Origin of the sequence: Clostridium sp. AF32-12BH, assembly GCF_003477935.1 — a bacterium.
GTDB lineage: Bacteria > Bacillota > Clostridia > Lachnospirales > Lachnospiraceae > Brotaphodocola.
This window is the reverse complement of record NZ_QUEH01000013.1, coordinates 57,672-115,342: the sequence shown is the minus strand read 5'-3', so window position 1 is coordinate 115,342 and position 57,671 is coordinate 57,672. Positions and strand designations below refer to the sequence as shown.

Genomic DNA, 57,671 nt, shown 5'->3' with positions numbered 1-57,671 from the left:
GCTGGTGAAGCTGCCATACAGAATCCGCCAATTCCGGTTGTTTCTGTAATACAGCTATCTCCGATATCCGGATTTGCGTCCGCTTCGGAATATCCCGGGAAATAAAGACCGCGGATATATTCGGACGGTGCCGTAAACCACTGGTCTGCGCCAAGTCCGGAAATCCGGATGCCAAATTCCACACCATTTCTGCACATGGTAGAAACAATGGTGCTGTACGGAATTCCCAGAGTCGGATCCATCGTAGCTTTACAGGACGGCATAGACAGATTCAGAAATGCATGGTCATTTCCATTGATAAATGCAATTGCCTCCTGCTGCTGCTCCAGCGGAAAATGGGTCTTGTAAACATCCGAAAGGATCTCACGGATAAACAAGGACGTGCCAGCCTTATTTCTGTTGTGCCCCTCGTCTCCCATCTGCAGAGCCTGCGCAATCATAACTTTCATATCGATCTCGCCATGGATTTCCAGTGCTTCTTTCAGTACCGGATAATAAACCTTTTCCATCTTTCTCAGGCGGTCAAATACCTCTTCATCACAAGCTCCAAACCGCAGTACCTTTCCAAGTCCTTCGTTCATAGTGCAGTACGCATCATTTCCGAAAGTTTTGTTTACCACATGCCATACCGGCATAGAATAAGTAACAATACCAGCCATCGGACCTACTGCATTGTGATGATGGCAGGAATCAAAGGTAATCTTTCCGCTTCCGGCCAGCTCTTCCGCTTCCTTCATATCCTTTGCCAGTCCCTCATAGATCAGGCCGCCCATAACAGCGCCTTTCATAGGACCGCACATGTCCTCCCACTTCACTGGCGGGCCAGCATGAAGGATCGTCGTTTTGGTCATGCCAGGAATTGCTTCTCCGGCAGTTGACATTCCTACCAGCGCCGGCTGAGCCGCAAGGATTCTGCGAAGTGCCTCCTTGTTTGCGGCTGCGATCTTCTCTGCCAGATTCGGATCCTTTAACTGTTTTAAATAACCGGCAATCTTTTTATCTCCGCCAGCCACCGGTTTCCACGCAACATGGACCGATTTGACATTCTGCTTTTTCAGGTCCTGATAAAAAGACTCAATACCGAAATTGACTACGCATAATTCTTTCTCAAATAACTCATTTACCTTGCTCATGTTCTTCCTCCTCCCCTACAGATTTTTCGTGATCAGTTCTACAAATCTCGCTGCCTGTGCATTGGACGGAAGTACAATTGCCCCTGCTCCTGCCAGTTGGAGAGATGTTGCTGTACGGTTTTGCGGATCACCCTCTGTGCCGCATACAGTAGCTACCACAGACAGGTAACGGCCTTCTTTTGCTGCCAGTTCCTTTGCCTTCCGAATCGCATCGGATAAATCCTTTGCCGGATCCTCGTGGGAACCATAGCCAATCACACAGTCTACCAGGATCACAGCGGTTTCCGGATCCTTTGCCTCCTCGACCACACGCTCTGCTCTAAGGGATGGATCAATCATCGGATGCGGACGGCCAACAGTAAACTCATCATCTCCGAAATCCAGGAAAGTATTTTCCCGTGACTTTCCATTTCTTGCGTTTTCCAGTTTATCTTCCGCTTTCAGCGGGATATTGGAATAAATATGTCCCATACTTCCGATCAGAAGTTTCATTGCCTCATCGCAAATGGTTCCGCCGGTATAAAGGCCTCTCACATATTTCTGCCCCTGGATCATGCCGGCTCTTTCCTCTGCGGCCAGCGCTTCCGCTTTCTCAAGGCCCATGGTGAAATCTTCAAAATCCGATACGGCCTCTCCTTTTGCCAGTGCCACTGCCTTATGCGCTGCATCTTCCAGGGATACTGCTGCATATAATCCGGTTTTTTTAATTTTCTCTGCGTCACCACCAATGAAGCAGACTACAACCGGCTTGCCAGCATTAGCAGCAATCTTTAAAATCTGATCCTCCACATCCTTTGCCGGCGGTTTAGACACCAGCACAATAATCTCTGTCTTCGGATCTTCAATCAGTGCGTTCAGGCACTGCTTCATCATGATTCCGCCAATCTCACTCTTTAAATCTCTTCCACCAGTTCCGAGGAGCTGGGAAACACCTTCACCAAGCTGGTCGATAATAGTGGAAACTTCCTGCGCACCGGTTCCGGATGCACACACAAGACCGATTTTTCCAGGCTTAATCACATTTGCAAATGCAAGCGGTACATGATTGATAACTGCGGTTCCGCAATCTGGACCCATCATCAGGAGTTCTTTGGATACTGCGTACTCTTTCAGTGCTTTTTCTTCCTCGATGGTGACATTATCACTGAACAGCATAACGTTGATGTCACGATCCAGGCAGTCTTTTGCAACATCTGCCGCAAAACGTCCCGGAACTGAAATCACTGCCATGTTCAGATTTTTTTCCACTTTTATGGCTCCATCCAGAGTCGGCGGGAAATACTCTGCCTTGCTTTTTTCTGCTTTCTTGTTCAGCAGTTCATCTACCTTTTCCACTACTTTTTTGAAGCAGTTCTCGTCATCACAATCTGCTGCCACAAAAAAGTCATTTGCGGTTACATCCTCAAAGCCGTCTGCATCTAAGCCAAGATTTCCCGCAATCTCACGGTTCAGATCCGTTCCCATGCCTACCAGTGCTTCGGAAACACCTGACAGATTTTTTACATCTTTCGAGATGATCATCAGGGTTACTGAATCGTAATAGGTGTTTTTTCTGATTTCAAGCTTTACCACATCTGTTTCCTCCCATCTTATTGCTATCGATAACTCCATAATACATGCCGGTCAGGAAATCACATCCCGAGCTGCTTCCGAAACAGGCAACACGTTTCAGAGCTGTGCGAATCTGTTCTGTGTCGCAGTTTGCAAATCCTTCCAGAAGACCAAGAACATCCTCTGAAAACATTCCTTCGCCCGCATGTTTCAACAAAGATCCACTGACATCGTTTGTTCTGGATGCCGCTGCACCGGTGACTGTTTCCGCAAACCCTTCCCAGGGATAATTCTCTGGCCACGATACTATATAGCCACAGAGAAAATCATCGGAAGAAGGTGTCAGGCCCGGCCCTCCTCCAGCCAGCTGCCCTGCCGCATACACCGCTGTTTCCCGTTCTCCATTCTGCACTGCTTCTCGAAAGGCTTCGATCCTCGATGCAAGAAAAGCGGAAAACACATCCTCTGTTCTTCCTTCAATTAACCCATGAATTCCTTTTTCCTCCTGATGTGAAAGAAAACTTCGGATGAAATTGGCTGCCGCCGGATTCAGGATCTCACTCTGCCTTTTCTTCAGATTCAGAATCTCAAACGTTTCAAACTCAAACACCTGATAAGTTCCAATCCAGAGCCCCTGCAGATTTAACCGCATTTCTGTTCCCCTGGAACGTACCAGTTCTTTCACAAACATGAAATCACCGCTCCAGTCGAGATTTAGGGAAAAAGGCTGAAGGCTCTTTTCTTTTGCAAGAAAGGTAACCAGGCCGTTTTCATATGCCATATTCATGGCTCTGTGAAAACAGGAATGTAAAGTTCCTTCCAATGTCTGTTCCGACAGCGCTTCGTATAAGCGGCTGCAGATCCGAACCCGCACCTTCATTTTCCACTCCTCCCTTCTCCGTCTTGTGAACTCTTCACAATATTTTTTGTTTGCTTTGTTTTTTATCTTTGTTATGTTTCATATTATAATCACTAATTTTGTCATTTTCTATGTTGACTGTTCACAATAAACTTCTTATACTTTTGGTAAGCGTTTCAATTTTGAATGGAGGAAGCCCAGATGAACTACTATATTGAAGAAGCCTATTACCCAACCGTAAAGGAGCTTTTAAAACTCCCTATTTTTTCGACCAGCTATCTTGCTGCCGGTGAAAGTGGGTTAAACCGCACTGTTTCCGGCATTAACTTAAGCGACAACCCTGATTACGGACAGTGGATTTCCCCGGGTGAACTGATGATATCCACCTGTTTTTCTGTCTATCAGGACCCTGATGCCATGAATGCCTATATTCCTACTTTAGTGCAAAACCAGATGGCCGCATTCTGCATCAAACCTTCACAATACCTCGACAACGTTGTTCCCCCCATTATGATCCAACAAGCCAATGAAGCTGGCTTTCCGCTCATTGTACTTCCGCCCGACATGCAGTTTTCCCGTATTACCCAGGTACTTTCCGACGAACTGACCCGTCGCCGGACTGCGCTTTTGCGAAATACCCTTTCTGTAAACCAGATGCTGACCCAGACCATCACCGAGGGAGCCAATCTAGATGAGATTGCTTTCATGATTTCCCAGCTTACCGGCGGCAGTATCCTCATTGTAGACAGCGTCAACAACCGCCACAGTATCTTTCTTAAGGAAGAAGACCGCAGCGATTTTAAGGCAGACTCCGAATCTCAGATGATCAATACACTTATCCAGCGCTCCCAGGCGCACGATCTGACATTAGGGGACCACTCCTACGGCTGCCTTTATATCTGCAACCCGACCCAGTCTCCGGCGCTTCCCCCGGAGCTTTTATCGCAGGTTCTCACCGCCATTCCACTGGAAATCACGCGGGAACAAAGTGTCCGGGAACAGGGAGATTCTCTTTTCACCAGTTTTCTACTCCATCTTCTATCAGACCCTATCGTAGACCATCAGCTTGAACAAACCCGCGCCGATGAATTTAAGCTCACACTCGCTGACAACCACCTAATTCTGCGTTTAAAAACACAGATTCAGGATGAAAAAAATCAATATAAAAAAAATTTTCAGCACACACTCCTTATGGGCAATATCCGTTCTGTTTTTTCAAGGTTGGGACTGGACGTACGGATTGTCCCTACTTCCGATGATTACCTGATCCTGCTGAACGCCCCTGCATCCAGTTCTGATCTGGAACATTTATCACACCATATTCCAAAGCTGATCACATCACTTGCCCAGGAATATCCGGATCTTCATATTTCTGCCGGCTGTGGCCGCCCTCACCCGGGTATCCGCGGAATCGTCCAGAGCGATACTGAAGCCCGCACCGCACTGCGCACTGCGCTGCTGAACCAACAGACTGTTCTTGATTTTGAAAATCTCGGTCTGTTACGTCTTTTGTACGCTGCGGACCCAGAAAAAGAAACCAGCCTATTCGTCCAGGAACTGCTTGGTCCGCTGATTGAAACCGATTACCAGAAACACACAGATCTCTTAAAGACTCTGGATTATTATTTTGAATATGCCGGAAATGTAAAAAGAATCTCAGAAGAAATGTTTACGCATTACAATACCATTGCGTACCGCATCAAGAGTATCCAGGAAATTACAAAAAAAGACCTCCATAACAGGAATGATCATTTCCTGCTGGAGGCCGCTGTCTATCTTTATAAATTTAAGGTCCGGTTTTAACGTACTTCTACGATATAACCTTCTTTGCGGGGAGCTGCTTTCGGCTCCTCGCCTTCCAGGTATCCAAGTGCCACTGCACCGACACCTCTTAAGTTTTCCGGAAGATTCCACTGTTTCAGAAGCTTCTTTCCTTCTTCACTGTCAAAAATTTCTTTTTCCCTGTGTACCCATACACTGGAAACATCACATGCTTTTGCTGCCAGCATCAGATAGCAAAGTACGTTTGTACCATCTTCCACCCAAGTGCTCTTGCTGCCATCTGCCAGAACCAACGCAATAGCCGGTGCTCCATAGAACGGATCTGCATTCTCATCTCCCATGATCTTCGCGTTCAGATGCGCAATGTGATCTCGCATGGTTTTATCTGTAACTGCAATGATGACCGGTGACTGTCTCCCACCGCCTGTCGGTGCATAAGTTGCAGTCTCCAGAATCTCCTGCAATACATCTTCCGGGATCATAAGATCCTTTTTATAACTGCGCACAGAGCGTCTTTCCTTCATGATTTTCAACAGTTCCTGTTTCATGATCCTCATCCTCTCTTTGGGTTTTCTTTTAAGTTCATTGTAACAAATAAACTTTACAAATGTTCCCAAAAGAAAGGCTTTGAAATTGTGAAGTTTTATTTTCCGGTCCCAATCCACTTTCCCATTCATCCAGCGCGGCTTTCTCGTACTCGTCCAGTTCCTGTTTCCGCTCCGTCTGCCATGTCATCTCCTTCACCACCAGGCGGGCATCTGCTGCCATGTAAGGACAGTGCAGCACCTGTCCGGAACCGACACTGTTGTTTTCCGGCCAGTATGCCTTGATGTGTTCCATGCGGCAGGGCTCATAGCCTCAGGCAACCGCAAAGAATTCCAATTTGCTTTTTCTGCTAACTTCCAGCCCTGCTTCCGTTCATTTTCTCACTACTGATCCGCTTCGCTTCCCTTGTCCACCGCCCCGATCGGACAGATCTCATAACAGATTCCGCAGCCATCACAAAAACGCAGATCGATCCGGTAATGCCCCTGGCGCGGAACCAGCGCGTGAAGCGGACACTTCTGGGCGCAGCGTCCACAGCGGGTACAGTTATCTAAAATATAGTATACCGGTTTATCAGCCGGAACATTCCCTTCGTTTGTCATGATTTCCTCCAAATATCTATTCTCTCTGATTATCAGTTTTTCTTGTATCAGTTCTTTTCCATTTTTATCATACCACAAAAAAAGCTTTTTACCAATTTTCATCAGTAAAAAGCCTTTTTTCTTAGAACATTTTCCTACAACAATGCTTTATCTTTCTTTACTTCTTTTTATAATCCGCATAGTATGTATTGATCACATCCAGAATTGCTTTTTTCGCATCTTCTCCCACCATGCCAAACGGCTTTCTGCACGGTCCCACCGGATGCCCCATCAGGTTGGTGGCACATTTTACGATTGAATTCGGATTGCCATACTTGAAGCAGTCACGGATCGGTGCAATAGATGCCTGTGCTGCTTTCGCCCCTTCAATGTCACCTGCCAGGTATTTCTGATAAATACTTACCATGATCTCCGGAAGGATATTTGCAATTGCAGTGATTCCGCCTTTCCCTCCCGCCATCAGGGTATACAGAATCAGCGCATCGTTGCCGGAAAGCACTGCAAAATCCTTGTCTTTTGTTGCCGCAATATACTGCAGGATGTTATTGAAGTTTCCGCTGGAATCCTTAACACCGGCAATGTTTTTGATATCTGCCAGCTTTCCTACGGTTGCAGGAGCCAGTGCAGCACCAGTACGCGCTGGAATGTTATACATAACGATCGGGAGATCTACTGCCTCAGCAACTGCTTTGTAGTGTGCGTACAGCTCGTCCTGGCTGATTGCTGCGAAATATGGAGTGATCACCGACAAAACATCTACGCCAATCTCCTGTGCCTTTTTCGACAGGGCAATGGTCTCTGCCGTGCTGATACAGCCAGTACCTGCATATACCGGAACACGTCCCTTTGCTTCCTCTACAAAAATTTCCATCACGCGGACTTTTTCCTCAAAACTTAAAATATAAAATTCACCATTGGTACCAAGACAGAAAATGCCATCACAGCCATCCTCAATCTCACGATTGATCTGATTTCTCATTTCTGCTTCGTTCAAACTTCCATCTTCAAACATTGGGGTCTGCATCGCAGCAATAATCCCTTTGATCTCTGTCATTTTCTTTTCCTCCAATCTTATACTCTCTGTATCGTCTTTATTTCTGCTTCGGAATACGCAGTTTCATCACTGCTTTTACATAATGATGCTGCTCCACAGTATGAGAAACCGCTTTGTGACCATCCTGAGGAAAGGCCGCAAAAAACATTCCCTCAGAAATCAGGACGACATGCTTTTTTTCTCCATCCAGACGTTCCTGGTCTTTTTCTTCGTTATAAGGAATCACGGAATTTAATTTATGATATTCCTCCCAGGCAAGTTCCTCGCATCCACGCAGCATAATCTGAACATCCACATAACTGCGATGTGCCTCGAAAGTTCCTTCCTCCATCGGTTTGGTATCCCCTTCCTGAATCATAAGAAAGCCACCTTCAAATTCGTGTCTTCCAGACTCCAGAGACGCGAGTTGTTTCAGGGTCTTTAACCCATTGCTCAGTCCGGGAAGAACGGATTCATAATATCCGATATTCTCAATACGATCTATGATCATAACCTGCTCCTATCTGCTCTGTGCCGCAGTCGGATTGTACAATCCAACCTTTTCACGCTTGCAGCCCATAACATCTTCTTCCCAAAAGCTTACATATTTAATTCCGATCCTGTTTTTATAAGCATAGGCAAGATGCATTCTCCCATCTTTTCCCTGCATCAGATACGGATACTCATACTGCTTATTGTTTGTAGTGTTTTCTTCCCCGGAAAATCCCTCACCGCGTTCCATCAGACGCACCAGCGGAAAGGTCTTGCCACCGTCTTCTGATAGAGCAACGGCTACCGGACAGCGAAGTCCCGGCCATGCAACCTTTCCATATTCCGGATTTGGTACATGGGTTGGATTGTACGCAATCGCCAGTCTTCCACTCTGAAGTTTCAGCGCACTGATACTGGAGTTATTATTCGGAAGAACCGTCGGCTCCGGTCTGGTCCAGGTATCCCCATAATCATCAGAATGACTGATGTATACAAAATCTGCGAAACGGCTTCTCATCAGGGCAATCAGCTTTCCCGGTTCCAGTTCCACTACATTAGCATGCACTGCACCGTTGCTTTCTGGCATTTCGACCTGCTTCCAGCTTCTTCCCTGATCATCGGAAATACGGAATACAGTTGGATCGCCTTCCAGTCCATTGGCAGAATCTGTGCAGATCCAGTTTCCAAAAATCCACCTTCCGTTGGAAAGAACCTGGATTGGCTGTCTGCAAAAGCTTCCTTCCTGTGGGAAGATCACCTCTGCCTTTCCCCAGGTTTTTCCACCATCAAATGACTTCTGGCAGCGGATAATCGAAGTAAACTGCATATTATCCTTACCTTCTACCCGGTCCAACTGAGCCGTATACATGCACCATACTGCTCCATCCGGTCCCAGGAATAAAGACGGATTCTGCTCACTTCTCTCGGAATCATAGGAAACTGCCACCGGTTCCTCCCAGTGATCGGATCCATGTTCTTTTCTCGCACATACGATGCTGATATCCTTGCTTCCCTCAAAAGAACCTGCAAACCAGGCACAAAGTATATCTCCATTCTCCAGCTCTAACAGCGCCGGTGCATGAGCTGTTGCATATTTTCCCGGAGGCAGCATCGCTTCCAGGATTCCCATATCATCATTTACATAAATGGTTCCGTCCGGAGTTAATCCTCCCATATGTTTATACTCCATTTTTCTATCCTTCTTCATTTTTTGATTCTATGATGTTAGGGTCAAAAGGTCTTTTGACCCCTATGATATCATAACGACAGCCAAAATCCTGATCACGATCCGGTTCTTTCAACCTTTTTTGCATGTTTCTTTCGACAAAAGTTTCTGAAAAATTCCCAGATCAGCTGCGTTTCTTCGTTGATTGCACCATGAGGCATATTCTTCATAAGGGTCACCAGTACACGCACATCGTTTTCATCATTGCTGTATGCCACAGTAGAAAAACGATTTCCTTCCTGATAACCATTTTCACTCGTAAAATAATTACTCTCATTACAGGTTAATCCATGATCCGCATCGCAATGATTTACATTGAGAAAGAATGGAACAGACAAATCTTTTTCTTTCTGAACCGTTGGATCATTATCTCCATAAAAGAATGCAATCGGCATCTCCCATCCATCTGCGGCAAAAATATCCATTCTGGTCTGAATTTCCGGTGCAAAAGAATCCGGCAGCTTTGATTCATCAATCTGATGCATGCTATAGGTATCGCCCGCCGGACCATTGCTGGACGCAACAGCTGCATAAAGCTCCGGATGCTGGTACGCCAGTTCCCGAACCATGACCGCACCATTTGAAAAACCAGCGAGGTAAATCCGCGTTTGATCCACCTGATACCGTTTCACCAGTTCTTCGATCATAAGAGGGAACAATATTCCATCCCGCAAAGAAAACCATCCGTTTCCCGGAGAATCCGGTGTCACTACGATAAACTCACCCGTACGGTCGCCTAACTCATTCCAGCCATTTTTATCCGCATACATCCAGGCAGGTTCTCCTCTTCCGTGAATGTTAAATACAACCGGTAAATTTTTTTCCGTTTCTTTTCCTTTTGGAAGATGTACAAAATAATCGTATGATACGCCTGCGATAGAAATGCTATGGCGCAGAAAGCGGGTACTGCTGTAAAAATCCTGTTTGCTGTCCACCCAGGCAAGTGTTCCATCCGGACCGTTTTTCCAGCGGATCACATGCGCAAACTGCTGCGTATAGATAAATCTGCTGCGCTCTGCTTCATCCCGGAAATCTGCCCGGATGATGCGTACTTGGTTTGCCTGATTTTTTGAATCTTTGTATACCTGTGTGCAGATATTACCGACAACTTCTTCCGCAAAGCAGTCATACATAGAAGCATAATGTGCTGTTATTTTATCCGTATTTTCTGAGGAAAAAGCCCAGAGGCAAACAGGGATATCCCTGTTTCTGACAAAATAATCTTTTGGATTTTTTACCATCCAATGGTTGGATTCCTCTTCTCCCGCCTCAAAATGTTCCGGCAGACCATCTATCAGTGAAACAGCCGCTGCAAAATTCGGGTGTGACGTCAAAAAATTTCCTGCATACACAGCACCCTCTTTGTAGCCAACTATGTAGAGAATCGTTTCCCAACACCAGAGAGAACCACCTCGCCCCCAGATTGCACTGCCGCTGCGGCTTTTAAAGCTGTTTCGTGTTTCATTATAAAGTTTCAACAGGAAATCGGGCGCTTCAGCCTCCCACCCTTCAGGAGCCACAGGAACCACCAGAACTGCCCCGGCACGCTCTGCAATTTCTTTCCACCCCGTTCTTTTTGCAAAATGTTCTGCACCTTCCAAAGAAGCAGCATCTTGCTGTGGACAGCAGAGATAGATTGTTTTTACAGGATCACAGCCAGCAGCAGATGAAATATAAAAATAGAAAGGGTGCGCAAATACCAATTTTTTCATAAACTTTGCCTTTCTTACAGAGCCCAGGTTGCAAGCCCCGGGAAGAGCATAATGATAGAAATAATGATCGTCATGCCAAGCCAGAGCGGAATGACCTTACGGCAGATTTCCATCGGATCTTTGTTTGCGATCGGTGCAATAACATACAGGCTCATTCCAAAAGGAGGAGTCAGGGAACCGATTGCGCCCAGACCAGACACACCTGCTGCATATACATTCAGTTCAATACCAAAAGCCTTCGCTACCGGATATACAATCGGAATAACGATCGCAGTCGGGTTCATAATTAACATTGCAACGCTCATTAAAAGCACACTCATCAGAATGAATGAGGTCTTTGTGGCAAATACTGCAGATGCAGCATTGGAAATCACGACATCTAATCCGTATGCCGCCAAAAGTTTTGAGAAAGAAACTGCAAACGCAAGCAGCATAGCAAGCTTTGCCACCGCCTTAACAGAACCAAGGATCGTATTCCATAATTCTTTCGGATTTACCGTTTTGTAAATAAACAGAGAAACAATAACCGCATAGACTACAGATACAGCCGCTGCCTCAGCAGTAGTAAAAATATTGGTAAAAATACCGCCAAGGATGATTGCCGGGCAAAGCAGTGCCCAGATGCTGTCAGCAAATACCCTTCCAAAACCTTTTGCTCTCAGTTCTTTTACTTTCTCTTCAATCTTTGCACGGTCACCGCCATCCTTACGGCAATGAAGAATGGTCATAACAAGCAGGAACAGACCGCACACCAGACCCATGACCATCGCTACTTTAAAGCACTCTGTAGCATTTACATCCTCCATCATGGCAACCGTCTGTAAGATTGCACCGCTTGGCGGAATCAGCTGTCCCAGAGAACCGGCACAGGCCAGCATCGCTGCAAAAAAGACCACGTCGTAACCCAGTTCGACCAGATACGGAAGAACCATGCATCCTACCGCTGCAACCACTGCAATTCCAGATCCAGAGATCATTCCGTAAAACAGGGAAGTCATGACAGCTACCAATGGGAAACAACTGCGAAAATTTCCAAACAAATAAGCAAAAATATCAAAAATACGTTCCGTCAGACGTCCTTTGCTCATCAGCTCACCGGAAATTACAAACAATGCAATTGCAACATAGGTATCTTTTCCTGCTCCGGCTGCCAGCCAGCCTACCAGATCAGAAAGGCGAAACACCTCCTGACCAGATAAAAGACACGGTACAAGAAAAGCCATGGCATAGCTGCCAACCATAGGCAAACCCATAACCAGCATGGGAACTAACATAGAAATAAAGATGATTGCTAACATTTTTGCTCCTCCTTATGCTTTCGTACTTTTCACAATGCGATTCAATGCCTGTATGTTACGCACTACACAAAGACCAAATCCCACTACTGCTGCTGCATTGACATAGATCATCGGAATCTGCGCAAGCTTCGATAACGTTCCTTCTGCTGCAGTGTTTGCCAGAAAACCAACTGCACCAACCAAAAGACAGACACTTACCGCAATATTGATCAGATTGCAGACCATCTTCAGGATATTTTGCACAGACTTGCTGTAATGGTCTGAAATCATGGTTACTGCAATATCGCATCCTTTTTTTGCACAAAAAGACATAGACAGAAATGCAATCCATACATAAAAATAAACTGCAAATTCCTGTGGCAGACCAACCGCTTTCGATCCGGTCACATGAAGTACTGCATTTGCAGTTTCAAATAAAACCATTGCGCAGATGAACACTGCAATGACATATTCTTCAAAACAATCCATCCATTTTTTCATTTCTGATGTTCCCCCTATTCATAATTGTTTCTTTATTCCTCATAAATGTATGTTTGAGATAAATACTGTCCTGATCAGAAACCATATCATACATCTTCTCAAATATATCCTCTTCTCCAAAACCGCCAGACTTGGAAATTACCTGAATTCTCTGGTTATGCCACCACATGGCAGATAAGACAGCGCCTTTTCCAATCTCACAGACCGGAACCAGTTCTGTCACCCCGGTCAGGCGCATAAAGCCCATCAGGGTATCTCCACCGGTCATGCACAACGTTCCATTCCAGCCTCGTTCAATCATCCCGGCTGCGATCCAGCCCAGAGTATCTGCAATTCCAAAACGGACCTGACTGCTGTTCAGATTCCTGCGTGCTGCATACTCACGTGCGCTTTCTTTCCCTGTTTCATCTAAGGTATCAATCAAAAAACGCTCACTTAAACAGATTTCCTTATAAATCTGATCCAGAAATTCTTTTCCTGCTTCTGATTCCCGATAAGCCGGATCTAATTTCTGTCCATTTTGCAAACGCCCTGCCCCGAATCCATGTTTTCTCGCATAAACAAGCTGCTTCACGGTAATTTCATTCACACTTCCACACAGGACCAATAGACGATCCGAAAGCTGCATATAATGCGGGTTCCCGCGTTCAAAATCAAGCAAAACTTCGTAGGCTGCAGCAAATCCGGCACAACCTGCGCATACATGATAATTGGTATGTTCCTTTAACCTTCCGGCAATCCGGTACATATCATGATCTGTTTCTGCATCAAACAAAAATACGGTCGGCTCTTTTCGTTCCCAAACTACCTGTTCATAAGAAAAAGTCGGCACCTTTTCCACAGAAATATCATTCTGAATATGTATTACATCGGCTACATCCGATTTGCATACTGGTTCAAAAGGATCCTTTCCAAAAACACTTTCCTGAACCGGAATTCCATCAATGTACTGCACACCCTTTCTGGTTATGCGGTTTAAAGACGGAAGTGCGGGGATGCAGTATGCAGTGTCTTCTTCGTATGCATCCATAACTGCCTTTATCTCTGCTCCAATATTGCCTCTCAGCCCGGAATCTGTTTTCTTATATACATATTCAAATCCTGCTTTTCTTGCATTCACAGCCAAATGATAGACTCTGTTATAAGCCTCCTCTGACGAAAGCGGGCGTGAGTCTGTATTTACTACCAGCAGCTGATATTCTTCTTTCAGATTTTGAAAATCATATTGATAATCCGTCACGATTTTTGCGCGGATCCCCATCTTGGTAAATTGGATTCCGGTATCGAGGGCACCGGTAAAATCATCCGCAATAATCAAGAGTTTATCCATACGGACTACCCCATCTTATTTCGCCTGCTAAGTGCCATTTTAGAACCATATTCTATGGAATTGAGCAAACTCAGTTCATTTGCATCCCCTTTTCCGGCATGGTCAAACGCAGTTCCATGATCTACAGAAACACGGACAATCGGAAGTCCAAGTGTAATATTGATTCCCGCAACCGCATTCCACTGCTGTTTCTCTCTGTCGTATACAAAGCCCTGAACCTTCGTTGGAATATGTCCCTGGTCATGATACATGCATACGACAATATCATACCATCCACCAATTGCCTGGGAAAATACCGTATCCGGCGGGCATGGCCCAATTGCATGAATTCCCTTCGCTTTCGCCTCCGCAATGGCTGGCTCAATCTCTTCGATTTCCTCTCTTCCAAACATTCCATGTTCCCCACAGTGCGGGTTTAAACCAGCTACTGCCACTTTCGGATCCGTGATGCCAAGATCCCGGCAAACTTCATCTGCCATCTCAATCACGTCAAGAATGCGTTCCTTTTTGCAGCGGTCGCAGGCTTCTCTTAAAGAAACATGGGTAGATACATGTGCCACCCGGAAATCATTGTGTGCTAACATCATGCAATATTTCTTTGTCTCAGTATAATCGGCATAGATTTCGGTATGGCCGGAATAATGATGTCCTGCCAGATTGATTGCTTCTTTGCTGATCGCATTGGTGATCGTTCCATCTACTTCATCTGCCATCGCCAGATGAATAGCTTTTACCACATATTGAAATGCCGCTTCTCCCGCTTCCCTGCTGATTTTTCCAAGCTCAATTTCAGACGGATCCGAGATCAGGTGCATATCATAGACATTCATGATACCTTTCTCATAAACAGCGTCCTGAACCTTCTCAATCGTATGGATCTGAATCTTATGTTCCAGTCCGGTACAGGATAATGCCTGCTGCATCATACATGGATCTCCAATGACAATCGGCCTGCACATCGCATAAACACTGTCATGAGCAAATGCCCTTGCCGTAATCTCAGGACCTGATCCTGCCGGATCTCCCGCTGTAATTGCCAGAATCGGTAACTGTGCCATATTGTAGTCCCCCTTTTCCTTTACAAAACCTGAAGATAAATCGAACGAATATCTTCCAGAGTCAGTTCTTTCCGATTGTTTACCAGAAGTCTGGTCTGTTTGCTGCCAGAATCTACCAGGAAATCCAGGTCTTCCTTCTTTACACCAAAACGATACAAATCTGTCGGAATTTCCGTGAATTTTACAATATCTTCAATCTGGCTAATCACATAATCTGCTTTCGCATCCATGCTCTCCACAAATTTAGATGGATTGATCGCATCACAGATTTCCGCTAACTGCAGCGTACATGCTTCTTTGTTCATTTTCATAACATGGGCGAATAAAATCGCATTGGATACGCCATGTGGAATGTGATATTTTCCGCCTAACGGGTAAGACAATGCATGAACTGCTGTAGTTCCGCTTCCGGTAATTGCCACACCGCCATAAAAAGCTCCGAGCATCATATTGCTTTTTGCTTCCATGTTATCCGGATTGCAATATGCCTCTCTGATATTTCCGAAAATCAGTTTTGCACCAGCCAGTGCATAGGTATTACTCAATGGAGTTGCCTTTTTTGAAGTGTAACATTCTACCACATGAGCCAATGCATCGACTCCGGTTGCTGCTACGATCGACTTCGGTAACTTTTTTATGACCTGCGCATCCAGAATGACATAATCCGGGATCATTGCAGTGTTTACAATTCCCTTTTTTACTTCCTCTTCCGGAACTGCTACGATCGCATTGCAGGTTGCTTCCGATCCAGTTCCGCAGGTAGTCGGAATTGCCACGCTCTTCATCTGCTTTCTGCCAAGTGACGGATTTGCCAGAAGATCTTTTACGGAATAGTCAGAACCTTTCAAAATCGAAACCAGCTTTGCTGCATCCATAACGCTTCCGCCGCCGAATGCTACGATCAGATCTCCTTCGCTGTTTTCTGCCTGTCTGCGGATTTTCTCTACATCTTCGTAAGACGGCTCCGGTCTTAGATCACTGAAGATTTCATAAGCTGTTCCATGATCCTTTAAAGGATCCAATAACAGATCCAGCAGTCCGGCTCCAATAATTCCCTGATCGGTAAAAACAAGCACCTTTTTTGCCTGTTCTTTTTCGATAATTTCTTTGATACTTTCCGCAATACTTCCCACTCCCGTATACAGCACGGACGGAATCATCAACTGATGTTTCATCGTTTCCTTTCTCCTCTCGTTCTCTTTGAATGACTTCATCCTACCAAAATTGATTCCGTTCAAACAGAATCTGCATCCTTCATTTTGTTTTATTTTGAAACATATTCATTTTTTCATTGTTTTTTCTCATTTTCTGTTTTAATATGAAACATATCAGATAAACTACAGGAGGTTGTTTATGGAAACCATCCATTTTCTTGTTATTTCTCCGTATCGCGGCATGAACGAATTGATCCATGAAGTTCTTCTCTCTGAAAATCAGGTACAGGCAGACTGTTATATTGCAAACTTAACAGAGGTCGATTCTTTATTAGATAAATTAAATTTATTCAACTACGACGCCATTATTTCCCGTGGCGGTACCGCTACTTATCTAAAAGAACGCACTACACTCCCGGTCTATGACGTTGGACTGTGGAGCCTTGATGCCCTTCGCGCTATCCGTCTTGCCCAGAATTTTCATCAGCCTATGGCTATCGTCGGTTATGAAAACATTACCAGTCATGCCCGCATTTTATGCGAACTTCTCGATTATGATATTCCCATCTATACGATTTGGAGTGAAGACGATGCCACTGCAGCAATGAAACAGATAAGAGAAATGGAAATTTCCGTTGTTGTCTGCGATGTTATCTCACACAATCTTGCACTCTCCATGGGAATGACTCCGGTTCTTGTTACCACTGGCTATGAATCCATACAAAATACCATCCAACAGGCCATTACACTGACGCGAAATGCCCTGCAAAGCCGCCGGGAACTCACACAGCTTACCATGGCATTCCAAAACAGCCCTGTTGGATGTACCATCTTTGACCGTTATGGGAAAAATATCCTCTCAAGCCTTTCCGAATACGATCAAAAGACTCTGCTTCCATTTTTTCAGGAACATTTTGAATCATTATGGGAAAATAAAGATTCCTCTTTGGAATATCATCTCAAAGGCAATATTCTGCAGCTTACCTTGCAAAAAACTACTGTGCGAAATACAACTTACCTTTATGTTTATTCCGTTTTAAAAGAGAAAAAAGAAATTCGGAAAATCGATGCAGTTACAGAAAAAACCGCAGGAAACAATACGATGCTGGACTTTTCCTATTTTAACAGTACCCATAGTTTATCCAGCACCCGGGATCTGATTGAAAAATACAGTCATGTGTCTACCCCCGTTTTGATTTCCGGAGAAAAAGGAACCGGAAAAGACTGGGCAGCTTACAATATTTACAGCAAAAGCAACTACCGAAATGCTTATTTTTACCAGATTGACTGCGCCTATGTTACGGAACGAAACTGGAACTATCTGCTTACCCACCACGATTCACCCCTGGCACACAATGGACACAGCATTTACTTTAAACAGATGGAAACCATCCCTCCGCAAAATTTCAGCCAGCTTCTTTCTTACATTGCAGACACACGCCTGGCTGCCAGAAACCGGCTATACTTTTCTTTTTCAACAAACAACGAAAACCATGATTACAAACCGGTCATTACCGGAATTACCAAGCTGTTTTCCTGCCTGTCTCTGCATCTTCCGCCGCTAAGAGAACGCCCGGATGATATTCCTTATCTTACCACCCTCTACATCAACCGGATGAATGCAGAGCTTGGAAAACAGATCATCGGATTCGACAGCAAAGCCAGTCTGGCATTAAAGCAATTTCCATGGGAAGGAAATCTGCATCAGCTTCAACGAATCATTTACGAATTGATGCTGATTACCACAACGCCCTATATTTCCTACGAGAATACCATGCGCCTGTTGCACCAGGAAACTGCACTTTGGGTATCCACAGAACAATCCGGTTATCAATTCGACTTACATCAGACACTCGATCACATCACCTACGATGTTGTACGTATGGTTCTGAAAGAAGAACATAATAATCAAAGCAAAACGGCACAGCGCCTCGGCATTGGACGAAGCACCTTATGGCGGATCCTGAAATCCCATGCTGAGTCGGCAGAATCTGTCTAATGCAGATACAATCTGAAACAGAAAAAGGAACGAAGGCAATTCCATTCTTCGCGAATTGCTTTCCTCCCTTCTTCATGACATCCTATAAATCTTCGGTCTTGAATGTCGTATACCCTTCATAATAGTAGCTGTGGTCGATTCCTTTCATAAAGACTTCTCCACTGTCCACCTCATCAGTCAATGCCGCTTTCAGCAACACTTTAATTTCGACATCTTTGATCGGGCTGCGTTCCATAGCAAGAAGATAATCTTCCTTATCGACTTTGCTCCAGTCTACGACCTGTCCAATTCCCTGTTTCAGCATCTGGTCAAGCCAGATACGCATACTGCGCCCGTTTCCTTCACGAAACGGATGCGCGATATTCATTTCCACATATTTTTCGATGATTTCATCATAAGTTGACCATGGCATTTTATCAATGTTCGCAAGTGCTGCTTCCAGATACATAAGCGGAGCAAAACGGAAATTTCCTTTTGCCAGATTCACGGTTCGCAGTTTCCCCGCAAACTTATAAATATCTTCAAAAAGGTATTTGTGTATCTCCTTCAATGATGCAAACGTCCCTGCGGGAAGCGTGTCCAGCTTCCCGCTTTCAAACAGCCATACAGCCTTTTTCTTGCTGATTCGTTCCTCTTCACGGGCAAGTTCTGCGGAATCGGTAATACCTAATTTATTTTCCAGAGCCATGCGTTCCTCCAAAATCTGTTTTTTTCATTATATGGGATTTCTTTTGGAAAAGCAAGGTCATGACCTGTTCGCCATTACAACCTATATATACCTGGAAACAATTTCGTTTCCACTCGTTAGAATATCTGCCCCGGCAGTTTCTTCCATACAGATCGCGCCATACCCAAGTTCGGCTGCTTTTTCCAACGAAGCATCCAACAAAATTTTTCCGTAACCTTTGCGTTTCAGTTCTGGTGTAATGCAGATTGGTCCCATGGTCATGATCGGGATGCTGCGCCCGTCATCTGCTGCAATCTCTGCTTTCATAAACATATTCTGACCAATGATTTTTCCGTCCAGTTCCATCACAAGATCCAGTTCCGGAATAAAGGCCGGATCCTTTCTTAACTGATTCAGCACATAATGCTCTAAACATCCCGGTCGGTATACATTCCAGAAACTTTCCCGGACCATGTTTTCTACCTCACGGTATTCTTCCGGTTTTTCCAAACGGATTTTCATAGAATCTTTCATTCTGCTCTCTCCTTTTTCAATTCCCTGTAACACTGTTCCAGGCAGGCATCGGCAAGCGCAGTCACCGCGGCTTTTTCTGACTCTTTTGCGCCGTCATACACCGCATACAAAAGAAACATCGGCGCGTAAAAGGAAGCCGCTTTCTTCTGCGGATCGGCAAAGCCCATACCGTCAAATAAATCTGCCACATACCCCATAGGTCCCGCCGCCAGATACTGCTGGTAGAGTTCTCCCATCCGTTCACTCCGAAACTGCTCCAGCGTCAGCATTTTCCTAAATGACGCGGCAAACGGGTCCTCCGTCCAGTAGCGGAACTGCGCTTTGCTGTATTCCAGCATCTGCTCCAGAGAAGTGCTCTGATACGCCTCTTCCATTTCCTGCACCGTTCCTTCCGGCACATCATAATCGCCTGCCTGCTCTGCGTCCTGTTTTTCCATCCGCGCAACAATGCTGTCAAAAATGTCCTGCTTGTTTTTGTAGTGTTTATACAGTGCGCCCTTTGTCATGCCAAGCTCCCCCGCAATGGTGCTCACGGATACCGCCTCGTAGCCCTCTGCAGCAAACAGGCGGAGGGACGTCTGGAGGATGCGCTCTTTTGTGTCTGTCATAGTGATACTCCTTTTGTAAACGATCGTTTACTTGCATTATAGTGAACAGTCGTTTACTTGTCAAGCCGCATTTCCATCCACTTTCCACTTCTCCACCGGAATACATAAATCGTTCCTCGAAATCCCCAGTCCAGCATAGCCATGGCGATCCAGACACCAAGAGCACCGAGCTGCATGAAAGTTCCCAGAAAATGTGCGCCGCCAAGCCGCATGGTCCACATGGAAAGAATGGAAATGACCATAGGGAAGCGGACATCTCCCGATGCACGAAGCGATGCGGGCAGATCAAATGACAACGGCCACAGGGTTACGGCTCCTGCTGTATGCCATACAAACATCGTGATCATCAACTTTGCTGTTTCCGCAGACAGTTTGTAAATTTTCAAAATACCCGGAAGACTGAGCACCATGACTCCGCACCAGATCCACATCGCCGCATATGCCATTTTCATAAGCTTCCGATTGTAATATCGTGCCTGCTCATAATCCTTCTTTCCGACGCAGCGGGAAATGACTGGTATCATGGCCAGCTGAATGGCATTGCCTGGAATCACCTCCAACGATGCCAGCGTCTGCGTCACTGCATTTGCGGTGATCGCACTGGTTCCAAAGGTAGCGACAAAACCAAGAAGAACAATCTTTCCAAGCTGGAAAATTCCGTTTTCCACTCCGTTTGGAATGCCGAGTCGCAAAATATTTTTTGTAAGATTCCAGTTAAAACGGTGACGCAGGGAACGTTTCAGGCTCAATTCCCGGTTAGGATTTAAAAGCAGCCACACCACGATCCCGACTGCAAGCCAGCGGGAAACCAGCGTAGACAGCGCCGCTCCCTGCGTTCCCATTTTGCAGACGTAGATCAGAAGCGCGTTGCCTACCGCATTGACTGCATTCATGAGCAGGGAAATCTTCATGGTTGTCGCAGAATCGTTCATGGTACGGAAAATGGCAGTACCCGCTTCAAAGATACCAATCGCCGGAATCGAAAAGATTGCCACAAACAGATACCGCTTTGCATGGTAATACACATCCGCATCGATGCTTCCAAATACGTGCGTCAAGATCCATTCGGAAATTGCAAACATCAAAAGCATGATCACCAGGGAGATCACCACGTTCATCCACATCAGCTCATCGGCAGACCGCTTTGCTTCGTCCCGTTTTCCGGCTCCCAGGCGCTGTCCCGCCACAATGGCACCGCCTGCAGCAAGCGCCGCAAAAATATAAATCAGCAGCTGGAACACACTGTCGATCAGGGAAACGCCGGATACCGCTGCTTCTCCAACGCTGGACACCATAATGGAGTCCAGGAGTCCTACGACCAGTTTCAGCGCCAGTTCAATGACAAGCGGGATCACCAGATGGATCAGATCGCGGTTAGAAAAAATCGGGTTTGTTGGTTTTTGTTTCATTACTTCCTTCTCCTCAGTCGTAATCAGAATACGCAAAAAAATGCAGATATTCTTTCGAATACCTACATTTTATTGCGGTCTTATGGAAATGTCTAATGATTCTTTTTATCTGTCGCAAATCTGTTCCAGAATTTCACCAATATCCCCGTTGATACAGATCGCCCTTTTCCGGATTTCTTCCGGTGCATACGCCTGCCCGTAATTCAGACACACATACACTGCGTTTGGATTGCGGTCGGTCATCTGCCAGAACGGATACTTTATGATACCAGGGGTGTTGTAACCGCAGCCTAATTCTAAAAATACAACCTTCATTCCTTCATGACGACGCAGGAATTCACTGTACCATTCCGCTGCCTTATGCCAGCCCTCATCCTCCACAAAAGAATCGTCGCAGCGCAGGTTCATGGTCATAGGTCTGCTGCAATGCGGACAATATGGAACCAGCTCCTCTGGAATTTTCATTTTGGGTTTCATGCCTTCCGGCAATGTCAGACTATGATCTGCTCCGATAATAAAGCCCTGTGCACTCAGCATCTGGCGAAGCAGGGATTCATTGTCACTGTTTTCCTGACAGCATGGTTTGGAGCACTGAAACAGCCCGTAATCTCCCTGCGTGTAGAACAGACGCTTTTTCTCAAACCCGGCTTTCTGGAAGCAATGGTCTACGTTGGTGGTCAGGACAAAGTAATCTTTGTCCTTTACCATCTGGAATAGTTCCTCATAAACCGGCTTTGGTGCATTCTGGTAACGGTTGATCCAGATATAGCGGCTCCAGTAAGCCCAGTGCTCCTCCAATGTCTGATATGGATAAAATCCGCCGGAGTACATATCCGTGAACCCGTATTCTTTCGCAAAATCAGAAAAATACTGCTCAAACCGTTTTCCACTGTATACAAAACCTGCCGAGGTAGAAAGGCCGGCTCCTGCGCCGATCACGATCGCATCTGCCTCTTCTAATACGTCTTTCAAACGCTCAATCTGCCCGGTCTGCGCCGAGCAGTTTTCTGTAGATTTCTTTGTCCATATCTTTGAAAACATTGAATACCACCTTCTTTATCCTGGTTTCTGTTGCTAAAAAGTTTTTAACCGTCTGCACGGCAATTTTCGCAGCCTTTTCATTTGGAAAATGAAACTCTCCGGTCGAAATGCAGCAAAATGCAATGCTCTCCACCCCGGACTCCGCCGCCAGGGTCAGGCAGGACCGGTAACAGCTTTCCAAAAGTTCACAATCCCGCTCTGTCACTGCACCGCGGATGATCGGTCCAACCGTGTGAAGCACATATTTGCATGGCAGATTAAAAGCCGGTGTGATTTTCGCCTGACCAGTTGCCTCCTCATGTCCCTGTTTGTGCATCATATCTGCGCAGTACAAGCGCAGCTGGATTCCGCTGCGGCTGTGGATGATGTTGTCGATGCAGCCATGAAGCGGATAAAAGCAGCCGCACATGCCGCTGTTCGCTGCATTGACGATCGCATCCACCTTCAGAGTGGTGATATCGCCCTGCCAAAGCACCATACGCGGATCTAAAGAAACCGGAGTGAGCCCGGACACATCGATCAGCACCCGCTTACTCTGCTCCTCCTGCAGATACGCATCCTGAATTTTCAAAAATTCCTCTGAGATTTTTTCCGGTTCACGGACATTCATCAGGGCACGGAGCAGATCATCCTGCTCCTTCTTTCCGGAAGGAATCTCCATTCTGCGATACTGCGCCCGCTCATCGCAAAGCGACCGGATCAGATATTGCCGACGCTCACTCTGGTTCATACAATACACCTCATTTCCTGCTGTTGCTTTTTCTAACAATTTCATCCTATCACAATTTCCAGTTTTCATAAAGTGTGCCTGGAACTTTGAAAGCCCCAGGCACTCCATGCATTTTCTATCTCTCTTCCTCTGGTATTCGATTCCGATTCACGCTCACTCTGGAAACGATATTAGAACTCGTAAGGCGGGTTTCCGGAGAAATCTGCGATCAGGCCGTGTGCATTTTCCAGATAGAATACCTCGAAGATCGGGTTTTCCGCAGTCTGGTACTGGCTCTTTACGATCGGATTTGCAATGCACATTTCCTTCACTGCCATGTTGTTCTCAAACACAGCCTTGCCGTGCAGACGGATCCATGCGTACTCCGGGCTGGAAACAGAGATCTCAATCTCCGGATTCTCCTGCATATCTTTGTACACTTCCTTGGTGTTGTTGGTGCAGAACCAGAGTTTTCCATCCATTTCACCGGAAAACATAAACGGGCGACATTTTGCCTTGCCATCACGTCCTACGGTTGCCAGATACTGTACCGGGTTTGCCTGTAAAAATTCTACTACTTTGTTCATGTTCTTATCCTCCATGATAAATTTGATGATTGAGTTGAGTATTTGGTTTTGAAAGGTTTTTCCTTTCGATGACTCTACTATAATGGAAGATTGGAAAATGTGAAAGTACGCACAATATTGTGGTGTAGTTACCGGAAGGAAACTACTTGAAACCCCAAAGCTGCTATATTATAATTAGTTATTATATTAAAATCTGAATTTTTGGAGGAAATCATGCCAGATTTACAGACTACTACAGAGAAAAAAAGCAGCACATGCCTCACGGAGACATCTGCTGCTTCTGCGATCAAAGAACTTCCGACCTGCCCGGTGGAGACTACCCTCATGCTCATCAGCGATAAATGGAAGGTACTCATCCTGCGGGATCTGCTTCCGGGAACCAAACGGTTTGGAGAACTGAAAAAATCAATCGGTCATGTCAGTCAGAAAGTACTGACCGCCCAGCTTCGCCAGATGGAAGAAAGCGGTCTCCTGACCCGCAAGGTCTATGCGGAAGTACCGCCAAGAGTGGAATACACGCTCACACACCTTGGCTATAGCTTAAAGCCGATCATGGATGCCATGTGGACCTGGGGCGAGAATTACCAGCGTTCCCACTAATGTTTACGGAACCCAGTACCGGATGATCTGTACGATCTGCTCCTGCCGTACAGTGATTACGGTACTGTTGCATCCAAATGACAACTCACTATTTGCACCATCTTATCATATCTGCGGATCAAAATCCATATGGATGGCCACCGCACCGATCGGGCAGATCTCATAGCAGATTCCGCAGCCATCGCAAAAACGTAAATCGATCCGGTAATGTCCCTGACGCGGCACCAGTGCATGAAGCGGGCATTTCTGAGCGCATCGCCCGCAGCGGGTACAGGTATCCAAAATATAGTATACTGCTTTTTCCTTATGGGATTCCATTTCGTTTGTCATTTCGCTGCTCCTTCCTGCAATTTCTTTTCCGCATCCATCCATTCCTGCGCGGTATATTCTTCCACCGCTGTCGTTGTCACCCGTTTTATATGTTTTTCCTTCAGTCGCAGATACACAACTTCCCTGAAAACAGTATAACAAACAGATGCAAGCGGAATAAAGATGAGCATCCCCGCAATTCCCATAAGATTTCCGCCGATGGTAACTGCAGAAAGGACCCATATGGACGGAAGTCCAACGGAACCTCCGACCACATGCGGATAGATCAGATTCCCTTCGATCTGCTGAAGCAGCAGAAATACAAGAATAAACAGCATTGCCTGTTTCGGACTTACCATAAAAATCAGAAAACAGCCCACTGCGCATCCGATAAACGCGCCAAAGATTGGGATCAATGCAGTAAAGGCGATCAGGGTTCCGATCAGCAGTGCATAGGGCATTTTCAAAATGCTTAACGTGACGGCAAACATGCTTCCGAGGATCACAGCCTCCAAGCACTGTCCTGTAAGGAAATTGGCAAATGTCCGATAAATCAGGGAACAGATTTTAAGGAGTGCATTTGCTTTCTGTTTAGAAAGAAACGCAAAACATACCTTTCTTATCTGTATGTGCAATTGTTCTTTCTGAAAAAGAATATAGCAGGCAAAGGAAAATGCAATGAAAAAGGTGGCAAGTCCGCTGACGATCGAGCTCACTGCTGACATGGTCGTGCTCATCATATTTCCCGCTCCGCTGCCAAGAATGCTGATTCCCCACTGAATGGCCTGATCTGGCTGAAACTGGATCTGATTTACATAATTCATAATATTCTGGTTGTTATGTGAAAAATCCCGAATCCAGCTTTGCATCTGCGGAATAAAATCGGCAATGCTCATCATCAGTGTTCCCATAGTCCGGGTGAGCTGCGGGATCACACCAAACATCACCAGTACCATGACACTGACAGCCAGTATCATGGTCAGAAGAAGGCTTACCGGTCTGGCAAGCTTTTTGCTTTTTTTCTTTCCGGCTTTGACCTTCCCAAAGATCATCTTTTCCAGAAAGCTCATCGGCACGTTGATGACAAAAGCAATTGCGCCTCCCAGTGCAAAGGGGAATATGATCCCCCATATTGTTTTCAGCACATCGATCACAACTTCAAATTTCCACAGCGCAGCTGCCAGCAGTGCTGTGAAAATGATCAGTTCCCGAATTTTTTTCATAGATAGCTTACTGAAATCCATTATATTTCTCCATTTTTTCCTAATTTCGTGCGAATCCACTTCAGCAACTGAATGATTGGAAGACTGGCAAAGGCATACAGATATACGCAGCCGAGCTGTACCGGATTGAGAGTCTCCACCTGAAATACACGATGAAGGCCGGGAACGGTCAATACTGCGGTGATCAGTACTGCGCCGAGCACAAAGGCTCCCTGCAGCCATGGATTGTTAAAGAACCGATTTGTAAAGATAACCGGATGATCCGACTTGCAGTTAAATCCATGGAACAGGCGTGCCAGACAAAGTGTTCCGAACGCATACGTACTGCCAAGCAGCGCGCCGTCCTGGTGATATCCTGTCAGAAATGCGATCATTGTCATCGCACCGATCACAAAGCCCTCCAGACCGATTTTGCCGAGGAAATCCTTTGTCAATATCGATTCGTCCGCAGATCTTGGTTTCTCATTCATCACATCACTGTCAGAAGACTCCACGCCAAGTGCGATGGCAGGAAGGCTATCCGTCAGAAGATTAATAAATAACAGGTGTACCGGTGCAAACGGAACCGGAAGTCCTGCAACCGATGCATACAGAACTGCTAAAATTGCTCCAAAATTTCCCGACAAAAGAAACTGGATCGCATACTGAATGTTTCGATATAAATTTCGTCCATTTTCTACTGCTTTTACAATGGTTGCAAAATTGTCATCGGTTAGCACCATGGCGGCAGCATCTTTTGCCACCTCGGTCCCGGTGATTCCCATTGCAACACCGATGTCCGCCTGCTTCAATGCCGGGGCATCATTCACACCGTCTCCGGTCATTGCAACGATCATTCCTTTTTCCTGCCATGCGCGGACGATACGGATTTTATGCTCCGGGGAAACCCTTGCATACACAGATATATCCGGGACAAAATCCTTCAGCTCCTCATCACTCATTTTTTCGATATCCGCACCCTCGCAGGCTTCCGATAAATCATGCAGGATTCCAATTCTTTTTGCTATGGCGGCTGCCGTAATTTTATGATCTCCTGTAATCATGACCGGCCGGATTCCTGCTTTGATGCATTCTGCGACGGCAGCCTTTGATTCTTCTCTCGGCGGATCCATCATGGCAATGAGGCCGAGAAATACGAGATGAGCCTCATCCTTTGCTGTTAATACATGCTCCTTTGGAATTTCGCGATAGGTAAATGCCAGTACACGCAGGCCTTCCATTGAAAAATCCCGGTTCTGCTGCTGTATGGTTTCTTTATCTGCTTCTGTAATTTCGCGGATTCCGTCTTTTGTCCAAATCCATTCCGTCAGCTCCAGCAGTCGGTCAACCGCTCCTTTTACGATCATCCGGTTTTCACCGTTTATCCTGTGAAGTGTTGACATCATCTTACGGTCACTGTCAAATGGAAGCTCTCCTTCTCTCGGATGGCGGTTTCGTACGCTTGCAGCCTCGATTCCGTACCGGCTTCCCAAATTGATCAATGCAGTTTCTGTCGGATCCCCGATTTCCACTCCGTTTTCATTCGTCGAATCATTACATAAAATACTGCACTCCAGAAGATAGTTCTGTGCCGGATCTGCTATATCAATTTCTGCTGCCGGGATCCGTTTTCCTTCTACATAGTAATCCTCAACCGTCATTTTATTCTGTGTCAGTGTTCCTGTTTTATCCGAGCAGATGACGGAAACACTTCCAAGGCCTTCCACTGCCTGCAGTTTTCGGATGATCGCATGCTCCTTTGCCATCTTCTGTGTTCCGAAGGAAAGGACAATGGTCACGATCGAGCTTAACGCTTCCGGAATTGCCGCAACCGCCAGTGCTACGGCAAACATGAATGCACTGCTGATCTTTTCACCTCGAAATACGTTGATTGCAAATAAAATCCCGCAGAATACCAGAATCAAAACGGATAATTTCTTTCCAAACTCTTCCAGACTCACCTGTAACGGAGTCTGTTTTTCGAAAGTTGACTTCAAAAGTCCTGCAATCTTTCCAACCTCCGTCTGCATTCCTATGTCCGTTACCACTGCCTTTCCGCGTCCATATGTCACAAAGCTGCCGGAAAAGAGCATATTGGTCCGATCTCCCAGCGGAGCCTCTGCCAAAATAGCCTCCAGGCCCTTTTCGACTGCAAGACTCTCTCCGGTAAGAGCACTCTCATCAACCTTAAGACTTGCATTTTCAATCAGCCTTGCGTCCGCCGGGATCATGTCGCCTGCTTCCACCAGGATCACGTCTCCAACCACCAGCTCTCTCGCCGGAAGCTGGATCGTGGAACCATCGCGCAGTACCTTGGCCTGCGGTCCTGCAAGCTTCTTTAAGCTCTGCAGAGACTGTTCCGCTTTTACGGTCTGCACAGTGCCCAGGATCGCATTGATCGTGATCACGATCAAGATCACAGCCGCGCTTTCCTCATCGCCAAGCATGCCGGATATGATGGCCGATGCAATTAAGATCAGTACCAGAAAATCCTTATACTGTTCCAGAAAAATCTGGGGGATACTTTTCTTTTTCCCCTCTGCAAGTTCATTCCAGCCACACCTTTCCCGGAATTTTCCGGCCTGCTCACTGGTGAGGCCTGTCTCGCTGCTTTCCACACGGTCCAAAACCTCTTTCACCGTTTGCTGATAAAATTCCTTCATCACTTCTGTCTCCTCTGTTTAAGCATTTTTCCACTGTATTTCTTATGCAATGAAGGTTTTTCAATAAAAAAGAGACCTTTATTGCACAATAATAATGCAATAAAAGTCTCACCGTTTCTTTGTGACACCGGATGCTTCCATCGTACTGACGACATCACAAACGCAGATTACCAGCGTAGGTTACTCCCCTTTATTGAGTTCATCATATACCAAAAACCGTGCGGATGTCAAGATGCTTTTTCATAGGTTCCATCCGCCAGCAGCTTCTGATATGCATTGTAGGCATCTTCCAGACTGTCATATTTTTTGCCGGATGTATAAGGGGAAAAGTCTGCAATATGATCCGCAATTGCAACATACGTCTTTCCGTCCTTCTTTCTTGCAGCTGTTGTCGTTTCAGAAATATAAAAACCACCGTCTGCTTTGCTGACTATGACCGGAATTTTTTTTCCTGCCCCAACCTGATTGGTATCCATAGATGTCCAGAACAAATACCGACTGGATGCATATTTCGGACTTCCCATATAGGCCCATGTTCCGGTTCCCAGCAGACTGCTGCTGCCTTCCTTCCGGATTTCCTCATTAACTCTTGTCAGCATATCAGACTTTGGACACTTAGAATCTATTTCAAAATAAGTCTTATTCTGTTTTTTCAGCTCATCCAGTATATCGGTTTTATCGAGTGCTCCATGCAGATCAGCGTTATACGGAAAAGAAACCGGTGTATCATTGCCGCCTGCTCCGCTCCATATTACCTTCATTCCGAAATCCGGAATATATGACAGCGTACATTCTCCGTTCTCAACAGGGATTCCGATCCAGTGCTCCGTGTTACCCTCGTCCCTTGAATGCGTGATCCCGGCAATCGTAACGGGATCATAGGCATTCCAGTTGTCCCGTTTCTGTTTTAATTTCACTGTCCTGGAATAATTTGCTGTATCCTCAGTAATCACAGCTGTCATCACTTCCGAGTAAGCAGAGCGCACATTGGCAAGATCAACCGTCTCACGGCTTTTCTCCAGATGTCCTGAAAAAACAGGCATGGATATCGCAACAAGAACTCCGAGGATCGCAACGACGATCAAAAGCTCCGCAATCGTAAAGCCGTTGTTCCCAGTCTTTTGTTTTTTCATGATTTTACGCTCTCCTTATGCCATTCTTTCGTACCGTTTTATTGTACTGCATTCTTTTTCGTTTTGCAATGATTGAGAATTTCTTCCCGCGCTTAAGAGACATGCTTCTGTTACCAGAAGCGTTCCCTCTCCGTCACTGTGGACGGAACCGCCCTCCAGCACAAACACCTTCCCGCATCATATACCGGATAACCAAGAGCATCACAGACAGCCTCTGCCACGGCATTATCTTTTTCCCAGTCTGCATAAAGGCCGTCCACGTCACCTCCCTGGGCATATGAAATCCATCTGATGCCGGAAGTGTTTTCAAGCGTTCCGGCAGAATGGTTTTATATGTCCATCACCTCGGTCACGAGATATCCGGCATTTAAGGCAATGGCTTCGCCCGGTTCCAGGTACACCTCCACTCCGTACGTGTCCCTGATATGTCGAACACAGCGGATCAGCAGTTCCAGTTCTTCTACGTTGTCCGCGTCCACCCCGGCGGTTGTGATCACGGTATCCGTGGATGATACTTCTTTGACGCAAAGCCGAACAGCCAGTAGCCGGACGGGCAGGTCGGAATATGTGCCTGATAACAGCTGCCGTAAAACTCCTTGGTAAAAAGCCCTTCCGTATCCTAAAAGACTCTCTTTACAGGATACGGAGGGAGTTGCATTTCTATGCGTTTCATTTCTGTGCACCGGATGAACCGATCAGTACCTTCTTTCCTTCAAACGCAAAGCCATAGCTGCGGATTTTATCTTCAGAAAATCCTGCTGCCTTTAATTTGGCATCATAGCGTTTCTCGCGAATCTGACGAAGCGCCGCCTGCACGGTATCGGCAAGCGTCTGTTCCTCCTCCGGATCATGCACCTTAAACTCGATCAGAATCGCGTCTTCCGCTTTTTGCAGTGGCGTCATCATAATATCGTAACGCCCATATCCGCTTTCTCCATTCGACTCAATCCGATACCGTCCGCGCAGTTCCACCAAAAGTTCGAGCACGAAACCATGATAAAACCGCTCCGGCTGCGTTTTTTCAGATGGATGCTTTCCGGTATCAAAAAAGCTGAATGTCATAAGTGCAATGTCATTCATATAGGCATTCATCTCTTTGGTATTCCCAGACAAAAGCGCCTGAATAAAGCCATTATAGCTGGATAAGGACCGACCAAACCATCCCTTGAACATGGCCGCAAACATTCCATAAGTTTCCTGGTTGGTGATTTTTAAGAAATACCATGGCTCCAGAAAATCCCCCCGGTATTCGATGCTGTCTGCTTTCAGATAACCACCTGCCAGCAAAAGGCTCCAGATCGCACGTTCATCCTGGTCCAGCTGATCATAAACAATCTGTTCATCAAAGGTCACTGAAATTTCCCTGCCACTGATCAGCTGCTCCATCTTCTGTTTTACATCGGCAGAGGATGTCTGGATCAGACGGTTTACCAGGGCATTGGAACTGGTTGCTGCCCAATACGGACGAAACTGCTTTTTGTCCAGATAATTGGTAATCGACCACGGATTATAAATGTCACGGCAATGTCCGAAAATAAAACCATCATACCATTTTTTCACTTGCTTCTGCTGATCCGATAACCCATACGTTTCCAGTGCCTCAAACACTTCTTTTTCCGTAAAACCAAAGCAATCCGCATACTCTTCGGATGTCGTTGTCACCACGTTCAGATTGTTTAGATCTGAAAAGACCGATTCTTTTGAAATTCTGGTAATGCCGGTCATGACTGCCCGTTCCAGATATGGATTGGTCTTGAATACTGCATTGAACAGACTGCGGATGTAGGAAACAAAACCATCCCAATACCCTTTCAGCCAGGCTTCCTGCAGCGGTGTATCGTATTCATCCAGCAGGACGATCACCTTTTTTTCGTAAAAACGATTCAAATAACAGCACAGATCATTTAATGCAGAAGAAGCCCTTGCATCTTCCATTTCCATGGTGACCTGTTCATAAGCCTGTTTTTCATTTTCACTCAGGGTCGTTTTCTGAAGCAGAAAACGGTTCTCTTCATATTTTTTTGCGATCAGCGCATTAATCTGCTTTTTCGCATCGGACAGATTATCTGCCTTTACCGAAGCAAAACTCAAAAACAGGACTGGATACGTTCCCTGCAACTGCCGGTACGTCTCATACTTCCAGATATCCAAGCCCTCAAACAGATCCGCACGGTCTGCATAATGATTGGAGAAAAAGCAATGTAACATGCTCATATTCAAAGTTTTTCCAAACCGGCGCGGACGTGTGATCAGCGTAATCTCATCTCCAGATTCCCACCATTCCCGGATCAGCTTTGTTTTATCCACAAAAAAGTAATCATGTTCACGCAACGATGCGAAATCCTGTTTTCCGATGCTGATTACCCTGGTCATACTTTCACCTGCTTTCTGTCTTTGTCACCAAGTTGTGCAGCTGCCTGATATAAAACAATGACACGAATCTTACTTACGAGTCTAGCATATTTCCTTCGGCGTGGCAACCTGACGAATTTTCTAATTTAAGAACTCCCAGTCTGTAAACGCTCAGCTACTCATGTTCCATATACCCAAACATCTCGGAGAACTCTTCCAAAAATGTTTCCTTCAGCATAAACCGGTCGATCATGCCATTGTTCAAATACCATTCAAAATCTGCCCCGTTCTGGTCTGCGATCAGGATCAGACGGGTTTCCGGATTAATGCGCCGGATGGCTTCGCACAGTTCAATTCCATTCATAACCGGAAGGCTGTATTCTGCAATGATCAGATTATAGGCTGACGGATTTTTCTGGATCCGGTCAATCACCACAGCCGGATGCCCATAGATCTCTATCGTCTTCTGACTCCTTGCAAATGTCTTTTTCCATGTTTTCATCGATTCATCCTGGGACACAATGGCAATTCTGGATACCTGCTGCAGGCGTTTGCGGCTGTCTTTTTCTTCTTCTGAACGGCTCTGCGGAATCTCCAGCACAAACGTCGTTCCCTCATCGGCCTTACTCTCTACCCGGATGTTTCCACCTACGGATGTCACCATATTCTGCACGACCGATAACCCAAGGCCGGTACCCTGTCTGGATCCTTTCGTCGTATAAAATGGTTCGAAAATCTTCTGCATGGCATCGTCTTTGATGCCACAGCCACTATCCGCCACCTCTAAAATAAGCATATCCGGATTTTTTGCCATCAGCCGGATCACAAGCTCCTTTTTTTCAGATTTTTCCATCGCCTGAAACGCATTTTTGCAGAGATTCATCAAAATATGCTCTGCCATTTTCTTACGTCCAAGAACATACAGCGGTTCTTTGGTAATTTCCGTTTTTAAGGTGATGGCTGACGGTGTCAGCTGCTTTACGATTGTTACTGCATCCTGTACTTCTTTGCTGAAATCAATCAGTTCCAGCCGGACTCCCGTGTCCTGTCTGGAAAAAGCCAGAAGCTCTTTGGAAAGGTTTGAGGCCTTATCCACAGCCGCTGTGATTTCATGGATCATCTCCTGGTTTTCCGCTGAAATGGAGGTGTCATTTTCTAAAAGCTCCGCATAAATGAGTACCGGTGTCAGGTAATTATTAAACTCATGTGCAATGTGGCTTGCCATCATGCCAAGCGACTGTACGCGCTGATAATGCCGTATTTCATTGTTTTTCTGTGCCAGCATCTCCATGCCCTGATTGATTTCTTTCAGATAAGTAATCTCCTTTTGCTGGTTCTGGGCAAGAAAATGGTTGCGGAGCAGCACAACCGTCGCTATAATCAGGAACAATACATACAATGCCACAATCCCAGTCAGCATCACCATCATACTGTCCAGTGGGCCAGAGAGTTCCTTTACCGGAATCGTGGAATTTACAATCCAGCGCTCTCCCTGGACCAAAATAGATTGAAACGCGACAACCCTTCGGACTTTCGGTAATTCCGGGTCATCCCAGACATAAGTATCGACCACGCCGGTGCCAAAATCCTGTTTTGCCTGCAAGGAAAGCCATGCATTCATACTGCTCATATCCAGTTCCGGATACTTCTGGATCCGGTCATCAAAGGCCTCCAGTCCGATCTGGTCTTTGGCGTGATGCATGATGATATACATATTCTGGTCTTTCACACTGGAATACCCAGCTTTTCCGATCTTTACCGGTGCCACGATTTTCTGGTATAAACTTTCCAGGTTCATGGCAAACGTAAGGAGAAGCATTCCATCTGACCGTGAAATTTCTTTTTCCACATAAAGTTCATACCAGCCGGTTTCATCTGAGATTTTCTTCCCAGAGATCCAGGCCTTTTCCTCATGAAGCATTCCGGTTTTCTCTTCGGTTTTCTTCTCTTTCCTGTTTTCCGTTCCGCTTTCCTTTGACAGTTCAGAATGTTTCTGGATTTTCACTGCGTTCTTTTCCGTTTCTCCAGCTTTATAAAAAGTCACTGTTTCACCTGGTGCAGTGATTGAAATCCAGTTATAGAGCATCTGATTTTCCTGTAAAAAGTATTCAGTCTGACGTTCCAGCTGTTCTGTCTCTGCTCTGGAAATTGCTGCACTTTCTGTATTTTCTGCCGCCTCCGCATTTCCTGTTGTTTCTGGATTCGCCACCTCCACATTTTCTACATTCCCTGCTGCTTCTGCATTTGCCGTATCATCTGCACTCCACCCTTCCTGCCCTGCATAATACAGATCGATCTGATGCAGCTGCTGTTCCAGATAGGTGTTCAGATTGTTTCCGATAATTCCAGCAATCGTGAGCAGCTGACTTTCTTCTGTCTCGATAACCTGTTTCCGATACTGATGATAAAAACGAAATCCGGCCAGTATCATGACCAGCGAAAGCAGCAGAATAATGCCAAACGCAGACAGCTCTGTTTTACACTTTTGAACCGTTTTCTGAATGCCGTTCCAGATTTTTTTCATCCGCTTCGTCTCCCTCAATTTTCAGGCTTTACACGCTTAACATATACCCGATTCCGCGTACTGTCTTCAAGTATTGCGGCTGTTTGGGATCATCCTCAATCTTATTGCGGATCCGCTTCACATAAACCGTAATGGTATTGTCATCCACAACTGCCTCATTCCAGACCTGGGTATACAGCTGTTCCTTGGTAAACACCTGTCCCGGATGTTCCATCAGAAACCGGAATAAGGTCAGCTCCCGCGCCGTAAAATTGAGCGGCTCCCCGTTCTTTAAACATTCCATTTTCAGAGTGTCTACCGTAAATGGGCCTTTCCGGATGCCAAGATCCGATGTTCCCTGACTGTAAACCTTGCTTCGCCGGATCAGGGCTTTCGCTGTCTGAATCAGCACTGCTGTGTGAAATGGTTTGGTCAGATAACTGTCCGCGCCAAAGCCAAGTCCCAGAACCTGGTCCATCTCGTCCGATTTTCCAGACAGCATCATGACCGGTGTATGATCCCCGGCCGCACGCATCGCCTGCAGCACTTCATAGCCGCCTACCTGTTCCATCATGACATCCAAAATGACAAGCTGGAACTGCTGCTTTTTCAAAAGTTCCAGTGCCTCACTGCCATCCGAAGTCTCCGTCACCTGCATTCCCTCGCGGCTTAAGGCAGTCCGCACGGCAAGGCGGATCGCACGCTCATCATCCACCAGTAAAATTTTATCCGCATCCATAAAAAATGCCTCCCGTTTTCCTCTTCTGTTTTCGATTATACCATAACCTATAGCAATATTGTTAACGTAATAGGACCGTGAAAGTTGCCTTCGGCAATTTTCACGGTCCATCGTTTTTTTATGAAATTATTATACCGTCACAATCCCCAGAATAACTCCGAATGCCAGCATCAGAAGGCTTACTAGGTAATACGGCGGGATACTGAACTTCATATGGTCTTTCAGTTCCGTTCCGGTCAGGCCGATTGCCAGGTAGGTAGCCGGTACAAGCGGGCTTACCATCAAAGCCAGATTCTTACCGATCAGCATCGTCAGCGCAGTATTTAAAGAAGCAACACCGTAGGTCTCCCCTACCTGCATAACCAGCGGCATAATACCGTAGAAGTATGCGTCGGTTCCCACACACAGACCAAGCGGAAGGGCAAGGATACCAAAAATGATATGAATGTACTTGCCAAGTGCAGCCGGAATGATTGCCATGATAGCGCTTGCCATTGCCTCTAACATACCGGTTCCGTCAAATACACCAACCATGGCACCTGCTGCAAATAAGGTCGCAGAGATGATCAGTGCAGCCGGAGCGTGCTTCTTGATCAGCTTATCCTGCAGCTTCTGGTTCGGATAGTTCACAGCCAGAAGGATACACAGACCCAGCATGAAAATAACATAAGACTTACCGATACCGGTTGATAACAGTGCGATCACGCCTGCAGTCAAAAGGAAGTTGAAGATCAGATATTTGTTGGACTTTCTTAAATCCTCTGCTTCTTTCTTCTCTTTTGCATCCTCTTCAATCTCTTCTCCCTTGCCAAGTCCGGCCCCATGTTTGATTGCAAACATACCGAGCACAACAGCCAGAAGAATATTCATAACAAGTCCTACGATCTGAAGCGGGATCAACATGTGCCATAATTCGGTTGCGTCCATTTCCAGCACGGTTGCCGCTCTTGCAGTCGGACCGCCCCACGGAAGCAGGTTCATAACACCCATGCAGGCACCAGTCAGGCACAGAAGAATGCGCGGGTCAATCTTCATCTTTTTGTAAACCGGATACATCGCCGGAATGGTGATAAGAACGGTAACTGCAGTGGTTCCGTCAAGATGTGCGATGGTTGCGATCACTGCGGTTACAACGGTTACTGCAATGACGTTATTTCCGGCTTTCTTTACCAGCCAGCCTACGATCACATCAAAGAGTCCGGTGTCCGCCAGAACACCAAAATAAATAACCGAAAAGATAAATAAAATACCATTGCTGGTGGTCGTTTTAATGCCATCGGCAATGAAATCCATGATCTCTACCGGGGAAAACCGGAGAATCAGGGCTGCAATGGCCGGAACCACTGCCAGTACCACGATCGGTGACATTTTGCCCTTTAAAAGCAATGCCACGATCGCAATGATCATCAGAAAACCAATAACTGCTGCCATAGTCATGTCCCTCCCAAATTTTAACAAAGTTCTTACTGAGTTCTATTCTACCGACAGCAGTTTAATTGTTCATGACAAAAAAATGACAATTTTGTCATAATCCCACATAATTTGTTTCTATGTCTTTTTATTCTTTGCAGCATCCTTTCTCAAGCAGGTTCAGCCAGATTTCCCGCCGCTCCACCTCGTCTGCTTCCCCATTTCCTTCCGCCTGGAAATGCAGGAATGGCACCGGGGAATCGTGTTTCATCATCTCGATCACGGATCCGGCATTGGCATAGGTCGGAAGCAGCAGCATATTTCCTGCCCCGCCGGGTATCACATTCGCAGCCAGACTGCACAGGTAACGGATGTTTCCGCCAACCACCTCCGGATACGCCTTCTGCAGTCCGGCAAACGCTTCTTCCAGAGTTTCCTTTTCTCCCCAGATATCCCGGTACGTTTCCCGGAACCAGGTAAGCTGTTTCGTTGCTTCCTGCGGAATTTCTTTTTGACTCTCCCGGACCCAGAACCAGAGATATTCGGAAAGCATCATCGGAACCGGCAAAAATCCATGTTTTCTCACGGCATCTGCCATATTCCGGTTGAGATCATTGCTGTTTAAGACCATGGCGGATCCAAAAAGGAATACCCGCTTCTGTTTTTTCAGACTGTTTCCATTCCATGTTTCATGCCATGCTTTAAGCAGAGACTTTGTCTTTTCCCATGTCAGAGGAAACGTGATGTTTTCGATTGCTGGTTTCTGCTCGTTTTCTTCCATACAAAGAAGTGCATCTCCCAGCATGATAAGCTGCCAGATCTGCTGCCAGTCTTCCATCTGAAATAAGTGCTCTGTAAATGGAGTATACAGACTGACCTGTGCCGGATCTGCTCCGGATTGCTTCAAAAGCGCCCGGATCACCATAGAAAACATGCCCTCTGCCTCGGCACCCTCGGTCTGCGGTACCAGATAGCAGCGCTGCTAAGGCTGGAGAACCTTCACCAGACAGCCCTCACGCCCCTCTTTCTGCGCTTTTTCTTCTTCCTGCAATGATTCTGCCTGCAAAACTCCGCCTGGAATTTCATTCCACCTCTTCTCCTGGCGCAGGATCTGTCCTGCCATAGCAGAAAAGGTTGCATATTCTTTTGAGATACTTTCTGCTTTTCCGGTCTCCATGTCTTTTCGCGTATAATCCGGGCTGACATGAACCATATATCCCCGATTCCGCAGCCACCTTGCATAAAGTTCTGTGTAGACAGAAAGCGGCGGCAGATGCAAGACCGCATTCTTTTGCAATTTATGAAGCAGAGGGATGCCGTCGTACCCAGCCGCACAGCTTTCCCGCCTGTTGCTTCCCAGTTCGCTGCGTTCCTGTCCTCTGCGTTCCTGTCTGCCGCTTTCCGGGTTGCATTTTCCCCAGGCATTGTCCTCCCTCTTGCTGCTTTCCCGGTTCTCCACATGCTTCAGACTGTTCAAAAATGCCTCAATCCGTGTCACCACACCAACTGCCGACTGGTGTTCATCTACCTCCACAGACAGATATGGCTTCTCTCCCATGATCTCACGGAACAGATGAGAAATCATCGTGTCAGGTCCGCATCCATGATTGGTCAGATACACCGCATACAGATTCGGATGATTTTTTATGATCTTGGCTCCGGTTAAGATATGCTGGCTGAATGGCCAGTATAAATTCGGGTATTCCTCTGCGAGATACATGCTGTGTCCCTGAAGATGTGCAAGGTTTAATACCTTGCAGCCCCGTTTTAGAAGTTCACCTGGAATTCCCATATTCAGTACCGGATCTGAGATTCCGTAGTTCCGGGTGATGAGCACCAGAACCTTCTCATCCGGCTTTAAAGATGCCAGAATCTCTTTTCCAAGTTCTTCCGACTTCCGGTCACACAACTGCATGGCGGCAGCGCCTTTTTTCATTGCCATCTGACAGGCTTCCTTCTCTTTTCCAAGCCCAATTCCGGTCTGGATCATCGCCTTTGCCAGCTGCGGCTGTCCCATATCCATGTCAAGAACCGGTGCGAGAATCTGAATGCCGCGTTCCTTTAGCTTCAATGTTTTCGCCACGATTTTCGGCGCGGTCTGCATGTAAACACAACCATAATTGTGCTCTACCCCGGATGTTTCATGCCGGATGGTACGGATACAGGGAAGGAACATATAGTCTACTCCTTTTCGCGCCAGCCATTCCATATGCCCGTGAAGCAGTTTCACCGGGTAACAGGTTTCCTCCTGCGTCACATCCTGGCTGATGCGGATGATCTCCTCGCAGCTTTCTTCCGATAACAGAACGTTAAAGCCGAGCTGGGTAAAATACTGGTACGCCATCGGGAAAAATTTATACATCATTAAGGACTGCGGGATACCGATCGTTTTCCGGTCCGGCAAAAGCGTTCCATCATACCCGGCATAAAACCATGCGCGGTTTTTCTTATAGATTTCCTCATTTCTTTCCTGGTCGCAGGTGCATTTTTCCGAAGCATCCCTGGCTTCCAGCGCCGCTCCGTAAGCACCGGTCACGTCATAATAAGGTGTGATGCGAAGCCGGTCGCCCAGCATCTCATAAAAAGCAGAAACAATTCCTTCGTTATGGATAATGCCGCCCTGCAGACAGACCACCTGTCCCACTTTCTTATTGACTACCACACGGTTTAAATAATTGCGCACAATGGAACGGCAGAGCCCAGCGCAGAGATCTTCCTTCCCCGCGCCCGCCGCAAGCTCTGATACGATTTTTGACTCCATCAGCACCGTGCAGCGCTCACCAAGCTCCACCGGATGTTTTGCCTCCAGCGCCATCGGTCCGATTTCGGAAAGCGGAATTCCCAGCCGCCCTGCCTGCTCCTCAATAAACGAACCGGTTCCAGCCGCGCAGACCTTGTTCATCTCAAAATCCACGACCTGACTGTGCTTCACGGAAATGTATTTCGAATCCTGACCGCCGATCTCGAAGACCGTGTCTGCGTCCGGGTTCAAGAATGATGCCGCCCTGGCCTGCGCCGTGATTTCATCCAGAATCTGGTCCGTTCCCAGCTTCTTTGCGATCAGATAACGGCCAGATCCCGTCACTGCGGTCTGGACAATGGCGGTTCCTGCCATATCTATGGTTGGTTTTAATACTTCCAGGCCTTCCTCGACAGCCCGGGCCGGGTTGCCTGAAGTGCGGATATAGCAGTAATCCAGCACTTCCTGATTTTCTCCGATCAGCACCAGGTTGGTGCTGGTAGAACCCACATCCACCCCAAGCCACATTGCTTCTCCCGGCTTTGGTGCCCGGGTCTTGTGAAGCTTCGCCTTCTCGTAAGGAAACGCAGGAAGCCTCTTCCCCTCAGACTTTCGTTTTATTTCCCTGCTGCAGTCGCAGAAAGTCGCCATACCATCACAGCTGCCCTCACAGGAAGACACCATATCCTTACCTGCATCCTCACATAGCCGTTCCCAGTCCACACGCACCTTCCGTTCCATGGCAATCACAGCCAGACCAGCTGCGGAAACAATGGTTCCACCATCATCACAGAGCAGTTCTCCTTCTTCCAGCCCAAAAATCTCTTTCACTGCCCGGATCACCCCGCGGTTATTTACCACACCGCCAGACAAAAGTACCGGTCTGTGCACCGGAAGTTTGCGCACTACTGAAGTTTTAAAATTCCTTACCACCGCGTAAGCCAGGCCCAGAAGGATATCCTCTGCGGATACTCCCTCCTGCTGCCGGTGGATCAAATCGGTCTTTGCAAACACACTGCAGCGTCCTGCAAGCCGCGGAACACTGGCGGCGCGGTCTGTATATTCAGAATAAGATTCCAAAGGTAATCCCAGACGATACATCTGATCTTCAAAAAATGCCCCTGTTCCTGCTGCGCATTCTCCGTTTACCGCATACTCCAGCACCTGGTCATGTCCAAGTCCCGTCAAAAAGCAGGAGGTCTGTGCACCGATTTCCAGAATGCTCTGTGCCTTTGGATAAAGCAGTTTCTGTCCTGCCAGAAGCGCCATCACCCGGTCTGCCATCTCCCTCTGTCCCGCTTTGGGAAAAAGAAAAGCCGCAGCACTGTTTCCTGCGGCATAGTCGATGGTTCCCGTATTGGTACGGTTCAATTCCTGCTTCATGTCTTCCAGCATTCTGCCAAGCACAGCCTTGGCTTCTCCCTTATGCAGCGCGTAACGGCTGTAGATCAGCTTTCCATCTTCCACTACCGCCAGGGAAATACTTCCCGCTCCCGCATCAATTCCCAGTCCTCTCATTTCTTTCCTCTCTCCTTTTCCAATGCTTCCTATTACAAATTGGCAAAATTCTCAGCCGCAGCTGCACCATACAAAATTTTCTGTTCAGAAACTTCCTAACCGATCAGCCGGATCATTTCTGCTTTCGCCTCGACCAGGTTTTTTATACTGAGATCACGAAGTCCTTCCTGACGTGGAAGCCGGATTTCTTTCACCACAAACGACGGTCTCGGACCAAATATCAGGATCCGGTCTGCAATCTGCAGCGCCTCGTCCATATCATGCGTAACAAACAGCACGGAGTTCTGCTCCTGCTCCCAAAGTTTCTTCAGGTGCGTGAGCATTTCCTGGCGAAGAGTGTAATCCAGTGACTTAAACGGCTCGTCCATCAAAAGGAGCTCGCTTCCATAGTAGAATGCCCTTGCGATCCCGCACCGCTGCCGCATGCCGCCACTCAGCTGCTCCGGATAATAATCCTCAAATCCGCTCAGATGCACCTGATCGATAAGCTGGGCAATCCGCGCCTTATCGGTATCGTCCCGCACCACCCGGATATTGTCATATACCGTCAGCCACGGAAGAATCCGGTCTTCCTGAAACACATACCCCGTTTTTTTCGCCCGGTTTCTGATCTGCCCCTCATAATCACCGGTAATTCCCGCGATCAGGTTCAGAAGCGTTGATTTCCCACATCCGGAAGGACCCACAATGGCCGTGATTTCTTTTGGTTCCACACGGAGATTTAAATGCTCCAGAACCGGCAGGCCACCGAATTTTTTTCCAAGATCTATCACATCCAGCATACTGCCCCGTTCCTTTCCTATATTATTCATTTCGCTGTACCGCATGTTTTTTGCAAAGAAGCAGCTTTCCGACAAGAACCACTGCATAGTAAATCCCCACCATGATCACAGTCCAGGCAATGACTGTCTCCGGCTCAATATTCAGCCGCGCTGTCATGATCTGTCCGCCAATCCCCGACGTCGTAGTCAGCACTTCTCCCATCACGACCGTTTTGCATGCCATACCGACTGCAATTTTCAGGCCGGACGCAAAATACGGGGTTACCGACGGGATCAGGATATAGCGAAGTTTTTTCCAGACAGAAAATCCAAACACGCTTCCCATCTCCAACAACTTCCGGTCAATCGCCGAAATGCCGTCACAAATGCAGATAAACATGGTCGGAACTACCGCCATCACTACTATGAAAATGCTTGCCCGTCCGTTGAATCCAAACCAGATAATCGCCAGAATCAGCCAGGAAATCGGCGGCACGACCTGGATAATGCCGAGTACCGGCTGAATGAGCTGGCGGACCGGTCTGAGCACACCGCCAAACAAACCTGTCAGACAGCCAATCCCAATCCCGATTCCCAGACCGCAGACAAGGCGCACCATCGTTTTCCCAATCTCACACCAGAGTTTTGCAGAGCTTAAAATTTCAGCCACCTTTGCAGCCACCGCAGGAATCGGCGGCACGACCAGGGGGGAATAAAGATTGCTCATTCCCCACCAGAGTCCAAGCACCAGAGCCGCTGCCGCGATCCGGTACCTGTTTGCTGTCATACAAGTCTTCATCCGCTCCTTGTTTGATGTCATGCAGATCTTCATCTGGTACTTATTTGCTGTAATACATGCCTTCATCCGGTACTTTGCCTCCGATCATGGACGGATCAAAATCGTTCAGAAGCTGATAGAAACCATCCAGGTCAGTCTTCGCGTCTGCCGCATTTTTATAAATCAGACCCATGTTCGGGATTGCTTTTTCTACCAGCGCAGCCTTAAGTCCAAGCTTTTCCTCTGCCAGTGCTGCAGCATCTGCCGGGTGTTCCAAAACCCAGTTTAAAGATTCCTCATAAGCAGCTTCAAACTCTGTCACCAGCTCCGGTTTTTCAGAAATAAATGTTTCTGTCGTTCCAAGTCCTGCATTTGGCACGATGGAATCTTCTCCTTTTACTTTCTTCCACTCATCCTCAAACGAAAAAACCACGCGAACCTGATCATTGTTCATCTTTGCTGCCGTTACCTGCGGTTCGATGAGAGTTGCATACTCGATCTTACCCGCTGCCATCATCTGGGAAATCTCTGCGGTAGTGGAATAAACAATCTCGACATCCTCACCAGCCTTTAAACCAGCTTCATTTAAAAAGAACTGGGTTAAGGCATCTGGCGGGGAAGACTGGAGCGGAACATACACGGTCTTGCCCTTCAACTGGGACCATTCCGTCAGATTTGGATCCGTCGTGATAAAGTAGGTTACACCCCAGGTATTGACATTGGTCAGGCGCACCGGAAGTCCTTTGTTATAAAGCTTTGCCGCTACCGTAAGCGGAAATGCAAACATATCATGTTCTCCGTCCTGCACCATGGCGATCAGCTGCTCCGGCGCATCCCAGATATCCAGTTCCATCTTTACGTTATCGCCCAGCAGTCCGGCATCTGCCATATGAAGAAGCGGAAGTGTCGGCGGTGCTTTCGGTACTGCCAGTTTTAACACCACTTCTTCTCCGGATTCAGCAGCTGTCTTTTCCCCGTTTTCATCCGCTTCCTTTTCAGATGCTCCAAGGCTGTCAGCACCACTATTTTCGGAACTGCCATTCTCAGCGCCGCCATTTTCTGAGCTTTCTGCCGCTGCGTTCGTTTCTGCTTCTGTCTCTGCAGTGCTTCCGCCTGATCCCTGACATGCAGTCAGCGCCAGCATCGCCACGGCCGCAAGTCCGATCAGTAACTTTGATTTTTTCATTGTATTTTTTCCTCCCCTTTGTTATAGTGGTTAGTAATTGCTAACATTAGTTAGTGAACGCTAACTAGAATAGCAAAGATCAAACGTCATTTCAGTTGCCGCGGCAACAAGGAGGCTTTCATGAGAAATTATTATCAACTACTGATGAAAAATCCATTATTTATGGGAATCCCGGAAGAAAAAATGGAGTCGGTACTCCAGTGTTTAAAAGCAAAAAAGAAAGTATTTACCAGCAGGACCCTGCTGTTTTCTTCTGATGAACCAATTCCCTGTCTTGGGCTGGTCTTAAACGGATATGCGGAAATTTTTCTGACTGACCCGGACGGCAACCATACCCTGATCACCCAGGCCTGCGTCGGTGAGCTGTTCGGTCATGCCCTGGCCGTTGCCCATGCCTCTGCCAATATCTTTGAAATTTTCACCTCAGAAAAGGCAGAAATTTTATTCTTGTATGTGCCGGAATTTACTTCCCTGCAAAACTGTAACTGCACCTACCGTTTTAAAGTCATGGAAAACCTGATGCAGCTGATCGCCAAAAACAACATGGAACTGATGATGAAGATCCGCATCTTGACCCAGGGATCCCTGCGAAAAAAGCTGCTGCTCTATTTTTCCATCTTATCCAGACAGCAGCATTCTGCCACCATCACACTGCCGTTCGGGCGTGATAAGCTGGCAAACTACCTGTTTTGCGACCGGAGCGCTGTTTCCAGAGAGCTTGGACGAATGGACCGGGAAGGTCTGATCCAGCTCGGAAAAACAAAAATTATGCTGACCGGATGTCTTCCTGCCCAGCACCCGGTTATACAGACAGAATAAATTTTACTGCCGGAACTGGATCGTATGGGTCTGTCTCGTTTTGCCTCTGCTATCGTCCTTTCATTACCATATCCCGGAACCGTTTGGCGGCGGTCCCGCTCTCACGGTTTGTGTCGTAGAGCATGCAGATCAGACGCTCCGGGATACTCTCTTTTAGCGGGATTTCAACTACCCGCCCCTCTTCCAATGCCTGCGCTGCCAGTTCATACGGAAGAAATCCGATTCCAAGATTTTTTTCCACCATCGGAAGGATCAGGTCTGCGGTTGCCACTTCGATATCCGGCTGCATGGTCAGGCCATGCTGCAGATAAAAATGGCTGTAAAAATCGTAGCTGCTCGTATGGCGCTCCAGCGAGATCAGAGAATATGGTTCCAGGCTTTTTAATTCGTTTGTCTTCTGGGAAAGGCTTTCCAAACGTCTTCCTGCGATCAGTACATCATAAAAAGATTTCACCAAAACCACATGGTCTGCCACTCCCTCCAATTCTTTCTGATCCGCTGCAGTAACCACCGCCAGATCGATGATTCCCTCTTTTAAGGCTTTCGCTGCGCCTGGCGTGGAATAATTGTAAATTTTCAGCCGGACTCCCGGATAGGTTTCGTGAAATGCCCGCAAAATCTCCATCAGATATAAGTGCAGTGCCGTCTCGCTGGCGCCGATCACAATGCTGCCGTCCTGCAGGGCCGCACTCTGGCGCACCTCTTCCTCCCCCAGTTCAATCTGTTCGAAGGCCACCGCCACTCTCCGGTAAAGCCGTTCTCCTTCTTCTGTCAAAGTAATTCCCCGGTTTGAGCGCCGCATCAGACTGCAGTCAAGCTCCGTTTCCAGAATCCGAATAATCCGCGTGATGTTTGGCTGGTTGCTGTACAGAAGCTCCGCGGCTTTGGTAAAGCTTCCGTAGCGGGCCACGTAATAAAAAATCTTATAGTGTTCGAAATTCGCTGCCATGCATGTTGCCTCTCTTCTTCTTTTCTGTTTTTATCTTACTATATATTTTTTATATAGTAAATATATGAACTATATATTATCTATCTAATTTGATCACGGTTATAATAAAGCACGGTTAGAAAATCATTGAAACGAAAGAAGGAATTATTATGGCAGACTCCATGAATTTAAAACAGCCTCTGATCTGCATCGGTCGTGAATACGGCAGCGGCGGACGTGAGATCGCAGAAAAGCTTGCAGAAAAGCTAGGCGTTCCTTATTACGATAAACTGCTCATCCGGAAAGCCGCAGAGGAAAGCGGATACACGGAACACTTTTTAAGCCAGAATGAGGAGCAGCCTTTCTCGATTGGCAGTCTGCTCACCGGAAATCCATTTGCAGATACCGTCAGCATGGCTCATGCATTCTACCCGGAAAGCCAGATGGCATTTGACGCAGAGCGTCATGCGATCCAGGATATTGCCCAAAACGGCGGAGGTGTTTTCGTAGGACGCTGCGCCTCTTCCATTCTGGATGACCGAAACGACATGCTGTCCGTTTTCATCTACGCCAAAGAAGATGACAAGCTCAAACGTGTCATGAAACGAAACCAGATGGATGAAATGACCGCAAAAAAACGTCTCCAGAAGGTTGACCGGATGCGAAAACGCTACTTTGACTTTTATGCCGACACCCACTGGGGTGAATCCGAAAGCTATGACATGATGTTAAGCAGCAGCCAGTTCGGTATCGACGGATGCGTAGAGCTGATCCTGCAGTGCTTAAAACTGCGTGACCAGCACACCGAAGCATAGTTTGAATCTGCACAGCCACTACACAGAATCATGACTTGCTCTGCACAAAACAGCTTTGTTGCACAAGCCAAGGCATCATGCGAAATCCAGACCAAAAACGAATTACCATGTTTTTGACTGAAACAAACATCAGCATAAAAAGGGAAGGAAGGTACAAACCCCATGAATAAGGATTTGACCGTGGGAGAACCCCAGAAAGTATTGTGGCAGTTCTGTCTGCCCCTGTTTGGAAGCATCATCTTCCAGCAGCTTTATAACATTGCCGACAGCCTGGTCGCCGGAAAATTCGTCGGCGAAAACGCACTGGCTGCCGTCGGAAACAGCTACGAGATCACATTGATCTTCATTGCATTCGCATTCGGATGCAACATTGGATGCTCCGTCATCGTATCCCAGCTCTTCGGTGCCAAACAATACAGTGAAATGAAGACCGCCGTTTACACCACACTGATCGCAGGTGCAGTACTCTGCGCGGTACTGATGGCAGGCGGACTGGCACTCTGCCGCTCACTCCTGGAGCTGATCAACACCCCGGCAGAAATCCTCGATGACTCCATGCTCTACTTAAATATCTATATTTTAGGACTGCCGTTTTTGTTCTTTTATAATATTGCAACCGGAATCTTCTCCGCACTGGGCGACTCCAAAACCCCATTCATTTTCCTGGCCGCATCCTCAACCTCCAACATCGCAGTGGACATCCTGTTTGTCACTGCTTTCAAGATGGGCGTAGCCGGTGTTGCATGGGCAACCTTCCTGTGCCAGGGTGTCAGCTGCATCCTCGCAATCCTGGTTGTTTTACGCAGACTGGCTGGTGTCAAGACCGAACGCCGTGCCGCCATCTTCTCCTGGCGGCTGCTCGGCAAGATCTCTGTCATCGCCATTCCGAGTATCCTGCAGCAGAGCTTCATTTCAGTCGGAAACATCATCATCCAGAGTGTCATCAACAGCTTTGGTGCCAGCGTCATTGCCGGTTACTCCGCATCGGTAAAGTTAAACAATCTGGTCATCACATCCTTTACGACACTTGGAAACGGTATCTCAAACTACACCGCACAGAACATCGGTGCACAGAAAATGGAGCGTGTCAAAGAAGGCTTCCGCGCCGGTTTAAAGCTGGTATGGATTCTCTGTCTGCCGCTGTTCCTCGCTTACTTCTTCGCCGGACGTTACCTGGTATTCCTCTTCATGGATAACTCCACCGGCCCGGCCATCGACACCGGAATCCAGTTCTTGCGGATCCTCTCTCCGTTCTACTTTGTAGTCTCCGCAAAGCTGGTAGCCGATGGAATCTTAAGAGGTGCCGGACTCATGAGAAACTTCATGATTGCTACCTTCACCGACCTGATCCTGCGTGTGGCACTTGCCATTGGACTTGCAAAAGTCTTTGGATCTATCGGAATCTGGTGTGCATGGCCAATCGGATGGACCGTCGCCATGTGCATGTCCGTATGGTTCTATAAACGCGGACCGTGGAATCGGAAGTAACAATTTAACACAGTAAATCAAAGGGGCGAAAGTTCCCACAGCCGCCAGGCCTGGCGGCTGTGGGAACTTTCGCCCCTCGTTCGCTACACTGCATCTGCTTCCGCATTCTTTCCTAATCTTCGCAGCATCGTCTTCTTCACGGCCCGGAAGATATTCTCATATCCCGTGCACCGGCAAAGGTGTCCGGACATAAGCTTTCGGATTTCATCATCGGAATACTCTTTTCCAGACTGCAAGATCTCCGTTGCACTCATAATAAATCCCGGTGTACAAAAACCACACTGGATCGCTGATTCATCGATAAAAGCCTGCTGGATGTCAGACAGTTCCCCATTCGGGCCTGCCAGGCCTTCTAACGTCAGGATTTCTTTTCCCTCTGCCCACACAGCCAGGTAAATGCAGGAATTAAAACACTCTCCATCGATCAGGACATTGCAGGCTCCGCACTCGCCCACCTCACAGCCTTTTTTGACGCTGGTCAGACGAAAATCATTTCTGAGCACATCGGTTAAGGATGCGCGGACATCGATCATCTGCTCTACTTTCTTTCCATTGATCGTGCAGGAAAGAAGCTTATACTGTTTACTCATTTCCCTCACCTCCAGCCAGACGGATAGACTCGCACAGAGCACGCTGTGCAAGTACCGCTGCAATGTGTTCACGAAAATCCTTTGCTGCACGCCAGCTGTCGCGCGGATTGATGTCCAGAAGAACCGCCTGGGCAAATTCCTTGATGACCGCTTTGCTGATCTGTTTTCCGCGGATCAGTGCCTCTGCAGAAGGTGCACGCATCGGCACAGGTCCCGCCACGCCATAGGCGATCCGGGCATCCAGAATCGTTTTCTTATCTTCAGAAAGTTTTACATTGACCGAACATCCTGTGGTTGCGATATCCATGGCATTGCGCATGGCATATTTGATGTAATGTCCGAAATATCCCTCATAGGCTTCCTTCGGAATGATGATCGCGGTCTGCAGCTCGCCCGGTCTTAAATCTACCACTCCGGCTCTGATGTAAAAATCGTGGATTGGGATCCGGCGTACCCCATCCGGTCCGGTGATCTCCACAATGGCATCCCATGCATGAAGCGTTGAGGCAGAATCTGCCGAGGTCACGCCGTTGCAGGTATTTCCTCCGATGGTACCGATGTTGCGGATCTGCGGTCCGCCCACCATGTCTACGGCCTCGCCGAGTACATTGATATATTTCTGAATGATCGGATCCTTCGTAATATGGGAAAAGCTGGTAAGGGAACCAATGCGGATGGCACCATCCTCCTCAAAGGATACGCCACGCATGGCATCGATTCTGTAAATGCTGACCAGTTCCTTTCCTGCGCGTTTTCCTTCACGCATCTGCACCAGCACATCACTGCCTCCGGCAATGATCTGCGCTTCCGGATGTTCCACCAGGAGCGCTACTGCGTGCTCTACACTCTCCGCTTCGTAAAGCGCCTTTAAATCATACATACTGTAACCTCCCCGTTAAAACAATCCTTCTTCTTTAAAACGTTTGAATAAAATATGTGGGTTAACCGGTGCGTCATTGACGGCCACTCCGGTTGCCTGATATACCGCATTGCGGATGGCCGGAGCAACCGGGCAGGTCGGCGGCTCACCCAAAGACTTGGTTCCGAATGCACTGGTCGGCTCCGGATTCTCCACAAAATAAGCACGAAGTCTTGGATGATCCATGAACGTAGACAGCTTATAGTCTAACAGATTGTTGTTCAGGGCACGGCCGGTCTTCGGGTCAAACATCAGTTTTTCCGACATGCCAAAGCCAATGCCCATGCTCATGCCGCCATGTACCTGTGCCTCTGCAAGAGCCGGGTTGATCAGCGTTCCCACATCATGGACGTTTACAATGTCAAGCAGTTTTACCTTGCACATCGGGATGTCCACCTCAACCTCTGCAAAGCAGCAGCCAAAGGAATAGGCATTGGACTTGATCTGCGCGGTACTCTCTGCCGTGATATGCTGGCTGTGTGTCACGCTGTAGAGCGCCTCAGTTGCCAGCTCCCCTACGCTCATCAGCACACGTCCATCCGTCACACGGATGATATTGCCCTCCACAATGTCTAAATTATACGGAGGCATGCGGGTCAGTTCCTGGGCATAGTTCAGAAGCCGTTCTTTCAGCAAAAGCCCGGTCTGACGGATGGAGAACCCGGCTGTGTAAGTCTGACGGGACGCGTAAGCGCCGGTGCCAAACGGGGTCACATCGGTATCCTGACAGGAAACTACATGCACCTGGTCCAGACGGACGCCAACCACATCGGCTGCCATCTGGGTATAGGCGGTATCCGCGCCCTGACCGATCTCGGTCTCTCCCAGCTGAACCTGTAAGGAACCATCCTGGTTCAATACCATACGGCAGGAAGAGGTCTCTAAGGAGATCGGCCATACTGCCGTGTTATACCAGAATACCGACATTCCGATCCCACGGCGGATATCGCCGGTCTGGTTCTGGTATTCTTTGTATTTGCGCTCGTAATCCATTTCCTTCATGCCCTTATCCATGCACTGGTTAAAGGTATCGGTATACAGCTCATTTTTGGAAAATTCATCTTTGAATCCAACCGGCATCAGGTTCTTTCTGCGGAACGCGACCGGATTCATGCCAACTTTTTTCGCCACCTCATCGGTATGGCACTCAACTGCCCACATCGCCTGTGGAATGCCGTATCCACGCATGGCTCCGGCCGCCGGTTTGTTGGTAAATACCGTGTAGCCGTCTGCTTCAATATTGTCGCACGGATAAAGCTGCGGGAATGCCCCCACACCCTTTGCGCAGATGCTGTGTCCGTGGGACGCATAGGCACCCTGATCGGAAAATGCCTCCAGCTTTCTTGCCGCAAATGTGCCGTCCGGGCGTACCCAGGACACGATGTGGCTGCGGATGGCATGGCGCACACGGTTGGAAACAAAGGTTTCTTCCCGTGGGACATCCAGCTTTACCAGATGACCGCCGATCTGCATGCAGACCCAGGCACAAAGCGGTTCATACAGAACATCCTGCTTGTTTCCGAAGCCTCCGCCGATGTACGGTTTGATGATCTGGATACGCCCCCAGTCGATTCCGAGTGCCTGCCCTACCACACGGCGTACAATGTGCGGGATCTGGGTAGAGCTGACCATCTTAATACGGTCACCTTCCATCTCGGCTGTACAGATAAAGTTCTCAATATGGCAGTGCTGCACGGTCGGAGTACTGTACCAGCCCTCCACCTTGATCAGCCCCGGCTCTTTGATCGCCTCCTCGTAGTTTCCCTTGCGGATGGATGTGTGCTTTAAGACATTGCCCGGGAAATTTTCGTGAATCTGCGGAGCCCCCTCTTTCATGGCATCCTGCACATCCAGAACAAACGGATACTCCTCATATTCTACCCGGATGGCACGCAGCGCCTGGGCTGCTGCCACTTCATCCTCTGCCACCACAACGCCAATATCATCCCCGTAGAAACGGACACGCTCGGTCATAACCAGCCGGTCTGCCACGTCCTGATGGGACGGGTCGGTAGACCACGGATGCCCCGCTGTTGGAAAATAATGCTTTTCCTTTCCATCGAAACAGGTAAAGATCCTTACTACTCCCGGAATCTTTTTTGCTTCAGAAGTATCGATCGAAACAACCCGTCCATTCGCGATCGTGGAATGTAAGATCCGGATGACGTATGCGCTCTTATCGCACAGGTCATCGGTATAACGGGTTCTGCCCATTGCCTTGTCGCGGGCATCGACACGAGTTACCTTCTTACCAACATACATTTCTTCTCTCCTCCAATACTGATACATCCAATTCCCTTACAGGTATTGATTGTGTTTTTTACAAAATCCGCTGACCGGCAGCGTATTTGGATAAAACCTCCCGTTCATCCCCCAGATAAACGATCCGTTCCAGACGCTGCCGGATACTGAGCGGCTGCGGATGTTCAAGTCTTGCATCGTCCAGCACTACCGCATCCAATTCATACCCCGGTTCAAAGCTTCCCACCTGACCAAAGAAGGAACCGCCTCCCTTCGTCGCCAGATAAAATACTTCCTCCAGCGTCAGTGGCTTTAACGTCTGGTCGGTCAGGCGCCAGCGCAGCTTACTCTCCTGAATCGCATGGCGCATGGCCACAAACATATTTTCCGTACTGCCTCCCGCCACATCGCTGCCAAGTCCCACCGGAATCTGCTCCTCCAGATAGCGGCGTACCGGCGCGATCCCGGAAGAAAGGTTGGTATTCGACTCCGGACAATGTACAATAAACACACCATTTGCCTTCATCCGCTGAATTTCTTCTTCACCAGAGTAAACACAATGCGCCATGATCGTGCGGCACGCTCCGCCAAACATGCCAAAATGTTCGTAGGCATCCCCATAAAACTTTGACCATGGGCAAAGTCTCTGTACCCAGGCAATTTCTTCCTGGTTCTCAGACAAATGAGACTGCACCGGAAGTCCGCTCTCTTTCTGGATGCCATGTAAAAGTTCCATCAGTTCATCACTGCAGCTTGGAATAAAACGGGGAGTCAGAATCGGCTGCACATGGCGGTAATGCCGCTCTGCCACCGCCCGAAGCCACGTCTTTGTCGCCTCAGCCGCTTCCTTTGCAGATGCTTCACGCAGGTAATCCGGACTATTGCGGTCCATATTCACCTTGCCCACCATAGCTGCAATCCCGGCCTCCTCGAGCTGATCCATCAGAAGCAGGGTTGCCTCGTTGTGGATCGTGGCAAATGCGCAGACTCTTGTAGTGGCACTGCGCCTTATATGGTCTGTAAAAATGCGGTAGGATTTCTCTGCATATTCCAGATCCTGGTACTTGCTCTCCTCCGGGAAGGTGTTCGTCTCCAGCCATTCCAAAAGTTCCAGATCCATGCTCATTCCCCGAAAGGAGTACTGGGGTGCATGGACATGCAGATCGGTAAGACCGGGGATGATCAGCCTTTCACCAAAGTCCTCTACTGGTATTTCCCGGAATTTTTCCGGGAGAGCTGCGTAGATTCCCTCAACCTTTCCGTCTTCGCAGACCAGATAATGCTGCATGGCAATCTCCATCGTGCCGATCTCTTTTGTGTAAATGAGATTTCCTTTCAGGGCGAATATTCGTTTTCCATTCATAGCATTCTTCCTCCCTCTTGCCGCTTCGCCGAGTGCACATCTCCACGGAGCAGTTTTTTAAACACAAAAAGAGCTCCGCTCACGCGGAACTCTCATCGATCTTCAAAAGCAATACACAGCCGCATGGACGCACCGGCTTCGCCGGTTCATGTAACTATGTAGTCAACTCTTTACGGTAGTTGGTAGAGACTCTGGACCCATCTCCAGGATATACAATCACGTTACCCGTTTATGAAATTGTTATGATCTGTTTTGTATGTATTACAGTACAACCTTAACATATCCTGTATATAAAGTCAATCTGCTATCAGCCCCACCATTTAATTACTGTTCACGCCAACTCATTTACGCCTTTCCATTCCAGTCGCTCAGCTTATTCAGTCCATCCTTGCTTCCGGAAATGTATGCGATATCGCCCTTCTTGAATGCATAATCCGGCGTGATGGTCTCGATCAGCCTGCCTTCGCTTTCCACCGCAATAATGTTGACCCCAAAGCGTCCGCGCAGATTCGCCTCCAGAACGGTTTTTCCTACGATCCGCTCCGGCATGATCATCTTGGAGATGTTTAATTTTTCACTTAACTGGATGAAGTCCAGCATGCGGACTGCCTCCAGCCGGTGCGCCAGACGCACTGCCATATCGCGCTCCGGATACACCACCTGAGCTCCAATCTTCTCCAGGATCTCACCGTGCTCCGCACTGGCTGCCTTGGAAATGACGGTCGGCACGCCAAGACTGACCAGATTCAGCGTAGTCAGAATGGAAATATCCAGCTGCTCACCGATACACACTACTGCCACATCGCAGTTCTGGATCCCGGTTTCCGAAAGTGTCTTTTTGTCCAGCGCATGAACGACATACGCATTCTCTGTATGCTCCCGCAGCTCCCGCACCTTTTCTTCTTCGCGGTCCAGCACGACCAGGTCTGCCCCGGCTGCTGCCAGCTCCAGCGCCAGCGCATGTCCAAACCGGCCAAGACCAATGATGCCATAAGTGTTTTTCCCATTACTCTTCTTTTTAAACATAGCTTCTTGCACCCTTTCTTCTGACAGGCGCACCGTTTCGTGCCACCTGTCCTTCCATATTTCCATTCCACAACATCAGGACAGCAGAATCAATAACCCGTTTGCCCAACATCGCCAAATTCCGCTCTGGTTATCCGATCGCGATATTTCCTTCCGGATAGCTGACCCGCTCGCCCTTCGTAAAATACCATAACGATGCGATCGTCAGCGGTCCCAGTCTTCCGATAAACATGATCAGGATCGTTAAGATTTTTGCCGCGTCACAAAGTCCCGGCGAGATTCCGGTAGAAAGTCCTGCCGTTCCAAACGCACTGCTGATTTCAAACAGCGCATCCATAAATGGGACCCCCGGCTCCAGAATCACCAGGATATAGGTTCCAGTCAGCACAATGCCAAGCGCCAGCAGCGTAATGACTGCTGCCTTGCGGAACGCATCGGCCGGAACCGCATAGCGGAACGCCTTCTCTGATGTGTTGGTTGCTGAGGATTTTATGCCCTGAAACAGCACAAACGCTGTGGTTGTCTTGATTCCGCCTCCCGTGGATCCCGGAGATGCACCGATCACCATCAGCACAATCACCGTCAGCAGTCCGGCATTCGAAAATGAGCCCAGCGGAAACGTTGAAAAGCCGGCCGTTCTTGCAGAAACACTCGTGAAGAACGCGCCCATCCAGGTGATGTCCTCAGTCAGCTTCAAAAGCACCGTTCCTGCTACAGTCAAAAACAGGCTCATACTTAAGACCACCTTGGTATGCATGGAAAACTTTTTCCAGCGGAACCGCTTGTCGATCACCTCGCGGATCACCAAAAAGCCGATTCCGCCAAATATGATCAGCGCACAGGTCACCAGGTTTAAAAATACGTCATCCTGATATGGGATCAGGTTCTGCATGTTTCCCAGAATGTCAAAGCCGGAGTTGTTAAACGCCGCCACCGAATGAAACAGGCTGATCCCTGCTGCATGAAGCGGGGAATAGCTTCTGGAAAACACCAGAAAGCTTAGAGCCGCCCCAATCAGCTCAAAGGTCACTGTCGTAAACAGCACCATCCGCACAAACCGGACCACACCTTTTCCGGAATCCAGGTTCGAAGCCTCCCGGATCAGGTTTCTGGCCTTTAAATTGATTTTCTTTCCCATCGCCAGGATCACACCGGTTCCCACAGCGGTAACCCCCAGTCCGCCGATCTGGATCAAAAGTCCAAGAAAGAACTGTCCCAACGGCGTAAATGTATCTCCCGCATCCACGGTCAGAAGTCCGGTCACACAAACCGCACTCGTTGACATATAAAGTGCGTCAATGTAACGCACCGTAACCCCATCCTGAATGCTGCAGGGTAGACTTAACAGGATAGAGCCGATCAGGATCACCAGGGCAAAGCCCATGGAGATGATCCGCACCGGGGACTGCTTTTTTAGAAAATTCATGATTTTACTCACCTCACTTCCGCGCGTTTTCTTAGGCATTATATCATACTCTATCGAAACCGTGGGCAAAATTTATCACAGTTCTTCCGATGCAAACGCAATAAACGCCTCCATTTCCCGGGTTTTAAATTTATTTTTGTGATAAAAGATCTGCCGGTACATGGAAATTTCTACCTGCTCTACCTCAATCACGGCCAGCTTTCCGTCCCGGATCTGCTGCTGCACGGCAAACAGCGGAAGAAACGAAAGCCCGTGTCCCTGTTCCAGCATCTGAATGATAAATGCCGTGTCACTGATCTCCAAAACCGGGGACAGTGCGCGGTGGCAGCCCGCTAAGTGCTGATCCAGCGCCTGGCGGTAGTTGGCATTTTTCTCGGTCAGGAAAAACGGTTCCTGCAAAACATCATCCAGATTTTTTCTTCCCAAAAGTCCATGACTCTCTAAAAATCCCGGCGATGCCACAAACACAACCGGCTCTGCCTGCTCCATGGCCTTCACCCAGTTTTCATTCCACCTGGGTGCGTCCAGAATGTAGATCATATCCAGAAGATCCTGCTCCATCATGCGGATCAGTTCCTCCGGAGTCCCAACGGTGATCTGGAATCGCACCTGCGGATGCAGTTTCCGGAACTGACTGACGATTGCCGGAAATTTAGCCGTGCAGATGGACTCGATCGTCCCGATATGCAGTGGATTCTTTAATTCTTCATCTTCATGCATGGAAAGCCGGGTACGGCTCACCTCGTACAACACCCGGTTCGCATGCTCCAGAAATTTTCTTCCCTGTGCAGTCAGGATCACCTGCTTTCCCATCCGGTCAAAGAGCCTGGTCCCCAGCTCCTTCTCCAGCAGGCGGATCTGGACCGTCACTGCCGACTGAGAATAGCCAAGCTGCTGCGCAGCCCTGGAAAAGCTCTGCAGCTGCGCCGCCTGCACAAAGGTCTGAAACTGACGCAATTCCATACTTCACACCTCTTTTCTTTTGTTTTATCAAAAATTTCACGAACTCTCTGCATTTTTGCAGTATAATCGTTGCGAAAAGCACATTATTTTGCAGCTTCTTTCACAATCTATAATTGAAAAATTTTCAATATCATTATGAAAACTATGAATTTGATTCATTCATATTACCATGATATAATGCCCCTGCGAAGACGTCAATCGCCATTTTTCTGAAATCTGCACCAAGCACAGTTGTCTGCCCAGCACGCAGACAGCCACAAACAGCAGATTTCCAAACGATTCACATTTTTGTTTTTGGAGGGAATTTACAAATGGAAAAAAAGAAATTTAAAATGGGGCTGGTACCGAAGCTGATCCTGGCAATCATCATCGGTATCTTATTCGGACAGTTTCTGCCGCCTGGTCGTAACACTGTCTGGCTTTTTCAGTAACTTCTTAAAATTTATCATCCCGCTCATGATCCTGGCTTATGTAACCATGGGTATCGCAGACCTGTCACAGGGCGCCGGAAAACTGCTTCTGATCACCGTTGCCCTTGCATACAGCTCTACCCTGATCGCAGGCTCCGCATCCTTCCTGGTTGCAGAAAACCTGTTCCCGAGCTTTATGAGCGCAGATGCATTAGACCAGATCGCTGCTACCGCAGAAGTATCCCTGTCTCCGTACTTTACCATCACCATCCAGCCAGTCATGGACACTCTGTCCGCAGTTGTGCTTGCCTTTGTTTTAGGACTCTGCCTGTCTTCCATGCGCGGCAAGGAGATCGGAGATACCCTTTACAATGCGATCAAGGATTTTTCTTCTATTATTGATAAAGTCCTTCACAATGTCATCATCCCGCTGCTGCCGCTCTACATCTGCGGTACCTTCACGGATATGACCATTTCCGGAAAAACCTTTGCAATCCTCGGCATCCTCTGGAAGGTATTCCTGGTTGTCATTGCCATGCATTTGATCTGCATTACCATCCAGTTTATCATTGCAGGAACCATCAGCAAGAAGAACCCGCTGACCCTGATTAAAAACCAGTTTCCGGGTTATGCAACTGCACTGGGAACCCAGTCTTCCGCAGCGACCATTCCGGTTAACTTACAGTGCGCAGCCAACGATGGCGTCTGCGAGCAGATCCGTAACTTTGTCGTTCCGCTTTGCGCAAACATCCATATGGCCGGTTCCATGATCACCATCACAGCCTGCGCTACCGCAGTCTGCCTGATGAACCAGCTGCCGATCAGCCTTGCTACCGTTGTTCCGTTCATCATGACCCTGGGCGTTGCCATGGTTGCTTCCCCGGGTGCACCGGGCGGCTCCATCATGACCGCACTGCCGTTCCTCTACATGGTATTCGGCACCACAGCCGGAGACCCGAACGGCCCGATCTGCGCGATCA

51 protein-coding genes, 2 pseudogenes and 1 riboswitch (2 of these 54 cut by a window edge) are annotated in these 57,671 nt (G+C 47.6%); of the genes and pseudogenes, 7 read left to right on the top strand and 46 right to left on the bottom strand.

The features are described from left to right. The 3 genes in view from DWZ40_RS13600 to DWZ40_RS13590 are tightly spaced (at most 15 nt apart) and all read right to left on the bottom strand, a layout consistent with a single transcriptional unit that may run on beyond the window. Nucleotides 1-1,133 carry the 5' portion of a DUF1116 domain-containing protein gene (locus tag DWZ40_RS13600; RefSeq protein ID WP_118543544.1) on the bottom strand. Its footprint begins 295 nt before the window's first position, so 1,133 of the gene's 1,428 nt are visible here — the first part of the coding sequence; it begins with the start codon at nt 1,131-1,133; its stop codon lies beyond the left edge, outside the window. Nucleotides 1,134-1,148: 15 nt separating this feature from the next. Continuing rightward, complete coding sequence (gene fdrA / locus DWZ40_RS13595) at nt 1,149-2,705, bottom strand: acyl-CoA synthetase FdrA (protein WP_243035343.1); 1,557 nt, start codon at nt 2,703-2,705, stop codon at nt 1,149-1,151. Then, on the bottom strand, nt 2,692-3,564 hold the full coding sequence (locus DWZ40_RS13590; protein ID WP_118543542.1) for a DUF2877 domain-containing protein: 873 nt from the start codon (nt 3,562-3,564) through the stop codon (nt 2,692-2,694). The genes fdrA and DWZ40_RS13590 overlap by 14 nt, the downstream gene beginning before the upstream one ends. A 180-nt stretch (nt 3,565-3,744) precedes the next feature. On the opposite strand from DWZ40_RS13590, the gene DWZ40_RS13585 reads away from it, so the two are divergent. Further along, complete coding sequence (locus tag DWZ40_RS13585; protein ID WP_182431750.1) at nt 3,745-5,346, top strand: PucR family transcriptional regulator; 1,602 nt, start codon at nt 3,745-3,747, stop codon at nt 5,344-5,346. On the opposite strand, the gene DWZ40_RS13580 is transcribed toward DWZ40_RS13585, so the two are convergent. From DWZ40_RS13580 to DWZ40_RS13530, 12 genes are all read right to left on the bottom strand, one after another. After that, nucleotides 5,343-5,873 carry a nitroreductase family protein gene (locus DWZ40_RS13580; protein WP_118533798.1) on the bottom strand — a complete coding sequence of 177 codons (531 nt, stop codon included), beginning with the start codon at nt 5,871-5,873 and terminating at the stop codon, nt 5,343-5,345. The genes DWZ40_RS13585 and DWZ40_RS13580 overlap by 4 nt on opposite strands. Before the next feature lie 34 nt (nt 5,874-5,907). Then, the gene (locus tag DWZ40_RS19605) at nt 5,908-6,165 is read right to left on the bottom strand and encodes a hypothetical protein (RefSeq protein ID WP_178716517.1); all 258 of its coding nucleotides are present in this window, start codon (nt 6,163-6,165) and stop codon (nt 5,908-5,910) included. Between the two features lie 89 nt (nt 6,166-6,254). Next, nucleotides 6,255-6,473, bottom strand: a complete 219-nt coding sequence (locus DWZ40_RS13575) for a 4Fe-4S binding protein (protein ID WP_182431749.1) — start codon at nt 6,471-6,473, stop codon at nt 6,255-6,257. A 157-nt stretch (nt 6,474-6,630) separates the two neighbouring features. Further along, nucleotides 6,631-7,527 carry a 4-hydroxy-tetrahydrodipicolinate synthase gene (dapA, locus tag DWZ40_RS13570; RefSeq protein WP_118543540.1) on the bottom strand — a complete coding sequence of 299 codons (897 nt, stop codon included), beginning with the start codon at nt 7,525-7,527 and terminating at the stop codon, nt 6,631-6,633. 37 nt (nt 7,528-7,564) lie between these two features. Beyond that, on the bottom strand, nt 7,565-8,017 hold the full coding sequence (locus DWZ40_RS13565) for a YhcH/YjgK/YiaL family protein (RefSeq protein WP_118543539.1): 453 nt from the start codon (nt 8,015-8,017) through the stop codon (nt 7,565-7,567). A gap of 9 nt (nt 8,018-8,026) precedes the next feature. Continuing rightward, a complete protein-coding gene (locus tag DWZ40_RS13560) occupies nt 8,027-9,187 on the bottom strand; it encodes a sialidase family protein (RefSeq protein ID WP_118543538.1) in 1,161 nt (386 codons plus the stop codon). 92 nt (nt 9,188-9,279) lie between these two features. Beyond that, on the bottom strand, nt 9,280-10,935 hold the full coding sequence (locus tag DWZ40_RS13555) for a PHB depolymerase family esterase (protein WP_118543537.1): 1,656 nt from the start codon (nt 10,933-10,935) through the stop codon (nt 9,280-9,282). A gap of 14 nt (nt 10,936-10,949) precedes the next feature. Next, nucleotides 10,950-12,233, bottom strand: coding sequence for a TRAP transporter large permease subunit (locus DWZ40_RS13550; protein ID WP_118543536.1), 1,284 nt, complete (start codon nt 12,231-12,233; stop codon nt 10,950-10,952). A gap of 12 nt (nt 12,234-12,245) precedes the next feature. Beyond that, nucleotides 12,246-12,713: a TRAP transporter small permease subunit gene (locus tag DWZ40_RS13545; RefSeq protein ID WP_118543535.1), complete on the bottom strand. Its 468-nt coding sequence runs from the start codon at nt 12,711-12,713 to the stop codon at nt 12,246-12,248. Continuing rightward, the gene (locus tag DWZ40_RS13540) at nt 12,688-14,043 is read right to left on the bottom strand and encodes a four-carbon acid sugar kinase family protein (RefSeq protein WP_118543534.1); all 1,356 of its coding nucleotides are present in this window, start codon (nt 14,041-14,043) and stop codon (nt 12,688-12,690) included. The genes DWZ40_RS13545 and DWZ40_RS13540 overlap by 26 nt, the downstream gene beginning before the upstream one ends. Before the next feature lie 5 nt (nt 14,044-14,048). Next, nucleotides 14,049-15,101, bottom strand: a complete 1,053-nt coding sequence (pdxA, locus tag DWZ40_RS13535) for a 4-hydroxythreonine-4-phosphate dehydrogenase PdxA (protein ID WP_118543533.1) — start codon at nt 15,099-15,101, stop codon at nt 14,049-14,051. A gap of 20 nt (nt 15,102-15,121) precedes the next feature. Next, nucleotides 15,122-16,276, bottom strand: a complete 1,155-nt coding sequence (locus tag DWZ40_RS13530) for an iron-containing alcohol dehydrogenase (RefSeq protein WP_118543532.1) — start codon at nt 16,274-16,276, stop codon at nt 15,122-15,124. A gap of 178 nt (nt 16,277-16,454) precedes the next feature. Between DWZ40_RS13530 and DWZ40_RS13525 the strand changes: the two genes are divergently transcribed. Next, the gene (locus DWZ40_RS13525; RefSeq protein ID WP_118543531.1) at nt 16,455-18,254 is read left to right on the top strand and encodes a sigma-54-dependent transcriptional regulator; all 1,800 of its coding nucleotides are present in this window, start codon (nt 16,455-16,457) and stop codon (nt 18,252-18,254) included. An 82-nt stretch (nt 18,255-18,336) separates the two neighbouring features. Here the strand turns inward: DWZ40_RS13525 and DWZ40_RS13520 are convergent, their stop codons facing one another. From DWZ40_RS13520 to DWZ40_RS13490, 7 genes are all read right to left on the bottom strand, one after another. Beyond that, entirely contained in the window at nt 18,337-18,942 is a 606-nt protein-coding gene (locus DWZ40_RS13520; protein ID WP_118543530.1) for a Fic family protein, read from the bottom strand. Nucleotides 18,943-19,023: 81 nt separating this feature from the next. Then, complete coding sequence (locus tag DWZ40_RS13515) at nt 19,024-19,455, bottom strand: N-acetyltransferase (protein ID WP_347560091.1); 432 nt, start codon at nt 19,453-19,455, stop codon at nt 19,024-19,026. Further along, the gene (locus DWZ40_RS13510; protein ID WP_118543529.1) at nt 19,452-20,063 is read right to left on the bottom strand and encodes a TetR family transcriptional regulator; all 612 of its coding nucleotides are present in this window, start codon (nt 20,061-20,063) and stop codon (nt 19,452-19,454) included. Before DWZ40_RS13510 ends, DWZ40_RS13515 begins: the two co-directional genes overlap by 4 nt. A 53-nt stretch (nt 20,064-20,116) precedes the next feature. Beyond that, nucleotides 20,117-21,472, bottom strand: a complete 1,356-nt coding sequence (locus DWZ40_RS13505) for an MATE family efflux transporter (protein WP_118543528.1) — start codon at nt 21,470-21,472, stop codon at nt 20,117-20,119. A 105-nt stretch (nt 21,473-21,577) separates the two neighbouring features. Then, nucleotides 21,578-22,513, bottom strand: a complete 936-nt coding sequence (locus DWZ40_RS13500) for a Sir2 silent information regulator family NAD-dependent deacetylase (RefSeq protein ID WP_118543527.1) — start codon at nt 22,511-22,513, stop codon at nt 21,578-21,580. Then, nucleotides 22,449-23,288: a protein-ADP-ribose hydrolase gene (locus DWZ40_RS13495; protein ID WP_347560090.1), complete on the bottom strand. Its 840-nt coding sequence runs from the start codon at nt 23,286-23,288 to the stop codon at nt 22,449-22,451. Before DWZ40_RS13495 ends, DWZ40_RS13500 begins: the two co-directional genes overlap by 65 nt. A gap of 125 nt (nt 23,289-23,413) precedes the next feature. Beyond that, nucleotides 23,414-23,809: a pyridoxamine 5'-phosphate oxidase family protein gene (locus DWZ40_RS13490; protein ID WP_118543526.1), complete on the bottom strand. Its 396-nt coding sequence runs from the start codon at nt 23,807-23,809 to the stop codon at nt 23,414-23,416. 324 nt (nt 23,810-24,133) lie between these two features. Between DWZ40_RS13490 and DWZ40_RS13485 the strand changes: the two genes are divergently transcribed. After that, nucleotides 24,134-24,409, top strand: a complete 276-nt coding sequence (locus DWZ40_RS13485; RefSeq protein WP_118543554.1) for a helix-turn-helix domain-containing protein — start codon at nt 24,134-24,136, stop codon at nt 24,407-24,409. A gap of 105 nt (nt 24,410-24,514) precedes the next feature. Here DWZ40_RS13485 and DWZ40_RS13480 read toward each other — a convergent pair whose 3' ends face one another. The 16 genes and pseudogenes from DWZ40_RS13480 to DWZ40_RS13410 all read right to left on the bottom strand — a co-directional run bounded on the left by DWZ40_RS13480 (nt 24,515) and on the right by DWZ40_RS13410 (nt 43,703). Next, nucleotides 24,515-24,739: a 4Fe-4S binding protein gene (locus DWZ40_RS13480; RefSeq protein ID WP_182431748.1), complete on the bottom strand. Its 225-nt coding sequence runs from the start codon at nt 24,737-24,739 to the stop codon at nt 24,515-24,517. Continuing rightward, on the bottom strand, nt 24,736-25,941 hold the full coding sequence (locus tag DWZ40_RS13475; protein ID WP_118543553.1) for an AI-2E family transporter: 1,206 nt from the start codon (nt 25,939-25,941) through the stop codon (nt 24,736-24,738). Before DWZ40_RS13475 ends, DWZ40_RS13480 begins: the two co-directional genes overlap by 4 nt. A 20-nt stretch (nt 25,942-25,961) precedes the next feature. Further along, the gene (locus tag DWZ40_RS13470; RefSeq protein ID WP_118543524.1) at nt 25,962-28,583 is read right to left on the bottom strand and encodes a cation-translocating P-type ATPase; all 2,622 of its coding nucleotides are present in this window, start codon (nt 28,581-28,583) and stop codon (nt 25,962-25,964) included. 227 nt (nt 28,584-28,810) lie between these two features. Continuing rightward, on the bottom strand, nt 28,811-29,716 hold the full coding sequence (locus DWZ40_RS13465) for a prepilin-type N-terminal cleavage/methylation domain-containing protein (RefSeq protein WP_118543523.1): 906 nt from the start codon (nt 29,714-29,716) through the stop codon (nt 28,811-28,813). 15 nt (nt 29,717-29,731) lie between these two features. Then, nucleotides 29,732-29,878: an agmatine deiminase family protein gene (locus DWZ40_RS20460; RefSeq protein WP_347560089.1), complete on the bottom strand. Its 147-nt coding sequence runs from the start codon at nt 29,876-29,878 to the stop codon at nt 29,732-29,734. Further along, nucleotides 29,827-29,976: a hypothetical protein gene (locus DWZ40_RS13460; RefSeq protein ID WP_347560092.1), complete on the bottom strand. Its 150-nt coding sequence runs from the start codon at nt 29,974-29,976 to the stop codon at nt 29,827-29,829. Before DWZ40_RS13460 ends, DWZ40_RS20460 begins: the two co-directional genes overlap by 52 nt. Nucleotides 29,977-30,048: 72 nt before the next feature. Next, nucleotides 30,049-30,171: pseudogene (locus DWZ40_RS13455) on the bottom strand (carboxynorspermidine decarboxylase); the annotation flags it as partial. A gap of 214 nt (nt 30,172-30,385) precedes the next feature. Next, nucleotides 30,386-32,089 carry an AAA family ATPase gene (locus tag DWZ40_RS13450; RefSeq protein ID WP_118543522.1) on the bottom strand — a complete coding sequence of 568 codons (1,704 nt, stop codon included), beginning with the start codon at nt 32,087-32,089 and terminating at the stop codon, nt 30,386-30,388. A gap of 154 nt (nt 32,090-32,243) precedes the next feature. Next, nucleotides 32,244-34,592 (bottom strand): ATP-binding protein, encoded by a 2,349-nt coding sequence (locus tag DWZ40_RS13445; RefSeq protein ID WP_118543521.1) that lies wholly within the window; start codon nt 34,590-34,592, stop codon nt 32,244-32,246. Nucleotides 34,593-34,620: 28 nt separating this feature from the next. Continuing rightward, on the bottom strand, nt 34,621-35,310 hold the full coding sequence (locus tag DWZ40_RS13440) for a response regulator transcription factor (RefSeq protein ID WP_118543520.1): 690 nt from the start codon (nt 35,308-35,310) through the stop codon (nt 34,621-34,623). 129 nt (nt 35,311-35,439) lie between these two features. Further along, a complete protein-coding gene (locus DWZ40_RS13435) occupies nt 35,440-36,741 on the bottom strand; it encodes a citrate:proton symporter (RefSeq protein ID WP_118543519.1) in 1,302 nt (433 codons plus the stop codon). Nucleotides 36,742-36,868: 127 nt separating this feature from the next. Then, nucleotides 36,869-37,627 carry a hypothetical protein gene (locus tag DWZ40_RS13430; protein ID WP_147354199.1) on the bottom strand — a complete coding sequence of 253 codons (759 nt, stop codon included), beginning with the start codon at nt 37,625-37,627 and terminating at the stop codon, nt 36,869-36,871. A gap of 75 nt (nt 37,628-37,702) precedes the next feature. Then, nucleotides 37,703-40,978 (bottom strand): acyl-CoA dehydratase activase, encoded by a 3,276-nt coding sequence (locus tag DWZ40_RS13425; RefSeq protein WP_118543517.1) that lies wholly within the window; start codon nt 40,976-40,978, stop codon nt 37,703-37,705. Nucleotides 40,979-41,073: 95 nt separating this feature from the next. Beyond that, the gene (locus tag DWZ40_RS13420) at nt 41,074-41,790 is read right to left on the bottom strand and encodes an ATP-binding cassette domain-containing protein (protein WP_243035341.1); all 717 of its coding nucleotides are present in this window, start codon (nt 41,788-41,790) and stop codon (nt 41,074-41,076) included. Further along, nucleotides 41,783-42,604, bottom strand: a complete 822-nt coding sequence (locus DWZ40_RS13415) for an ABC transporter permease subunit (RefSeq protein WP_118543515.1) — start codon at nt 42,602-42,604, stop codon at nt 41,783-41,785. Before DWZ40_RS13415 ends, DWZ40_RS13420 begins: the two co-directional genes overlap by 8 nt. After that, the gene (locus tag DWZ40_RS13410; protein ID WP_243035340.1) at nt 42,579-43,703 is read right to left on the bottom strand and encodes an ABC transporter substrate-binding protein; all 1,125 of its coding nucleotides are present in this window, start codon (nt 43,701-43,703) and stop codon (nt 42,579-42,581) included. Before DWZ40_RS13410 ends, DWZ40_RS13415 begins: the two co-directional genes overlap by 26 nt. A gap of 144 nt (nt 43,704-43,847) precedes the next feature. On the opposite strand from DWZ40_RS13410, the gene DWZ40_RS13405 reads away from it, so the two are divergent. After that, nucleotides 43,848-44,522 (top strand): Crp/Fnr family transcriptional regulator, encoded by a 675-nt coding sequence (locus DWZ40_RS13405; RefSeq protein WP_207664517.1) that lies wholly within the window; start codon nt 43,848-43,850, stop codon nt 44,520-44,522. 49 nt (nt 44,523-44,571) lie between these two features. Here the strand turns inward: DWZ40_RS13405 and DWZ40_RS13400 are convergent, their stop codons facing one another. After that, nucleotides 44,572-45,471, bottom strand: a complete 900-nt coding sequence (locus DWZ40_RS13400; protein WP_118543513.1) for a LysR family transcriptional regulator — start codon at nt 45,469-45,471, stop codon at nt 44,572-44,574. 149 nt (nt 45,472-45,620) lie between these two features. Between DWZ40_RS13400 and DWZ40_RS13395 the strand changes: the two genes are divergently transcribed. Continuing rightward, the gene (locus DWZ40_RS13395) at nt 45,621-46,265 is read left to right on the top strand and encodes a cytidylate kinase-like family protein (RefSeq protein ID WP_118543512.1); all 645 of its coding nucleotides are present in this window, start codon (nt 45,621-45,623) and stop codon (nt 46,263-46,265) included. A 162-nt stretch (nt 46,266-46,427) separates the two neighbouring features. Continuing rightward, nucleotides 46,428-47,753: an MATE family efflux transporter gene (locus DWZ40_RS13390; RefSeq protein ID WP_118543511.1), complete on the top strand. Its 1,326-nt coding sequence runs from the start codon at nt 46,428-46,430 to the stop codon at nt 47,751-47,753. A gap of 83 nt (nt 47,754-47,836) precedes the next feature. Here DWZ40_RS13390 and xdhC read toward each other — a convergent pair whose 3' ends face one another. From xdhC to DWZ40_RS13355, 7 genes are all read right to left on the bottom strand, one after another. Then, the gene (gene xdhC / locus DWZ40_RS13385; RefSeq protein WP_118543510.1) at nt 47,837-48,343 is read right to left on the bottom strand and encodes a xanthine dehydrogenase subunit XdhC; all 507 of its coding nucleotides are present in this window, start codon (nt 48,341-48,343) and stop codon (nt 47,837-47,839) included. Next, on the bottom strand, nt 48,336-49,223 hold the full coding sequence (gene xdhB / locus DWZ40_RS13380; RefSeq protein WP_118543509.1) for a xanthine dehydrogenase subunit XdhB: 888 nt from the start codon (nt 49,221-49,223) through the stop codon (nt 48,336-48,338). The genes xdhC and xdhB overlap by 8 nt, the downstream gene beginning before the upstream one ends. 15 nt (nt 49,224-49,238) lie before the next feature. Beyond that, on the bottom strand, nt 49,239-51,524 hold the full coding sequence (gene xdhA, locus DWZ40_RS13375) for a xanthine dehydrogenase subunit XdhA (RefSeq protein WP_118543508.1): 2,286 nt from the start codon (nt 51,522-51,524) through the stop codon (nt 49,239-49,241). Nucleotides 51,525-51,582: 58 nt separating this feature from the next. Beyond that, nucleotides 51,583-52,866 carry an amidohydrolase family protein gene (locus DWZ40_RS13370; RefSeq protein WP_118543507.1) on the bottom strand — a complete coding sequence of 428 codons (1,284 nt, stop codon included), beginning with the start codon at nt 52,864-52,866 and terminating at the stop codon, nt 51,583-51,585. Nucleotides 52,867-53,005: 139 nt separating this feature from the next. Continuing rightward, nucleotides 53,006-53,102, bottom strand: a riboswitch (purine riboswitch). Between the two features lie 109 nt (nt 53,103-53,211). Continuing rightward, nucleotides 53,212-53,892, bottom strand: coding sequence for a TrkA family potassium uptake protein (locus DWZ40_RS13365; RefSeq protein WP_118543506.1), 681 nt, complete (start codon nt 53,890-53,892; stop codon nt 53,212-53,214). Nucleotides 53,893-54,022: 130 nt separating this feature from the next. Continuing rightward, a complete protein-coding gene (locus tag DWZ40_RS13360) occupies nt 54,023-55,318 on the bottom strand; it encodes a potassium transporter TrkG (protein ID WP_118543505.1) in 1,296 nt (431 codons plus the stop codon). 75 nt (nt 55,319-55,393) lie between these two features. Further along, nucleotides 55,394-56,281 carry a LysR family transcriptional regulator gene (locus DWZ40_RS13355; protein ID WP_118543504.1) on the bottom strand — a complete coding sequence of 296 codons (888 nt, stop codon included), beginning with the start codon at nt 56,279-56,281 and terminating at the stop codon, nt 55,394-55,396. A gap of 311 nt (nt 56,282-56,592) precedes the next feature. On the opposite strand from DWZ40_RS13355, the pseudogene DWZ40_RS13350 reads away from it, so the two are divergent. Further along, nucleotides 56,593-57,671: pseudogene (locus DWZ40_RS13350) on the top strand (dicarboxylate/amino acid:cation symporter) (it continues 128 nt past the right edge of the window).

Bases quoted from the DNA above. Each gene is read 5' to 3' on its own strand.
- DWZ40_RS13590 (WP_118543542.1), bottom strand. From the start codon at position 3,564: ATGAAGGTGCGGGTTCGGATCTGCAGCCGCTTATACGAAGCGCTGTCG.
- DWZ40_RS13585 (WP_182431750.1), top strand. From the start codon at position 3,745: ATGAACTACTATATTGAAGAAGCCTATTACCCAACCGTAAAGGAGCTT.
- DWZ40_RS13580 (WP_118533798.1), bottom strand. From the start codon at position 5,873: ATGAAACAGGAACTGTTGAAAATCATGAAGGAAAGACGCTCTGTGCGC.
- DWZ40_RS19605 (WP_178716517.1), bottom strand. From the start codon at position 6,165: ATGGAACACATCAAGGCATACTGGCCGGAAAACAACAGTGTCGGTTCC.
- DWZ40_RS13575 (WP_182431749.1), bottom strand. From the start codon at position 6,473: ATGACAAACGAAGGGAATGTTCCGGCTGATAAACCGGTATACTATATT.
- dapA (WP_118543540.1), bottom strand. From the start codon at position 7,527: ATGACAGAGATCAAAGGGATTATTGCTGCGATGCAGACCCCAATGTTT.
- DWZ40_RS13565 (WP_118543539.1), bottom strand. From the start codon at position 8,017: ATGATCATAGATCGTATTGAGAATATCGGATATTATGAATCCGTTCTT.
- DWZ40_RS13560 (WP_118543538.1), bottom strand. From the start codon at position 9,187: ATGGAGTATAAACATATGGGAGGATTAACTCCGGACGGAACCATTTAT.
- DWZ40_RS13555 (WP_118543537.1), bottom strand. From the start codon at position 10,935: ATGAAAAAATTGGTATTTGCGCACCCTTTCTATTTTTATATTTCATCT.
- DWZ40_RS13550 (WP_118543536.1), bottom strand. From the start codon at position 12,233: ATGTTAGCAATCATCTTTATTTCTATGTTAGTTCCCATGCTGGTTATG.
- DWZ40_RS13545 (WP_118543535.1), bottom strand. From the start codon at position 12,713: ATGAAAAAATGGATGGATTGTTTTGAAGAATATGTCATTGCAGTGTTC.
- DWZ40_RS13540 (WP_118543534.1), bottom strand. From the start codon at position 14,043: ATGGATAAACTCTTGATTATTGCGGATGATTTTACCGGTGCCCTCGAT.
- pdxA (WP_118543533.1), bottom strand. From the start codon at position 15,101: ATGGCACAGTTACCGATTCTGGCAATTACAGCGGGAGATCCGGCAGGA.
- DWZ40_RS13530 (WP_118543532.1), bottom strand. From the start codon at position 16,276: ATGAAACATCAGTTGATGATTCCGTCCGTGCTGTATACGGGAGTGGGA.
- DWZ40_RS13525 (WP_118543531.1), top strand. From the start codon at position 16,455: ATGGAAACCATCCATTTTCTTGTTATTTCTCCGTATCGCGGCATGAAC.
- DWZ40_RS13520 (WP_118543530.1), bottom strand. From the start codon at position 18,942: ATGGCTCTGGAAAATAAATTAGGTATTACCGATTCCGCAGAACTTGCC.
- DWZ40_RS13515 (WP_347560091.1), bottom strand. From the start codon at position 19,455: ATGAAAGATTCTATGAAAATCCGTTTGGAAAAACCGGAAGAATACCGT.
- DWZ40_RS13510 (WP_118543529.1), bottom strand. From the start codon at position 20,063: ATGACAGACACAAAAGAGCGCATCCTCCAGACGTCCCTCCGCCTGTTT.
- DWZ40_RS13505 (WP_118543528.1), bottom strand. From the start codon at position 21,472: ATGAAACAAAAACCAACAAACCCGATTTTTTCTAACCGCGATCTGATC.
- DWZ40_RS13500 (WP_118543527.1), bottom strand. From the start codon at position 22,513: ATGTTTTCAAAGATATGGACAAAGAAATCTACAGAAAACTGCTCGGCG.
- DWZ40_RS13495 (WP_347560090.1), bottom strand. From the start codon at position 23,288: ATGAAATTGTTAGAAAAAGCAACAGCAGGAAATGAGGTGTATTGTATG.
- DWZ40_RS13490 (WP_118543526.1), bottom strand. From the start codon at position 23,809: ATGAACAAAGTAGTAGAATTTTTACAGGCAAACCCGGTACAGTATCTG.
- DWZ40_RS13485 (WP_118543554.1), top strand. From the start codon at position 24,134: ATGCTCATCAGCGATAAATGGAAGGTACTCATCCTGCGGGATCTGCTT.
- DWZ40_RS13480 (WP_182431748.1), bottom strand. From the start codon at position 24,739: ATGACAAACGAAATGGAATCCCATAAGGAAAAAGCAGTATACTATATT.
- DWZ40_RS13475 (WP_118543553.1), bottom strand. From the start codon at position 25,941: ATGAAAAAAATTCGGGAACTGATCATTTTCACAGCACTGCTGGCAGCT.
- DWZ40_RS13470 (WP_118543524.1), bottom strand. From the start codon at position 28,583: ATGAAGGAATTTTATCAGCAAACGGTGAAAGAGGTTTTGGACCGTGTG.
- DWZ40_RS13465 (WP_118543523.1), bottom strand. From the start codon at position 29,716: ATGAAAAAACAAAAGACTGGGAACAACGGCTTTACGATTGCGGAGCTT.
- DWZ40_RS13450 (WP_118543522.1), bottom strand. From the start codon at position 32,089: ATGACCAGGGTAATCAGCATCGGAAAACAGGATTTCGCATCGTTGCGT.
- DWZ40_RS13445 (WP_118543521.1), bottom strand. From the start codon at position 34,592: ATGAAAAAAATCTGGAACGGCATTCAGAAAACGGTTCAAAAGTGTAAA.
- DWZ40_RS13440 (WP_118543520.1), bottom strand. From the start codon at position 35,310: ATGGATGCGGATAAAATTTTACTGGTGGATGATGAGCGTGCGATCCGC.
- DWZ40_RS13435 (WP_118543519.1), bottom strand. From the start codon at position 36,741: ATGGCAGCAGTTATTGGTTTTCTGATGATCATTGCGATCGTGGCATTG.
- DWZ40_RS13425 (WP_118543517.1), bottom strand. From the start codon at position 40,978: ATGAGAGGACTGGGAATTGATGCGGGAGCGGGAAGTATTTCCCTGGCG.
- DWZ40_RS13420 (WP_243035341.1), bottom strand. From the start codon at position 41,790: ATGAATAATATAGGAAAGGAACGGGGCAGTATGCTGGATGTGATAGAT.
- DWZ40_RS13415 (WP_118543515.1), bottom strand. From the start codon at position 42,604: ATGAAGGCATGTATTACAGCAAATAAGTACCAGATGAAGATCTGCATG.
- DWZ40_RS13410 (WP_243035340.1), bottom strand. From the start codon at position 43,703: ATGAAAAAATCAAAGTTACTGATCGGACTTGCGGCCGTGGCGATGCTG.
- DWZ40_RS13405 (WP_207664517.1), top strand. From the start codon at position 43,848: ATGAAAAATCCATTATTTATGGGAATCCCGGAAGAAAAAATGGAGTCG.
- DWZ40_RS13400 (WP_118543513.1), bottom strand. From the start codon at position 45,471: ATGGCAGCGAATTTCGAACACTATAAGATTTTTTATTACGTGGCCCGC.
- DWZ40_RS13395 (WP_118543512.1), top strand. From the start codon at position 45,621: ATGGCAGACTCCATGAATTTAAAACAGCCTCTGATCTGCATCGGTCGT.
- DWZ40_RS13390 (WP_118543511.1), top strand. From the start codon at position 46,428: ATGAATAAGGATTTGACCGTGGGAGAACCCCAGAAAGTATTGTGGCAG.
- xdhC (WP_118543510.1), bottom strand. From the start codon at position 48,343: ATGAGTAAACAGTATAAGCTTCTTTCCTGCACGATCAATGGAAAGAAA.
- xdhB (WP_118543509.1), bottom strand. From the start codon at position 49,223: ATGTATGATTTAAAGGCGCTTTACGAAGCGGAGAGTGTAGAGCACGCA.
- xdhA (WP_118543508.1), bottom strand. From the start codon at position 51,524: ATGTATGTTGGTAAGAAGGTAACTCGTGTCGATGCCCGCGACAAGGCA.
- DWZ40_RS13370 (WP_118543507.1), bottom strand. From the start codon at position 52,866: ATGAATGGAAAACGAATATTCGCCCTGAAAGGAAATCTCATTTACACA.
- DWZ40_RS13365 (WP_118543506.1), bottom strand. From the start codon at position 53,892: ATGTTTAAAAAGAAGAGTAATGGGAAAAACACTTATGGCATCATTGGT.
- DWZ40_RS13360 (WP_118543505.1), bottom strand. From the start codon at position 55,318: ATGAATTTTCTAAAAAAGCAGTCCCCGGTGCGGATCATCTCCATGGGC.
- DWZ40_RS13355 (WP_118543504.1), bottom strand. From the start codon at position 56,281: ATGGAATTGCGTCAGTTTCAGACCTTTGTGCAGGCGGCGCAGCTGCAG.